Source organism: Psychrobacter sp. DAB_AL62B, from assembly GCF_028895345.1.
Lineage (GTDB): Bacteria > Pseudomonadota > Gammaproteobacteria > Pseudomonadales > Moraxellaceae > Psychrobacter.
In genome coordinates this window covers 1-43,660 of record NZ_SAXC01000014.1, presented here as the reverse complement: position 1 = coordinate 43,660, position 43,660 = coordinate 1, and the positions used below count along the sequence as shown (strand labels likewise).

Here is a 43,660-nt window from a genome sequence, read left to right as displayed (position 1 = left end):
AGCTGTTCCCAGAGATTATCGGTTAATGCTTGTCTGGCCATCTTTCCTGAATACCTAACGATTGCTAAAATATAGACCTTATTTTAGCGCCTATATATGCTTTTTCCAATTAGGGACACGCCCTAGTAAAACTAAAAACTTTTTTAATCTATTTTGCTTGGGAATATTTCGATAGTTTAGATCAAAATCAGAAGAGTAATACACTGATACGCAAAAAAGGTCGTCTTGAGTTTATATGCGAGTATATTGGTAACGAGCCAATCAGCGAGATCACCTCTCCTAGAATGCTTGAAGTCCTATTGGACATTCAAGCTAATTCACTAAACAAAGACGGTAAGCCTACAGGCAAGACTGAGCGCTGTGCTGGCATTGCTAGTGATGTATTTATCTATGCTGGTGCTCGAGGGTAATCATCCTAACACTAAGAGCTAAAACAAGCACAGCTATCAAGGACAATAGAATTATCTTGCTCTTCTTTTTCATTTTTCTATCTCTTATATTTTAAATTCAGAAAAATAGGTTTTTCACTTTCACGTCTGAAAGCCTAGTTAAGGCTTTTTTTATGTCTGCAATTTGAGTTTGGACGGCCATGGTAGGAAGTACACTGTCGTCCGTATTCCCAGTATTTTAGGGTTTTCTTAAATTTATTTATTCTCGATGACTTCATCAGTACCAACAACAGTTATTTTTTTGGCTGTCATGCGTTCGAAAGTTGTATTTTAGAGTAATCAGCTTGATGACTTTTTTACGCCTATTTTCATTTAACATAAGGCTCTTAACAATCAATTCTGATCTTACGATATATCGCCATAAAAAAAACCATAAAAAACTTGAACCCAGACTAACTAAGTTCAAGCTTTATTATTTTTTAAGTCTATAAAACGTAAAGCACTACCCTTTAGAACCTGGTTTGTAGCGCAATACTTGCTCCTTGATCATTGTAGTTATCACGCCATTCTTCACGATAGCCTGCCGATAGCTTAGTATTGGCGGTTGGCATATAGCTTAGACCAACTCCTACAATACCAATCTCGCGTCCAATTTCTTGGCCGATAGTAGTAAAGTTTGCATTAGGCATACCGATGAAGCTGGCGGTAATATCAGAGCGACGATCACCATTCTCTATCGCTGCTGCTAACTGGCCTGTGAGCGCTAATTTAGGCGTCAGTGCTTGTGACATTTTCACACCAGCCGTCCAGCGTAGAGATTCGTACGTATTCTCATCCACATCTAGATTATAAACCCCAGCACCGGTTTCACGATAACCATCACTTTCGGCACGAGCATAATTCATTTGTGCGAATGGAGTGAAGTTACTTAGCTCATTACCGATGCGATGACCAATACCAAATCCTGCTTGTAAGGTATCAACAGAGTAGTCAGATTCAGCGGTAGCGTTGCTCAGTATCGTGATATGACGTTGGCCTTTAACATCGCTGCTACCGGCACCGGCATGGAAGTTAACCTGAGTGGCCTCACTTGCGGCATAGTTACCATAGCCAAGTATTTGCCAGTTCTTAGCAGTCATTTCATGATTGAGAGTACGGCTATTGCTATCGACATCACTATCGATATAAGAGAACGCAACACCAAGGTTTAGATTGTCGTTAATAGGTGTATCGATACCAACGATGGCACCATAGCTATCTGCATCGTAACCGGTAATACTACTTTCTTCGTCATGGCTGCTATCATTACCAATGATTTTCGCCCATAAACCACGATTAGGTGTGATTAGGCTGCGTTCGGTAACCGCTTCCGTGGCCGCATAGTTGGTATCGGTGATAATGCGATTAGTTGCACCCATTAACAGCGGTTGTAGTTCGTTAGCGGCAGCAGCAAGCTTTGGCTGGTCAAAGTTTATAGTTCCGCTAATTAGGGCGTCCGCTAAGGCATTGTTGTTATCTAAGCGATCAGTGATAGATAAGTCTAATACTCTAGCGAGACTTAATGCGGTTTGATTGTCTTGGCTTTCCACTGCTTTAACGAAGGTACTATCAGTAACCGGATCGACTGGATCGACTGGATCGACTGGATCGACTGGGTCAACTGGGTCAACTGGGTCAACTGGGTCAACTGGGTCAACTGGGTCAACTGGGTCAACTGGGTCAACTGGGTCAACTGGGTCAACTGGGTCAACTGGGTCAACCGGATCAACTGGGTCAACTGGGTCAACCGGATCAACTGGGTCAACTGGGTCAACTGGGTCAACTGGGTCAACTGGGTCAACTGGGTCAACCGGCGCTATCATTTTTAAATGTATAGTATTAGCATCGCTATAGTCAGCTACAAAGCTTACTAAGGGACTATTATCTTTAACTGCAGAAAACTTACTGTTGAGGCTATTAGCGGATACGACATTATTCCATGTTGGACCGCCAGTTAGATTTTGTACCGCATTTGAGGCATTGACCATTAGTGCGCCTTTACTAATATCGGCATTACCAACAACCTTTAGTTGACCATAGTCAGTCAGGCTGTTTAGTCCTATGCCTAACACTTCACCATTTCGCATGATGTAGTCACCATTCAACTGTAAGACTCCTTTGTTAACATTGGTATTACCAGTCCAAGCTTTTGTTGCAGTTTTCATTGACAGTTGACCTGTGCCGGCTTTAGTAAAGTCACCAATGCCCGTCATTCTGGCATCATCAAATACGGTGATATTAAAGTTATTGGTATCAATGGTACCGCCACCGCTAGCTAGGTTGATAGTATTGTCAGCAGTAAATTTATTGAACAGTAACGAGGATGAAGATTGGGCTAATTGCAAGGTTCCTTTATCAAAGTTAATCACTGATAATGGAGAGTCATAATATCGGTTAACATTTCTAGCTACTACTACTCCATTGTCGATAATGCTTAAAGTGCCTTTACCTCCGTCACCGATAGATAAGTCCTCAACATTCAGTTTTGAATTGGCACCGGTAACGGTCAAATTACCTTCGCTTTCGCTCCTACCGACAGAAACACTAGCCGCTTGTGCTAACGCCCCGTCGGCAATCGTTACGCTACCTTTGCCCCCGCTTCCAATATTCAAAGAATCACTAACACTTATTTTTGAATTGGTACCGGTAACGGTCAGATTACCTTCGCTATTTTCCTCTCCACCAATCCTAATATAAGACGTTTGTACTAATCCCCCATTGGCAATCGTTACGCTACCTTTGCCTTTAGTTCCGACTAATAAAGTACTATTAGTCAGTTTGGAGTTGGTGCCGGTAACGGTCAAATTACCTTCGCTATTTTCTTCTATACCAATATCAATAAAAAACGTTTGTCCTAAGCCCCCATCGGCAATCGTTACACTGCCTTTACCTGCATTTCCAATATACAAAGAGGCATCAGAAATCAGTTTCGAGTTGGTACCAGTGACGGTTAAATCACCTTCGCTACTCTCTTTTCCACCCATAGTAAGAACATACGCTTGTACTAATCCCCCGTTGGAAATATTTGCGTTTCCCTTACCTTCTAATCCAATAAATAATTCTTTAGCAATCAGTGTCGAGTTATCACCGGTGACGGTCAAATCGCCTTCGCCAGAGGCTAGGCGACCAAGGCTCATAAAAACATTCCCTTCGAGTGATGTACCGTTAGCAATGACTGATGCGCCATCAGCAATAGTGGCACTACCCTTACCTGCATTTCCGACTTCCAGAAAATAAGTAACATTCAGTTTCGAGTTGGTACCGGTAACGGTCAAATCACCTTCGCTACCTATTTCTGAACCAATAGACATAACACCCGTTTGTACTGACCCCCCGTTAGCAATAGTAGCTTTTCCCTTACCTTCATATCCGATCTCCAAATAATCATCGATACTCAGTTTCGAGTTCTCACCGGTGACGGTCAAATCACCTTCGCTATTCTCTTTTCTACCCGTAGTAAGAACATACGCTTGTACTAATCCCCCGTTAGAAATATTTACGCTTCCCTTACCTTCTGATCCAATAAGTAATTCTTTAGCAGTCAGTGTCGAGTTCTCACCGGTGACGGTCAAATCACCTTCGCCAGAGGCTAACCGACCAAGGCTCATAAAAACATTCCCTTCCGCTGATGTACCGTTAACAATGACTGATGCACCATCAGAAATAGTGGCACTACCTTTACCTGAATTTCCAATTGTTAAGTTATTACCAATAAGCATCGATGAGCCATTGCCTGTAACTGTCAGCTTGCCATCCGCCCCGAGTTGATTTCCAATAATCATATTATCAGAATCAACTTTACCTTCATTGCGGATAATCAATGTACCTGAGCTTGTCTGACCAACAATTGCATCAGAGGTCTGTAAGACCGTGTTTGTCTTTTCTACAACATCATTAGTCACTAGATAAGGGTTTGTGGTTACTACTGTTATCTGACCGTTGTTATAAGTCGTTGCCTGTACGCTGCTTATCGAAAGCATACCCAACATAGTTATTGATAAGGTAGATAAGACCACTCCTGCTTGTCTATGGCTAGTAGCCGAGCGTCCAGATGACTTACCGCCAGCTTTAGCCAGCTCAGACACACATTGGTAAACTCCTAAGGAGTGATTAAATACAATACGGTAAATATGATTCATAACAATACCCCTCATCCTTGTAGGCTATCAATTAGCTTCCTTTTTTTCATTATATACTTATTTTTGAATATACCTTATATTTTTATAAGGAAATGTATTATTTAACGTATTTGTATATTGACTATTTATCGAGCTAAGGATTTTTTATGAATTAGAATAGGTTAAATAGGCGACGAATAGCCCTATCCAGTGAAGTGTGAACTGAACCACCCCAACTTTATCTATCATTTCGTTGGCTTGTTTAAGCTCTCTATCTTCGCGCTCGAGATCCTTAATACGCTGTTTCTGACTTTGAGCTTGTACTGAGGCAGAAATGGTATGCTCCATGTGCTCTTTATACTATGAGCGCAGGGTTTCAGGCGTGCAGCCATTCTTTGATGCTATGGCTGGATGGCTGACCATGTAGAAGAATAGTCGCTTAATGCTTCAATCAGCATGCGAACGGCGCGTTCTTTAATTTCAGAAGTATAATTTTGTCTTTTCATTGTCGTATTCTTTCAGAATTTTGAGCCTCCGACAATCCCGGGGCGGTTCAGACTTATACAGTCCATTCACTGTTTCAGCCAATGCATTATCATAGGAATCACCAGTTGTACCGACAGAGGCGATAACGGCAGTTTCAACCACTCTCTCAGTATAGCGAATGGATAAGTACTGAACCCCTCTATCGCTATGATGAATGACATCTTTAGGCGTATCTCTGTCTGCTATCGCTTGCTCTAAAGCCGCCATAACCAGATCAGTGTTCATACGATCAGACACCTCCCAGCCGCTTAATGTCTTGATATAGGTAAAGTCAGCAACCCATAACTGGTTAGTACGATGAGCGTTAAAGTTATGGTTGACCAAGTCGTCCGCGCGTTTCTGGTCATCACGGCTATTGGTTGTGATCTTACTTAGCCTTACCGCACCAAACCCCTTGTATAGGCCATGCTACTTCATTAACCGTTCTACAGTGCAGCGAGCGACAGATAAACCATCCGCCTTCATCTGCTGCCAGACTTTACGAGCACCATAACGGCACTTGCTGTCCTGCCAGATACGTTTATAGGATCAGCTATGATTGCACAAGTCATGCTGTAGTCGCTACTAATAATCAAAAACAGTTTATCGAGCTTTAAAATAACCACTAGCCTATTCCATTAACGTTAACGAGTGGTATAGGCTCAACGACTGATTATTCAGTAGGGTGTCTCCTCCTATTAATACACTATAACGAGTAGTTATCCTTAACATATGCAAAACACAGATCATAAAAAGCTTGAGCTGGTGGAGAAAGGGAGCTTTTAGCCAGTTTAAACATACCAGTTTCTCTACGTAAGGAGGGATCAAGTAAATTAATCCAAATTAGCTCGGGTTCATTAGAAGGAAAAGCTAATTTCGGCAGAGTGGTAATACCAAGATCATTTTTTAATAAGGAGAATAGCGAAGTGATATTTTCTACTGTATAGCGAGCTTTGCGATTGAGTGCTTCTGCAGGCGTATTTTCGAGTAGAATACAGGTATCATTATAAATAAATGACTGCATCATAAGTTGCTGCCATTTAAGCCCTTGCAAGCGACTTTCACTGCTTAGCTTATTGCTTTTAAGACATACCACACCGATGGGATCTGATATAAGCGTAGTAAAATTAATATCTGCATTTTTAATACTAGTTCGGTTGCATAATGCTAAATCCACATCACCCGAGAGCAGACGGCTTTCTATTCCAATAGCATTGTCATCTATCAACATAACTTCAATGTCAGGATATTTCTTTGAGTAAGCAACTAGTACGTTAGGCAATAGCTTAGTTACTAGCGATTGCGCACTAGCAATCCTTAGCTTTCCCTTGTCTCCTGATGCTATAGTCTGTAATTCACTTTCTAATGTTTGGTAACTACTGAGAAACTGCTTAATCTTAGGTACACAAACCTTTCCAAAAGGCGTTAGGGTCGCTTTATTTCCGCCTTCAAACAAACGCTGATTCAGTGTTTTTTCAAGCTCCTTTATAGACTCTGATACTGCAGCTTGTGAACGATTTGCACGATTTGCTGCCGCACGAAAGCCTCCTTCTTCCACCACAAATAAAAAATGGCGTAACTGCTGTAATTTCATAATGATTACTACCTTTTTTACTATTTATTTTCTTATAATCGAATTTCACTTCATAACTACTCTTAATTAGATATTAAGTTTTGTTTCTCAAATATGGCCGTTTACCTTTAAAAGCCTTACCAATCTATGCGATAGGATAAACCTATCATAACTAAGGTTTAATTGGTTGGATTTATCATACTTAAATGAGTAGCATAAGGTGGTTGGCAAGAATTTTATATCTAGGATAGATATAAGTTAGAAGTCAACTAATTGTATATTCATATTAAGGTATTAAAAAACCGCACCGGACTCAATATTTTTCAGCAGCAATGTTTATAAGCAATGCTCCTACCTTAAGGAAGGCTGGAAAAAGATCTGAACAAACTGTTCCATAGTACGGATTATATTAACTTTATCTTATTTAGAGTATAAGATATTTATATATCTGCATGTAGTTAAATTCAAGGACGAATGCAAATGAATGGTTATGGACAACCTCGGGAATTTAAGAAACCCACTGTTAAGTTAGCAGCTCTAGCTTTAGCGTCAGTAATTTTTAGCTTAATTTTATGTATCATGATCTTTAAGACCGTATCTATACAGGTAGGTTTGCTGCTTGGAATGGTTTTTGTCACCCTGATATCAAGAAAACTGGGCTATAGATTCAATGATTTAATGGAGCTGATTAAAAAGAGCATTGGCGAGTCCACTTTTGGCTTATGGTTCTTTATTGCTATCGGAGCGATCATTGCCTCATGGATGGCAGCTGGAACCGTTCCTGCCATCATTTATTATGGACTTGGTTTTATTTCCCCAAGTATTTTTTTGCCTGCTGGATTTATATTGTGCGTTATTACGGCGCTTTGTACCGGTACATCGTGGGGCACTGTGGGCACGGTTGGTATTGCGTTAGTGGGCATTGGTCAAGGCTTGGGCATTCCGCTACCTATAACCGCTGGTATGATTATATCTGGCGCAATTACTGGCGATAAGATGTCCCCCGTATCCGACACACCAAACCTAACCTCCATGTCTGCAGGTGCCGATCTGTATGAAACGATCAAAGCGATGCTACAAACGATAGGGCCCGCTTTTTTGATTACTTTAGGTCTGTTCATATACATGGGTATGAAGTATGGTTCAGGTGAAGCGAACCTAAGTATCATTAATGAAACACGCAGTGTATTAGCAGATAATTTCAATTTGAACCCAATCGTTATGCTACCGATAGCCATTCTTTTAACGTTAAATATAATGAAGTTTCCCTCTCTTCCTTCCATGGCAATTGCAGTTATTGCCGGTTTAGTAGTCGCCGTCGTATTTCAAGGCGCAAGCATCCCCGCCGCGTTAGAATATTTGAATTCAGGTTTTGAGATCTCCACCGGTTCTACTTATGTAGATCCGATACTAAATCGTGGGGGCATTCAAAGTATGATGTGGACCTTCTCTGTTGCCTTTATGGCGCTATCATTAGGCGGTATCTTAAGCAAAGTCGGCTATATGGAGACTTTGATCAAAGGTCTTGTGACTAAAGCAAAAACGGTTGGCTCGCTTACCTTACTTGTTATGGTGTCCTCAATTACCTCAACCGCTGCGTTTGGTGAGGTATATTTGTCCTTTATTTTAAATGGTGAGCTATTTAAAGAAGAGTTTGATAAGAGAGGGTTAAGCCGAGCGATGCTTGCTCGTATTGTGAGCGAGGGAGGATTGATGCTAGCGCCGTTAATGCCATGGACGACGTTTGGCGCATTTACAGTGGCAACACTAGGTATTAGTGGCTTTGAGTTTGCACCATACGCTTTCATGAGTTTCGCGAGTCCAATCGTATCCGTACTGATGACCTATTTGGGCCTAGCAGTGGTGTGGAACAATAAAAAAAATAAGGGCATAAAGAAGTTTGAAGATGTGGACCTTTCAAATGAGCCTGATTTTAAATCAATATAAGAATGCTCAAAGTAAAGATACTGGACTCACTCATTATTCGTACCCAAAATGATTTATCTGGTCGTGAGGAACGAGTAGCGAGTGAGCTGCTACAGCTAGCGATATACATCCGCTCAAAAATAATATTAACATCAGATTTAATGGAGAGAAGCCAATGCGTATAGAACATGATTCACTCGGGAATCGCGAAATAGAAGAGCAATTCTACCACGGCATACAAACGCTACGCGCCAAGGAAAACTTTAGTATTTCTTCCACTACGATTTGTGATATTGATGGCTTTATCAGCAGTATTGCTACTATTAAAAAAGCCGCTGCCTTAGCCAACCAGCGTATTGGGGCTTTAGGCACTAAAGAGTGCCAAGCAATCTGCCAAGCTGTCGATGAAGTTTTGCAACATCCTGATCCGCAAGAGTTCCCTCTCGATATTTATCAGGGCGGAGGAGGAACTCCCACCAATATGAATGTCAATGAAGTGTTAGCCAACCGAGCAAATGAAATATTGACTGGGAAAAAAGGATACAGTGCTGTTCATCCAAATACCCATGTCAACATGGGTCAGTCAACTAACGATGTTATTCCAGCAGCAATGAAAATGACTGTATATGGTGGACTTGGCCGTTTGCAGCAGGTCTTATCTCAGTTCTCCGATGACCTCCAGTTAAAAGAAAATGAGTTTTCGGATATCGTAAAGCTTGGACGTACCTGTTTACAAGATGCTCTACCCATTACTTTAGGGCAGCAGTTCAGTGGCTATCGTAGTGCTTTTGAGCGTATGGTAAAAGAGGTCGCTGAGGTACGTAAATTATGTTTAGAACTACCGCTATCAGCAACTGCGATCGGAACGGAGTTTGGTACCTTTCCAGGTTATAAATCAGAGATCTATAAAGCACTGCAAGATTTGACTGGGCTGCCCTATAAGGCAGAGAATAATTTTTTCGATGGTTTACAAAATGCAGATTTATGGATAAAAATTTCGGCGGTTATTAAAGCGACAGCGCTGAACCTCAATAAATTAGCATCCGACTTACGAATAATGTCCTCAGGGCCACGCGCAGGATTGTCGGAAATTGAGTTGCCAGCAGTACAGCCCGGCTCCTCAATTATGCCAGGTAAGATAAATCCAGTTATCCCAGAGATGGCTATGCAAGTCTACTTCCGCGTGATGGGTAACGACGTGGCGATAACAAGAGCTTGTGAAGGTGAACTGGATCTAAACGTATGGGAGTTACTGATACTTAACTGCGTTATGGAATCATGCGAACTATTGATCGGTTGCTTACCTCTAATGAGTACGAAATGTATTCAAGGCATCGTTGCTAATCATGATAAATGTCGTAGTGATGCAGAAAACTCCCTTGCTCTGTCTACAGTTATCGCTATCCTCTTTGATTATGAAACAGCTTCCCGCCTAGCGAAGCAAGCAGCCCAAGAAAATAAAAATATCAAGCAGGTAGCTGTAGAGTCCGGCTTGCTTACAGCAGATGAGGCGGAAAGCTACTTAGATCCATTAATGATGAGTTCGCCGGAAAAATTTAACTTATTGTTTAATACGAAACGTGAGCTAATTAAATGAAATAAAAGCCGCTGATGATTCATTGGCTTATTTATGATATTAACACTAAGGAGATATACCATGTCAGATATAAAAAGACTAGACGATACGCTTTATGAAATACGTAATTTGCCAGAAGAGATTTATGAGGATCTGGGCATAATAATAGTAAGACGTCAGGGAGAAACTCCTGATGCCTTTATGAAGACTGAAGGTATTTTGGGATATGTTGTTCCAGATAAGATTTATGGAATGAGTAATGAGGGATTTCACGATGTAGCTGACGGGCAAAAACCAGTCAAGCCGGCTGAGAATATTACCGTTCCACCAAAAGTTATTTTTACTGGAAAACAGAGTGCTCAGGAAGGCGTAGTAGATTTGGGCGCTACCGTTTTAGGAAAGCTCGACATCTTAGAAGTAACTGAAGAGGCGTTGGAAATCCCTCAAATAGAGGCAACACCTAGTTTGCTAGCGTATTACGGTGCTAGTTTAATACCTATGGGTGAGCATTTTTCTTTGGATACGGACGCTCCTCTGCCTGTAAGTATTATGAATATCGGTGCGGATTATTTGAATGGGTATCTTCTCAGCGCTGAAAACGGTGGGGGAGCTTACTTAGAAGAGCATGATCGCCTACATTTTCACATGCCTTTATCTGAACAAGAGTGTGGCCATCTAGTACTAGCGAAACGCAATGAAAACACATGGGAGGCGACTGCTTTTTCGATACCTTACGGTTATGCGATATATACGCCTGGTGGTGTTTGGCATGATGATGGGTTTTTAATAGGGCGGTACTTGGTGCTTTACTCTATCACTGACGATTACACCACGGTTCTATTAAAGACTGCTTCTGGAGGAATAGTTCAAACTAAAGTCGTATAGGTATAACGACTTAAAAATGCAGCCCGAAGATAATGCATACTACAATCAAGTGCTCCTAGCCATGCTAAGAGCACTTGATCAAATTTGAAGTAAAATTGTGCTTACTTTCATAAATTTAGGAAGTTATTGTGTTAGCCAATACATTACGTTTTTCATCTTTTTAGAGTGTGTTTGATCCTTAAACTAATCATCAAGAAGACTGGCCTATGCTGTCAATCCCGTAGACATTAACTTGGGAGATTTTATCTATGCAGCCTGACGATAAAAGTCAAACCACATCTGTCTTGGTGTTCTATAGCCTAAACGCTTCTGAATTCTAGTCCCACTGCGAGCATAGCTCTTGTCTTGCGTCGCTGCAAAGCAGTGTTTTGCTAATGGCTCCTCATTATACTCAAGCTCAATATATTTAGTGATATCGCTAATGGCTTCGAATCTTGTTTCATAGTCTTGGTGATACACCAGCTCATTCTTTAAGATACCCCAGAAGCTCTTTATGGGAGCGTTATCAAAGCAGTTGCCACGCCTAGACATTGAACCTTTCAATTTATGCTGCTTAATGATCTTGCGATACTCATTGCTACAATACTGACCGCCTCTGTCAGAATGTAAAATCAACCCTTGGCTGGGTCGTTTGTTCTTAATGGCCATATTGAGTGCACGGCAGACTAAATCTGCGGTCATACGCTTGCCTGTGGCATAGCCGACAAGCTCTCTAGTATAAAGATCTTTAACTCCTGCTAAGTATAGCCAACCGTCATTTGTCCAAATATAAATGATGTCACTAACCCACGACTCGTTAGGACGATTGGCATCGAACTTCTGATCAAGCAGGTTTGGATAAATAAGCTTATTATGATTGGAGTTGGGGGTGACTTTAAAGCGCTTTTGACGACGGCAAGCAATGCCATACTCTTCTTTGATACGTCTAACCATATATTTACTGATGGCATATCCTTGCTCTATTAACTTTGCATGCAGTCGCTCAACACCATAGCGCTGCTTAGTCTCATCATGAGCCACGCGAACTAATAGCTCACATTGATTGCGATGAATCTGTTGATTACTGATATCGCGTTTCGTCCAGTCGTAGTAGCTAGAGGGTGCAATGTTTAGTACTTTGCACATACGGGTAACGCTAAAAAACCGCTGATTGGCTTTAATGTAAGCGTACTTCACGAGCTGTATCTGGCGAAGTACGCAGTGGCCTTTTTTAAGATCTCTCGTTCCTCCTGAGCAACTTTGAGATCACGTTTCAGACGTTTATTCTCTTTTAGTATAGCCATGAGTTGAGGATCATACCGCTTAGTGCCGACACGCTTGCCTTCATTCGCTTTGTTCTGCCAGTTAGATAGGGTCTGCATGGCTATACCTAGCTGCTTTGCGGTCGCTGAAACATTGCCGTTATTGTTGGCTATCTTTTTGACAGCTTCAGCTTTGAAAGATGCACTGTAGGTTCTGATTTTCTTAGTCATGATAAACTCCTGTTAATACGCTTAGTTTACCAAGTTTGGTTCTACAGTCTTTTCAGCATAGCTCACTATAGATTGTGAGGGTTTTTTATTACCTCCTGTTTATGATATCTTAAATATTCTTAGAGTAAACATTCAATCATTTAGAACCGTTCAGTTGTTGCTAAAATAGACACCACTAAATTTTAGATGCAAAAAAAGCCCTACCTAGTAGGTAAGACTTTCTTTAATAAAAAATTGTGTATTAATTACCCTAGATTCAAGCTAACTTAACTCTATATCTATCATACTATTCAGCATCATCTAATATTTTATTAAGCGTTTCCACCATGTCATCATCTATGATGCTGTCTTCTACATAGTCAACTAACTCATGTATGGTCGTCAGATCCATTTCCCGAATACCCAAGCTTACCAGTTGCTCGTTAATAGACGCTAAGCTTTCTGTATCTTCAGGGTTGCCTAATACATGCTCTTCAAATCCATCACTGACAAACCAGTAGATTTTTTCTAACAAACTATTTCTCTTGGTTAACGTAGAATAACTATCCCCATGGATAAACAAATTAAAACGATAAGGCATCTCTACATCATTGATAAAAAAAGTACGCTTACATTCTAGTGTATAGGCTTGTTCCTGTTTGTATTCAGAGTTTTCGTCCTCTTTATAGTTTTCGTCTTCCTCAATCTCTTCTTTTACCAATCCTTCTAATATCTGATAACGCCCTACTTTGACTTTATGATTATAAATAATACAGGAATCAGCGATGGCCTCAAAAATGACCGCACTGACATCTAACGTATAGTCATCAATGTCATAAAAGCTTTTTAAAAAAGGCAAAAACTCTGTGAGCTTATCTTCAGGTACTTCGGTAAGAAATTGTTGCTCGTATATCTGAACCATGTCTTCAGGCGAATAAGTATTGGCGGTATCAGTCTCATTTCTGCCAGTAGGTTTCAAAGGTATAAGATTGTATGGGTTATTATTGGTCATTCAGGACTGCCTTTTCATTTAAGTGAGCTTTATTAGATCTTTATTACTACAAAGCTATAGGTTACTACAAAGCGATAAGAGCGGCTAAATTCACTTTTTTAAGTGTCTTTAATGCCTCGAAATCTATGAATACATTATCTCTTATTCAGTAACTTTTAGATATATTGTTCACTTTATCAAAAAAAAAGAATCACGCTAAATATTAGCGTGATTCTTTTTTTTAAAGATATTTAAGCACGATGGGTTAATTTCTTATGATGACTTTTTATAGTGAGGAAACTATAAAACCTACTGAACTATTTAGCCATACCTCTTAACTAACAACTTGTTTCGCTTCATGCATGCGAACACTCGTTCCATCTTTACGGCTGATTGTTATCCCTGTAAAGCCAAACAATATTGTGAGCAGTAGCGATAAGTAACAGAAGAAGGCATAAGGGATATACTCAATAACTGGTACACCCAATGCCTGACTGATAAATACCCCACACACACTCCACGGTACCAATGGATTGATAACCGTACCGGCATCTTCAATCGTACGCGATAGATTTTTGGGATGTAAGTTTAAGCGTTCAAAGGTCGGACGAAATGCCGTACCTGATAATAGTATACTTAAATACTGCTCACCGATTAAAACGTTGATACTTAAGGCTGCCATAGCGGCGGCAAATATCGCACGACCTGAACTGGTCAGCATATCTCTAATACCTAATAGTAACGCTGGTAAGATACCCAATGCACGTAACAAGCCGCCTAGACTTAATGCGAGGATTACAATGGTCTGCGTAAAGAACATACTTTGCATACCCCCACGTGAGATCATACCGCCTACTTCGCCCAGCTCTAAGTTTTCGGCAGGCGTATAACCGCCAAACATGTAGTTACCTAACTGTCCGATACTGGGGGTACTGTGAAAATAGGTAATGATTAAAGCGCTAGCAATCGTATAAATGATGGTATAGATGGCATTCACTCGGCATAACGCTAATACAACTAGCACAACAAACGGTAGCACTGAATAACCATGGACTAAGCCGCTATCGACAAGCTGCGACTGTAACAAAGTAACTTGATCTAAATTGCCAGTACCTGCCTGCCCAGAGAAGAACCAAAACAGTCCTGCTGTGATGAGCCAAGCGGGCACAGTGGTATACATCATATTACGAATGTGCTCAAACAAATCAATACCTACGACAGAAGAGGCAAGCGTACAAGTATCTGATAGTGGGGACATTTTGTCGGCAAAGAATGCGCCTGAGACGATGGCACCTGCAGCGATAGCGACGTTGGCATCGAAGGCATTACTCATCCCAATAAAGGCCACGCCTATCGTCGCTGCCGTGGTCAAACTACTGCCTAGCGCCACCCCAATAATTGAGGTCAAGACAAAGGCAGAGATATAATAATACTGCGGTGAAATGAGGTCAAAACCATAATACATAATGGTAGGAATAGCGCCCGACATCATGAGAGCGGCGACTAGCAATCCAATAAAGAATAATAAATAGATAGCACCAATACCACTGACGACGCCTGAAGACATTTGCTCCTGCATCTTCTCAAAGCTTAAGCCTTTGAACATACCTAGTGCCAGCAAAACAGCAATAGCAAGCATCAATGATAGGTGCGGAACCCAGCCAAAGCCGATCATGGTGACACCCATAATCGCAATGACGACGCTAGCAATGATAAAAGCTACCTTAGGAGATAGCTCGGTAAGTACTTGTGGAGGCATAACACATCCTTGACGTGCCAGTAGATTCTGGCGTTAGGGTTAGCTTTTAGGGTGATAAGTTTAATGAGTTGCGATAATGATTGCTACTCTCATTCCTTATCCAACAGGCTATCGGTCTTGGCTGCCATGACAAAATCATTGCGATGCAGACCTTTAATGCTATGCGACCACCAAGTGACGGTGGCCTTGCCCCACTCAACCAATATGCCAGGATGATGCCCTTCTGCTTCAGCAATATCTGCCAGTTGATTGGCAAATGCCATCGCCGTGACGAAGTTCTTAAATTTATATTGACGCTGTAATTGCTTAATGCCATCAACTTCAATCAATGACCAATCTGGAATTTGTTGTAATAGCTCTTGCGCTTCAGTTTCGCTGACTGTTGGAGCGCCAATACGGCAGGCTTCGCAGCTGGCTTGTGATAAGGTTGTCATGATAAGGTCCTTTTAGGTTAACTATTATTTTTTTAATTCAGATACGTCCGTGTTACTGCTGTAATTTACAGCCACATTACTTCCATAGCTCAGTATATTTTCTAATGAATTAGCAGGTATTTTCAGAATAACTTGGTGCAAAAAGTCCAAGTGCCATCGCTTGCTTCACTGCGCCCATGATATCGCTATTAACAATATCAAATAACGCATCTAAATCATCAATGACATAGTAAATCGGCTGGATATGATCGATACGATAAGGAGTGCGCAAGACGTCAATTAAATCAAACGCACGACAATCGGGTTCATCGCTGAGCGCATAGACCGTTTCAGAGGGTGAGCTTAAAATACCACCGCCATAAATACGGCGGCTATCTTGCGTCTTTCCAACCAAACCAAACTCGATGGTAAACCAGTAAAGCCGTGCTAAGAACCATCTTTCTTCTTTACTGGCGTTTAGTCCCAGCTTACCGTACGTCTCATTAAAAGTCGCAAACGCAGGATGGGTCAGCATGGGGCAATGACCGACGATTTCATGGAAAATATCAGGCTCTTCGATATAGTCCATGTCATCGAATCGACGAATAAAAGTCGCCACTGGAAAGGATTTATTGGCCAACAGTTTAAAAAACTTACCAAAGCTGATTAATGCAGGGACAGCAGCGGTTTGCCAACCGGTCGTTGCTTGCAAAACTTCGTCAATATCATGTAGTTGCGGAATACGTGCGGGCGATAGATTCAGCTTAGTTAAACCTTCTAGATAAGCTGGGCAGGCACGATTGGGGATTTGTTTGGCTTGACGCGCAAGCAGCGCTTGCCACATGGCATGCTCATCATCACTATAGTGAATATGACCAGTAGCATCTGGCTGATGCGACACGTAAGGTTGCTTTTTATCAGTAGCATTTGTAGATGGTAGGCGTTCCATGCCTATATTCCTTTTATTGCAGTTAGTCCATTACCTTTGTAGCAGTAGCTTGTGTTAATGACTTTGTCCTACTAACCCTAAACCCCATACTTTATAATCACTATTATAAGCAGGACTATACTAGTAGGTAGCAGGCTAATAAGGACAAGACAAATTCCCTTTGCCTTGCCCGTTTATTACTTTAAAGCCAATTTACAACAACGACTCTAAGACTAAGGCGTTTCAGTTTCTTGCTGACCAACCGTGCCGCGACGTACTTGGTCACGCTCGATTGATTCAAACAATGCTTTGAAATTACCTTCGCCAAAACCATCTTCGTAATCGCCTTTACGTTGGATGAATTCGAAGAATACAGGGCTACCCAAAATGGTTTCAGAGAAAATCTGTAGCAGTAGACGTGGTGCGCCGCCTTCAGTGGTGCCATCTAGCAAGATACCGCGCATCTGTAGCTCAGAGACATTTTCGCCATGGCCCGGTAAGCGCTCATCAAGCATCTGGTAATAAGTCTCATTTGGCGCCGTCATGAGCGGGATACCAGCGGCTTTTAGCTTATCAATGCTGGCAAACAAATCATCACTGGCTAAAGCAATATGTTGAATACCTTCGCCATTGAAGTGCATCAAATACTCTTCGATTTGTCCACCGCCCTGCTTTGACTCTTCATTTAACGGGATACGGATTTTGCCATCAGGCGCCGTCATCGCTTTACTGGTCAGGCCGGTGTACTCACCTTTGATATCGAAAAAACGGATTTCACGGAAGTTAAAGATGCGCTCGTAAAAGTTTGCCCAATAGGCCATGCGACCACGATAAACGTTATGGGTTAAGTGATCGATAACTTTAAAACCATGGCCAACAGGATGTTTATCAACCTCTGGCAGATATTCAAAGTCGATATCATAGATTGAGTTGCCATCAGTAAAACGATCAATCAAATAAATAAGTGAGCCGCCGATACCTTTGATTGCAGGCAACCTGAGTTCCATAACCCCTGTTGGTACATCTACTGGTTGAGCACCATTTTCAATCGCTAACTCGTAAGCCTTTTTGGCATCATGTACGCGAAAGCCCAAGCTACAAGCGCCTGCGCCATGCTCTTCAACGAAGTAGCTGGCTTGGCTTTTTGGTTCACGGTTTAATATGAGGTTGATGTCACCTTGACGAAATAAAGCGACGTCTTTAGATCTGTGGTTGGCAACATGAGCAAAGCCAAGCTGCTTAAACAATGCTTCAACCGCATCAGGTTGAGGTGAGGCGAATTCAACGAAATCAAACCCGTTTAGGCCCATTGGGTTATCAAATAAATCTGCCTTTAACTCTGACATTGTCATCATCCTTAATTTCAATTGGTGGTATAAAGCGCTAAAAATTAGCAAAAAATAAGATTCATCAATCATTCCTATTGACGATTCATTTATATTAGATTAGCTTGATTTATAAGACTAATCGTATTTTTTGATTTATTTATCAGGTTTACTTATGAATATCAGCATTCGCCAACTCACCGCCTTTATCAAAGTCGCTGACAATGGCAGTTTTACCCGTGCCAGCGACCAGATGCATTTAACTCAATCTGCCGTTAGTGGCTTGATCAAAGAGCTCGAATCTAACTTGGGTATTGTGTTGTTTGATCGCACCACACGCCAGTTGTCTTTGTCTGTAGTAGGACATCATTTATTGCCGAAAGCTCGGCGCATTTTGAACGAGATGCAACTATTTGAAAATGAAGCAAGCAGTTTGACAAACTTGGCGCAAGGTCAGGTAAGATTGGCAGTATCGCAGTTTGCTGCTTCTTCTATGCCAGCGGTCATTGCGCAGTTTGCCAAAGACTATCCAGATATCAGCGTATCGTTATTAGATTGCTCAGCAGAAAACGTCCTTGAGCATATCCAAAATATTGAAGTGGATTTAGGTGTCGGTACTGAAGTCGGTACTGAGCTTGAATTTATGGAAACAGAAGATGACATCCGTGCAGACTTATTATATCAATTACCGTTTTGTGTGGTAATGCCTGATAGCCATGTGTTGGCGCAAAAACATGAAGTCACTTGGCAAGACTTGATTGACATTCCACTCATCACGCTACAAGGCCCTTTTCTTGAAAAATTGACCACTGAGCTGGATGAAAGTATCGTCAACCATATTCAGCAGGCGCGTTACAAAGTGAATTTTATGTCGACGGCACTTGAGATGACTCGCCAAGGTTTTGGTATTACTTTGTGTCTGCCCTACATGCCAGAAGTGATAGACTGGGTAAGCGCTAATGGTTTACAGATGCGACCGCTTGCGCAACCTGTCAAAATGCGCCGGTTTTTCATTTATCAACGCTCATCGCGAGCATTATCACCCGCGAGCATTGCTTTTAAGCATTTTTTGCAGCGCTATTTTGCCACCCACTTTGATGACTTACAGAGCTTTTAAAGTTCATTATCTAAGCAATCGCTTGATATAGTCGATTCAATTTAAAAAGAATACAGTGCTACTGGGATAAATTTTGCGAAGCCTCTGGAGTGCGAAGCGCACAGCAAGCGAGGAAAATTTATCCCAGTATAACGCTGTTTTTAACGTACCTCTTCTATATTGAATTGGCTATACTGACCATCACAGTCAGTATCAAGCTGAGAGATAATTAAAAAGTTTGTAGGTAAGAAAAAAATGCGTTAATTAATGAGGATAACGGAATCTAACGTTGAGTTAATCACAAAACTGGTTTATGCTTTTTAGCGCCTCAACTCATATCTCTTGTAAGGAAAACAAATGTTTGAACGTATCGATTATTATGCCGGTGATCCAATCTTAGGATTGATGGACAAATTTGCAGCAGATGGCAACCCAGATAAAGTGAATCTAGGTGTGGGCGTCTATTATGACGAAGATGGCAAAATGCCAGTGCTTGAGTGTGTCAAAACGGCTGAACAGCGTATTGCTGACCCTATCTCGCCTCGTCCGTATTTGCCAATGGCAGGTTTACCAGGGCATCGTAAAGGTTGTCAAGAGCTACTTTTCGGCAAAGATGCTCAGGTTTTACAAGACGGCTTGGTTGCGACCATTGCTACCATCGGTGGTTCTGGTGCGTTAAAAGTCGGCGCAGAATTTATCCATGAATGGTTTCCGCAGTCTAAGTGCTATGTCAGTGACCCAACGTGGGGCAACCACATTGCCATTTTTGAAGGCTCTGATGTAGAAGTCGGTAAATACCCATACTACGACACCGCTACTGGTGGTACCAAATTTGATGAGATGATCCGCTTCTTTGAAACTTTGAACAAAAATGATGTGATCTTATTGCACCCTTGCTGCCATAACCCAACAGGCGTTGATTTGACTCGTGAGCAATGGGATCAAGTACTAAACGTTATTCAAGCGCGCGAGCTGATTCCATTTATGGACATTGCTTACCAAGGCTTTGGCGAAGATATGGACAGCGATGCTTACGCGATTCGTAAAGCCGTCGAAATGCGTCTACCAGTGTTTGTCAGCAACTCATTCTCTAAAAACTTATCGCTATATGGTGAGCGTGTCGGTGGTTTATCAGTCGTTTGTCCAACAGTAGACGAAACTGAGCGCGTTTTCGGTCAGCTGAACTCTACCGTGCGCCGTATCTACTCAAGCCCGCCATCACATGGCGGTCGTGTGGTCGATATCGTCATGAACGACGAAGCGTTACACAAGCAATGGGTTGGCGAAGTTTATGCGATGCGTGACCGTATCAAGTCTATGCGCGTAAAGCTGAAATCAGTATTGGAAGCCAAAATTTCTGATCGTAACTTTGACTACTTAACTGAGCAGAACGGCATGTTTAGCTTTACAGGACTCACTCCTGAACAGGTTGAGCAGCTGCAAAGCAAATTTGGTATCTACATGGTATCGAACTCACGCATGTGTGTTGCCGGCTTAAATGCCAGTAATATCGATTATGTTGCGAATGCTATGGTTGAAGTCTTAAAAGACTAAACCAGCTTGTTATCGTAAAACTATCTTAATAAGAAAGGCTGAGCAGTTGCTTAGCCTTTTTTTATGCTTTGATTTTATGTAATAAATGACAGCAATAGCGGTATCGATAGCAACAAATCAGCTAGCTTTAATATCAGTACGACACTAAAACACTGCATAAAAAACCTTGCAATATGACTGGCTATAAATTACATTATACGTAAGTAGTTAATCATAACGTAATTCATTATATACTTTAGCAAGGAGCAAACCATGTCAACGATTGACAAAAACCTCACCTCTTTCATCGATATCGCCACTGATTCTGACTTTTCAATCCATAATCTGCCTTATGGTATTTTCAGTGAAAGTACTGACGGCAAGCGCCGTGCTGGTGTCGCTATTGGCGAGCACGTATTGGATTTGGCCGTCCTCGAAGCAGAAGGTTTGCTGAGCTTAAATGGCGGGTCATATTTTGATCAACCGACTCTAAACGCCTTTATTGATTCTGGTCGAGATAATTGGACTCAAGCACGTAAAACTATTCAAACGTTACTGTCTAATACCAGTAATGCCTTACGTGACAATAAAGACTTGCAGAAAAAAGTACTCTTTAAGCAAGCAGACGTCACCATGCATTTGCCCGTTCAAGTGCCAGGTTTTACTGATTTCTATTCTTCTAAAGAACACGCTACCAACGTCGGTACTATGTTTCGTGACCCGAGCAATGCCCTACTACCTAACTGGACGGAAATGCCAGTCGGCTATAACGGACGTGCCAGCACGGTCATCGTCAGCGGTAGTGATGTGATACGCCCCTCTGGTCAGCTAAAACCTAATGCAGATGAACGCCCTATTTTCTCGCCTTGTAAGCGCCTTGATTTTGAGCTCGAAACGGCTTTTGTCGTCGGTAAAGGCAACAACATCGGTCAACCGATTGCAGTAGATAATGCTATCGATCATATCTTTGGTATGGTCTTACTTAACGATTGGTCAGCCCGTGATATTCAAAAATGGGAATATGTGCCTTTAGGTCCATTTAACGCCAAAACGTTTGCTTCTGAGGTATCGCCTTGGATTGTAACCATGGATGCATTGGCACCGTTCAAGATGCCATGCCCTACTCAAGAGCCAAAACCACTGGCTTATCTGAACGAAAAAGACAGCAATAATAGCTATGATATTAATCTGTCAGTAGAGCTACTTCCTGAAAATGCTGAGCGCGCCACTGTTATTTGTGAAACCAATTTCAAACATATGTACTGGTCAATGGCACAGCAGTTGACCCACCACACTATCACTGGTTGTAAAGTAGAAGTTGGCGATATGATGGGCTCAGGTACGATTTCCGGACCAACGCCAGACTCTTATGGCTCGATGTTAGAGATTGCTTGGAATGCCACCAAACCAGTGACTCTTAAAGGCGGCGAGACGCGCAGCTTTATTGAAGATGGCGATACGGTCATTATGAAAGGCTATAGCGAAAAAGAGGGTATCCGTGTCGGCTTTGGCGAAGTACGAGGTAAGGTAATGCCTGCCTTAGAATTTAATTTTTCTTAGTAGTTCTGGGATTATTAAAGATTTAAAGCACCGACCCGTTTCATAAATAAAAGGCTAGTCACAGTAAAGATGAAGTTGAGATTGAAATTATATGGCATTTGCTGTGACTGCTTTTTTGATTACCTATCAAAAGGATATTGATAATGACCTTTAAAATTGAAAAAATTCATCATGTGGCCTATCGCTGCAAAGACGCTAAAGAAACCGTCGAATGGTATAAAAAACATCTAAACATGGATTTCATCTTAGCATTTGCTGAAGATCATGTACCTTCAACCAAAGCCTTTGACCCTTATATGCATGTGTTTTTAGATGCTGGTAACGGTAATGTCTTAGCGTTTTTTGAAGTACCTAATCAACCTGAGATGGGCTTTGACCCGAATACGCCAAACTGGGTACAGCATCTAGCGATGAAAGTAAAAGACCGTGATACTTTAATGGCTGCTAAAAAGCATTTAGAGGAAGGCGGTATTGATGTTATCGGCGTGACCAATCACGGCATCTTCCACTCGATTTACTTCTTCGACCCTAACGGACATCGTATGGAACTTACCTATGATGATATTACATCAGAAGAAAAAGTATCGATGATTACTGAAGAGATTAAGCAAGATATGCTTGATGAATGGTCGCGTACCAAACGCGCTCCAGCGCATACGCAGTTTTTACATGCCGAAGAGCTTGCCGAAGCAAGAGAAGTCGCGCCTGTGGGTGAGTAAGTATTAACTTATCAAATCCTAAAACATAGCGTAGCTGAGATTGTCTCATTTACTCGCATCTAAGCAATTTTATAACGCTGTGCTATCAGCAATATTTGCTCAAATATATTATGCTGCTCACTCATCGGCAACTGCTCGGTGGTTCCGATGATAGTAATGGCATACTCTAAGGGCAATTTTTCAAGAGATGAACCTTTATCGATAAAAGCTTGATCAGTACCGTTGTTACTAGCAGTGGCAAACTGCGGGAAGATAACTGGAATCGTAATCGCATTAATCCCCATTAACATATCGCCAGTCACTGTTGCATAACCTTGAGTACGAATATTGGTTTGTAGCTGGGTAAATTGCAACCAACGAGACGCTGTTTCATCATCGTTCAATACTTTTGCATTATTAGCTTTACCTTGCCACTCTGCAAGCACCAATGGCTTAATAACGGCATCAGACTGGTAACTGGCAAACAACTGCCCTGTGGCAGAAGTCGTGAGCGGCATCCGTGAGCCAATACGAGTAATGATACTAATCGGGCTATCCGGTTCAACGGACTGGATGATAATTGGACCTTCACTAAACCACTTAGCGATTTGCACGCCGCAGTTTAGAGCATCTTTAATAGCGTTGGCGACAGCGGTAAGTCGCTCTAACAGATTATTTTGATTGAGCGCTGTATTACCCAAAGCGCCTAAAGCATCGACGCGTTCGCCCAATCCATAACGCCCATCGTCAAGTTGACGAGCATAGCTTTTACGAATCAAGCTCACTAGGTAACGATGGGTTTTGGCAGGATGCATCTGCATGGCTTGAGCAATATCTTTTAGCATCATAGGCGCGTTATAAGCGATAAGAATATCTAATATCGATAGGCCAATTTCAAGTGACTGTACGCCGCCTTGGGGCTTGCTAGAGGTTAAAGTATGATTTAATACTGAGGCATTATCTGATGATGGCATTTTAAAGCTCATTGGTTTAAGCGAATTGGTGTTTGTCTATTAATAACAGCGCTTACGGATTTGATGAATTTCTTATTACGACTGATTATATACATAATGATAAGCGTTTGATACATGCTCAAAATGGAGAATAATAATGATGGAACTTTATAGCTATTTTCGCAGTAGCACCTCTTACCGTACTCGCATTGCTATGAACCTTAAAGGTTTAGAATATGACTATATTTCAGTTAATTTGGCAGAAGACAAACAGTTGGAGGCGGCATTTAAAGCAGTTAATCCACAAGGTCTAGTGCCCGTCTTACAAGTTGATGACTTACAACTCTATCAAAGCCCAGCTATTTTGGAATGGTTAGAAGAAGTCTATCCCAATCATCCATTGTTACCTAAAGATGCGGCTGGTCGCATGCAAGTGCGAGCACTCAGCGCTATGATTGGCTGTGATATTCACCCGCTTAATAATCGCCGTATCTTACAATACCTACGCAATGAGCTGTCAGTAGAGGAAGATGAAGTCATGGCGTGGTGTAGTCGCTGGATGAGTGAAGGTTTTGCTGCATTAGAGAAACGCTTGGCAGAAGATAAAAATCGCGGTAAATTCTGCTATGGCGACAGTCCAACATTTGCAGATTGCTATCTTATTCCACAAGTGTCGTCTGCTCGACGCTTCAAAGTAGACCTCAGTCTTTATCCTAATATCGTAGATACCGATACGCACTGCCGCACTCTGAAGGCGTTCGCCGATGCTGATCCTATGATGCAACCTGATGCGCCAAGCGTCTAATCTAATCTACAAAAAATAAAGCCTCCAAATTAGGAGGCTATATTATATTGATACTCTCATATTACTATTGCCACATCCAATGCTTAAAGATTCATCTCATATTGGGTAACAGCGACTATCTTTATCGGTACCGCAAATAGCCATGGTGAACCACCACTACAATAAAACAAATCATCTTTAAATGAGACAATACAAGCGGTAAAATCATTACCACAGTGACCTATCATTGCTTGCTCATCACTATCATCATCGACTGCACACCATACTTGTTTATCACCTCGTGCAAGCAATGCGCGTGTTAAACCACTGCCTGCTAACTCATTATTCATACCCCGCTCCTTAACTTCTTTTACAATAGTTTGAGCTATTCATCATTAAATATATAGTTTTTTGATAATAACCTTTATCGTTATTGAGTCAATGAACCTAATATAAATGATGCAAATCCGTTTGTTGTCAAGCAAATACAATGAGTAATTACCTATATCTTTAATTGCTGCTTACTTCTTCTACTCTCTCTTCTATAGATACTTTGTATCCTGATTACTCCATTGTAAAGCTGTATAAGCAAAAATGTAACAATTAACTATATTATTCCCGACGAACGGTCAAGATCGGAATGTGAACAGTCAGTAAATTTAAATACTCTTAATAAATGTATCACTCAAAATCTTTAATTCGTTGCTTAACAATACTTACTATCCAAAAATTCCTGAAATTCATCAGACAAGTTATTGATGATGAAAATGGTGTCAGATCACACTGTGCATTGCGATCATTTCTCTTACCTGAATATTGTTCACCATATCTTCATAAACTATTTTCCAATCGAGCAACAGCGACTAAAACAGAGTCATAAAATCAGGTAAAATAGTACTCATGACACCCATCAACCAACCAATCCTTCGCAAGATTATCCACATCGATATGGATGCTTTTTATGCCAGTGTGGAACAACGCGATTTCCCTGAGCTACGTGGCAAACCATTAGTCGTCGGTGGCGACCCAAATGGTCGCGGGGTAGTTGCTGCTGCCAGTTACGAAGTACGTAAGTTTGGCGTACGCTCCGCCATGTCGTGTTATGAGGCAAAAAAGCGTTGTCCAGAAGTCATATTTGTACCACCACGCTTTGATGTTTACCGCGCCGTCAGTAGCGATATCCGCCGCATTATGCACAGCCTGACGTCGCATGTTGAGCCGTTATCATTAGATGAAGCGTATCTTGATGTGACCGGGTTATCTGTTCATAAAGGCTCAGCGACATTAATGGCAAATTGGCTACGGGCGCAAATTTTAGAGCAAACAGGTCTGAACGCCTCTGCAGGTGTCTCATTTAACAAGATGCTTGCAAAAATCGCCTCTGACATTAATAAGCCCAATGGTACCGCGGTTATCACACCAGCGGATGCCGACGCTTTTATTAGTACACTGCCTATTGAGCGTTTTCATGGTATTGGCAAAGCAACTGCAAAGCGCTTGCATGCGATGGGTATCAGCCACGGTGCAGACCTTCGCCGCACGCCAGCTGCCATATTAGTTAATGAATTTGGTAAGCGCGGACAGTTTTATTATGATATTGCGCATGGTCGTGACGAACGTGCCGTCAAATCTGAACGTACGCACAAATCTGTTGGCTCTGAGACAACTTTTAGAGACAATTTAAATCGTGATGATGAACTCCTCAGACAAATCTATGAGCAAAATGCCGATGCTTTTTATCAGCTGCATAAAAAACAGCTTATTGCCTATACTATTACCCTCAAAATTAAATACGCTGACTTTACTCAAGTGACGCGCTCACACACTTTATCCACCGCTTTTGATAGTGCTGAATCCGCTCACTACTGGTTAGGCAAGCTATTTTTAGATATTCCGCGTCAACTTCCTATCAGACTTGTGGGTGTGACCTTCTCTTCGTTAACGCTTGCCACACAGGTAATACCGCAGTTAGATTTATTCGAGTAACATGAATGATCTTCAATAAAAACAGGTTTAAACTTTTGATAAATGAGAAGAATACTGCTTAGGCTATTTAATAGTTATCAAGTTTTACGAACTATAACCACTTAGGAAACGTTCTTTAATATTCTCATTTCTGCTACAATTACGCCAAAATTCAACTTTATTTAAAGACTACTTATGACTGATTCTCAACTAGCAAGCTTAAATAACAACCTCAGTATTCATGCCAATAACGATAGCAATAAAAGTGACGACGTTTTAGAGTATTTAAGTGTTGATGAGTACGATTATGAACTACCAGATCAGTTAATTGCCCGCTATCCATTAGCGCAGCGGTCAGCGTCAAAGCTACTGTATCTAGCTGCTAGTAATAAAAAAGATGACATCAGTCAAATTGAAGATAAATTATTTTCAGAGCTGCCTGAGCTGCTGAACACGGGCGATTTAATTGTTTTTAACGACACCAAAGTTATGAAAGCGCGTCTGTTCGGTCAAAAAGATACGGGCGGAAAAGTTGAAGTGCTCATTGAGCGCTTGGTTGATATTACTAATTTGAATAGTGCAACTTTAGATTTGGCAACATTAGACGATACACTCAGCACAGAAAAATATATCGCCCTTTGTCATGTTAAAGCAAGTAAAGCACCCAAGCTTGGTCAGCGTTTAGCGCTTGCTGACAGTCACATGAATTGCGTGATGATTGGTCGTCAAGAGAACTTATTTATCTTGGCTTTTGATGCGCCCATCTTGCCTGATTTAGAGCGTCATGGTGAGCTGCCCATTCCGCCCTACTTTGAGCGCCATGCCGATGCCACTGATAATACTCGTTATCAAACCGTCTTTCATGATCCTGCCAAGCTTGCTAGCGTAGCAGCACCGACAGCGAGCTTACATTTTGACGAGATAGTATTAGCTAAGCTTGCTGCAAAAGGGATTAACACGGCATTTGTCACACTCCATGTTGGCGCAGGGACTTTTGCGCCTGTAAAAACAGACAACTTACTCAATCACACCATGCATAGTGAATATGCGCACTTGCCTCAGCCTACCGCAGATCTTATCAATCAAACCCATGCCAATGGCAAGCAAGTGATCGCTATTGGTACAACGGTGACACGTGTCCTTGAAACCGCGTATCAAAAAACAGCGGTTAATGGACAAGCACTGGCTAGCTGGTCAGGTGATACAGATATCTTTATTTATCCGGGATTTAAGTTTGGGGTTATAGATAAACTACTAACGAACTTTCACTTACCGAAGTCTACTTTGTTGATGTTAGTATCAGCCTTTGCAGGTAAAGCATCTATCGAGCAGGCTTATAAACATGCTATTAAAACGCAGTATCGTTTTTTTAGTTACGGCGATGCTATGCTGCTTGATAAAAAATCGAACGGATAAGGGTGAACATTAAGCAAACAATTAAGGTATTGATCACAACAGCAGTGGAATAAACTGGTAAACTAAACGCTATTTTGTTATAACAATATAGATAACTCTCACTCTAAAGGGCTGCACATGTCTTGTCATTTATCTCATCGCTTGACTACGATACATCGCGCAGTATCCATGGCACTGCTTTATTCAGTAGGCTATGCAGCCCTAGTATCTAGTGCTCAAGCAGCGACGATTGGCAAAACTGTTGTAACCTCTGCTCAGCACGAACCTTTAGTCGCCAGTATTATGGTCACCGATATTAAAACAGCCGATTTTTCGGCCAGTTTAGCGAATTCTACTATTTATCAGCAAATGGGTTTGACCCCCACTGACTCTATGACTGTACGCTTTCAGCCGACTTCAGCCACCACTGGTCAGGTTTTTATTACCACTACGAAGCCTGTATCCAAGCCTTTTGCAGATGTGGTGTTAGCTATTAATGATGGCACTCAGCGCAATGTCATTCCTAAGACATTACTCATGCCCCTTAATGACAGCTTACCGATTACATCCTCTAAAAACATCGTTACAGGGGCAAAAAAGCCAAACTTACCGGTCGTTTCTGTCATCAATGCGCAACCGCTAACTGTTAGACAAGGCACACCGCCACCATTATTATTATCAGCATATAAATCATCAACGTCTGATTTGGCAGCAGCAAAATTGCCCGCACGCGATATTCAAATACCTAACATTCAAGCACCTACTGTATCATCTAGCTTGCCAGCAGCAGTCACTACGACCACACAAAGCAATACTACGGTTTATGCTCCTAGTCGCCTAAATAACGATAATACTGGCTCAATTAATTCTTTAGATAAAAATTCTTTGAATGTAAGCAAGACTACAGACTATATTCCAAATAATAAAATAAGCGCCAATAATACAGCCGCAACCAGCCTTAATATTCTATCGTCGGATAATAATGAAGAAGGTGCCGTGACTGACAGGCAGTTCGATATATTAAATATACAAATTACCCGTCAGATACAGTTTGATAATGAACGCAATACAGGCATAGTGGCGGCTAGGCCTTTGAGCCCTAAAGCGACACTGCCGCCAACGCTAAATAATCAGGCCTCAACAGTTCAAGCTAATTCTGCTAATACCATTGTCGCTAGCGCACCTCGAAATAGCGTGCCCACTAGTGACACCTCCTCTAGTAGCGTTACATCCAATGCCTCTACAGTAGGGACAAATACAGCAGCCACAGTGGCGACAGCCCCTAATCAACCAGGTAGCGCTGAAGTCAATTATACCGTGCAGCGCAACGACAGCTTATGGGTCATTGCCCAGCAAATCGCAGAGAAAAACAATCTTGACATTCAGACAGTCATGAAGGAAATTAAGTCGCAGAACCCTAGTGCTTTCATTAATAAAAATGCTGATCAATTAAAAGCGGATGCGCAGTTAAGCCTACCCAATTATGATGTGCTGCCATCACAGCAAAAGCTAGAGGCAGCGATTAGCGCGCAGAGACAATATAACAGGAAAGCCAATATACCTATTGCAAAAAAACCAACAACGCCAAAACCCACTTCAAAACCAGTATCTAAAACTGCATCTGAGACAACTCGAGCAGCTAAACATACTGAGAAACCGGCGGTAACAAAGACCCAAACATTGCCAAAAGCACAGTTTTCTGTCATCGCTCCTGGTCATCAAGGTAGCGCAGATGGTACTAAAACTAAAGCAGGTATGGCAACGGGCAACGGGCTTAGCACAGATGTATTAACCATTCTCAAATCATCAAGACAAAGTACAGCGTCGCAAGCTCAGGGCTTATCAAAGACCAATGGCATGCTTGACAGTTATACGAGAAAATTGCAATTACAAAATCAAAAACTGGCTGAGCTGCAAGCTCGTCTCAAAAAATTACGCAATCAATAATTGCCTAACTGATCAATGCAGTCAACTGCAACAGTAGGCGTGGGAGTCACTATGGACAATATGCTATATATCATCGCTGGTTTGGTGCTTATTTTAATCGTAGCAGTCTTGGTCATGCGCAAAAACAAAGCGCAAAAACCATCAGATCAGCCCAGTATAAATACAGATAGAACGGATTCTTTATCGACACAAACTGCTTCTAAAGATATGCCTGATAAAGCCAGTAGCAATAATGAGAGAAAATTTGATCATATTGAAATCGCTCAACGTTTTATGGATCAACAGCGCTATGACAAAGCTATTGAAACACTCAATCGTGGTTTGATTGAAAAACCTCATGACAACCAATTATCTCTCAAACTACTCGCGGTATATGCCACGATAGATCAATCTGACAATTTTAATAAAGTCTATGACTCTATCAAAGCGCATAATGACGTAAAAAGCATTGCACAAGCGGATGAGCTAAAAGCTTTGCTTACTGAGGAACAAAATCAAATAGCCCAGCAATCTCTACCAGCAGATAACAGTCAAGATGCTGGCTTTGAAAGTATCGATTTTGATATGCTAGCTAATAAAGTTGAGAATAATGCTCCAACTTTTGATACCGCTACTGCTCAGCCTGTTGAGTATGAAAACGATTTATTAAATGCCACCAATGAAACCTTAACAGTTTCGAACGATTTTGATAGCTTCAATAACTTTAATAATATCGAACAAACGTTTGACCTTAGTCAAAATAATTTAGAAAACAATACTATTGTGACACCTGTCACGACACTAGATATAGCAGATGAAGAAGCTCTAGTGAGTTCAACGACTGTTACAGACACAGACAGTAACGACTTTGACTTTGATTTTGACTTTGAGTTGTCTGAGGAAAGTGATATCTCTACAGAATCTCCTGTCACCGCTATCGCTAACGACAACTTGAACGACATCACTTTAGATGAGGAAGATTTTTTCTTAGATTTGGCAGACTTAGAGATTGATGCTGAAGCAGATAACGTCAGCGTCGATGATCAAATCACTACAGACGCGATTCAAACAAATGAAGATGGACTTACTTTATCTTTAGACGGTATTGACAGTATCGATGCATCAAATGCAACAGAAAACCAAACGGCTATTGAGCAACCTATTGTTATTGAAGATAGCTTTGATGATTTTAATATTGAAGGCGATTTAGGTGAAAGTCATAGTTTTGAAGATAATAAGACTGAAGTATCTAGCATATCACCGACTACCGTTATGTTCGATGACAATACACTAATAGATGATGATTTTGACTTTGATACTTTATCAAACTCTCCAACAGCAACAACGCCCGTTGCAGTTGAAAGCGACCATGATGTCAGTGGTATTGATTATAGTGATACTGGTATTACTGCTGAAACTACTATCGAAACAGCTGAAGATTTCTCATCACGGTTTGCAGCAGACTTTGATTTCGTCAAAACTTTAGACAGCAATCAAGTGACTCTAGACTTAGCGGGTCAGTATGTCCAACTGGGTGAATATGATAGCGCCAAACGTTTACTCAACGAAGTCCTGACTCAAGGTAATAGCGAACAACAGCAGCAAGCACAATTATTGCTTGAACGCACTGCTTAAAGAGAGCTGTTGCAGCAGCGAGTATTCTACTAGTAAAAAATATTCGCTGCATTTTGCTTTTCATTGAGTTTGCTTGCCATACTTTCTATTCCGATTAAGTTTTCTGCTCTACCCTTTCTCTCCTCTCTATTTATTGTGCTAACATTATGCCATCCTCTTTTATGACCAAAACAATCTCTACACCGATCCAGCTCATCTATGCTGGCGGCACTTTTGGCAGTTATGGGCGTCCATTAGCACCCTTATCAGCAGAAGTATTTTTGCCAACGCTGCAACAACTGCTAGCCGATCCAAATAATGCGGTTAATCTATTGCCAATTGCTTGGCTTAACAATACGCTCATTAAAGACAGCAGCCAACTTACTCCTAGCGATTTTGTACATTTTTATAAGCTGCTGTTGTCAGCTTATGAACAAGGTAGTAGACGCTTTGTTTTAATCACCGGCACTGATACCTTAAGTTACTTGGGTGCATTCTTGGCAGAAGCTTTTGCTGGTAGCGACATTTGTGTGGTTGTTACTGGTAGTATGCGCCCATTATTAGACAGTGAAATACTGCACTCTTACACTATTGATGCTCAAAGTGATGCTTGGAGCAATCTTAAAGACGCTTTAAAAATGGCAGCTGCCGGTGAGTCAGGTGTGAGGATAGGCTTTGGCGGCGAGTCTTGGCCTGCGCAAACGGTACAAAAGATACATAGCCATGATTTTATGGCTTTTACCGGTCACTCAAGAGCCGCTTATCCGGCCAATAGTTATATACAAACCCTTCCAGATACGCGGCGGCAGCATTGGCTTGATGACCAACAAGATATAATCGATGATATTCAAGCTCGCGCTGAGCAAGCCTGCGTTCATGCTTTATATTGTTTGCCAAATGCGACCGATGTATTAAACAGTCAGCTCCGCGCCCTATTATCGCAGCCGCCTTGTGGCATTATCTTATTAGGCTTTGGCGCTGGCAATGTTCCTTATTCAGCAGACTTAGCAGAAGCACTACAGTTGGCTTACGAAAAAGGTCACATGGTGATATGTGCCAGTCAATGCCCGTTTGGCGGTGTCAGTGACAATTATGCGGCTGGCAGTTGGCAATACGATTATCAAGTCATTGCAGGCGGGCGCTTAACCATCCCTGCTATCTATGCACGTCTACTGTGGTTACTATTGCGCTATAATAGCCCAGCACGACGTCGGCAACGCTGGTTGAATAACGTTAATCAAACTGGCACGCGCATTAAAAAATGCTAAATAAATATTAGGGCGTGTTAAATATTCAACACGCCCTAGCCATTCCTTATTTCACAAGCTCTTAGACATAAGCTCCGAAATGAAAATATCCGAGACTACAAGCATCGAAACTAAAAATAGTGAAATTAAAAACATCGAAACTAAAAACATACCGATGTATACATTAGCCATTGCCATCGAATTCTTGGGCACGCATTATCATGGTTGGCAACGTCAAAAAGAGGTGTTAGGCGTACAACAAGCATTAGAAACTGCTATCAGTACCGTCGCCAATGAGCCAGTAGAAGTCGTAGCAGCGGGGCGCACGGACTCAAGTGTTCATGCCAGCAACATGATTGCCCACTTTGTCACTCATGCCTATCGACCTACAAACAACTGGTTACGCGGAGTGAATAGTCTATTGCCTGATGATATTGCGTTGCGCTGGGTTCAGCCGATGCCCGCAGATTTTCATGCACGTTTTGCAGCCATTGCTCGTCGTTATCGCTATATCACCCTCAATCAGACTCAGCGTCCTGCCATTCTCAATCATCAAGTAACCCATATCTATGAGCCACTTGATCTAGCCACTATGCAACTGGCTGCTGCTGATATCGTAGGTACTCATGACTTTAGTAGCTACCGCGCCGCGGCTTGCCAATCCAATCAGCCTGTGCGCAACGTTAGCCATGCAAATCTCTTTGCTCATGGTCAGTTTATCGTTTTCGATATTCAAGCTGATGGATTCTTACATCATATGGTTCGTAATCTAATGGGAACGCTATACGCTATCGGCAGACACGAATTAGAACCAGCAGATTTTTTAAATATTTTGGCTAAAAAAGATCGTACCATTGCACCGCCCACCGCTTCTGGTGATGGCTTGTATTTTATTAATGCCTATTATCCTGAGCACTTTCAAATATTACTGCCGAATGCCTCTTTAACACCTATTTGGCTAAACCTTCCCAACTAGTTAATATAAACTGATATACATATCACTTACAGGCTGTCAAGTAAAAATCAGGTTCCGTATTGCTTTAATCTACTAACTTACGTATAATATGGGCTTATTTTAAATTGATTGATGATACAAATTATGGCAAAAGACGAGATTATTGAATTTGAAGGCGAAGTCATTGACACCCTTCCAAATACTTTGTTTAAAGTTCGTTTAGAAAACGGACACGAAATCATTGCGCACATCTCAGGTAAGATGCGTAAGCATTACATTCGCATTTTAACTGGCGATAAAGTCAAGGTTGAAATGACCCCTTATGACTTGTCTAAAGGTCGCATTACTTACCGTGGTAAAAACTAACTTCTTATTTACTAAATTGGTTATAAGAGCATTGTTATGAATGCTTGAGTGGTTTAACTGATAATAATAATGATACTGCTAACCTACTCATTATTGCCTATCATATTTTAGTAGCTAATTATTGTTTTGCTTTTACCATAAAAAATACCGCTGAATATAAGCGGTATTTTTATGTCTAAATTTTAGCATAGGCTCTTATGATTTAATAACGACCTATCAAGATTGCATGATAAACGTCAGTCTTAATGCATCACTTAAAGCCATTATTTAAATTCAACCGTCGCACCATTTTGTATCACACCAAGCAATGCCAATGCATCCCAATTCGTCAAGCGTATACAGCCTGCCGATGCTTGACGACTGATACGAGCAGGATCTGGCGAACCATGAATACCATATGAAGGCTTACTTAAGCCTATCCACACCAATCCTACTGGATTATTAGGACCCGGTGGAAGGATAGACTTACTACCATCATCAGCGCTATAAGTATAATTGGGCTCATGCACTTTTACCTCTACGGTATGCGTACCCGTTGGCGACGGCATCGCCGTGCTACCTACTGTCGCCGGATAGCTGGCAATTAAATTATCCTTATCATCATACGCATATAGGGTTTCGGTGGATTTATCAGCAACGACTCGCGTAACCGGCTTGGTGTTAGGATTGCCCGGATTGTATACGGTAATGGTCTCGCCTACTGTAAAACTAGCGTTTGGATTGAGCGCTTTAAGATAACTTTCACTGATATGAAATTTTTCCGCCAATCCTTCAATCACGCTTTCATAATACAACCCATCAAGCTTGGCTTTGGCCTCTGCACCCGCTGGAATGGTCGTCGTTTTGATATTAATGTCAGCATCACTGAGCTGATAGCTCACCAATACTGGTTGCTGCATCAGTTTATCGTTTTTGGTTAATGCTTGCCACGTTTCATTATTCAATGTATCCGTCACTGTCAAACCATTGGCCTTTTGAAAGGCTTGCATCGCTTTACGGGTATTCTTTCCCCAATAACCATCGACAGGACCAACCGCGTTTTGATGCCAATTTAATAAAGCTTGCAATTTAGTGACAGTATGACGATCTAGATTCATACCTTCTTTCCAAGTAGCATTGTTTATCTTTTGTGCCACTGCCGGCAGATTTTCTGTTGTATATTTGATGGTAGGTAAAAATTTATTTAATGATACGGCAGCTTTACTCTTACCAGCAACTTTTTGACTCACCCCATTGGTAACGGGACTTATATCATTGACATTGTTAAGCGTGCTTTTATTAGCAACATTTGCGCTATCGTCGTTGGTCGCGGCGATACTTTGAGTCATAAACAGAACTGTTGATAAACCAAGCGCAGCTAGCGCCGTGCTAATTTTCGTTAATTGATACATGTAACGCTCCTAATTTTTTTTAAAATTATATTTTTTATGAAAAACTTTGTTGTTAGAAAGTTAGCTATTAAAAATGATGAAAGTTATTATTTTTAGTCTTTTAATACATTATCAGCACTTTTAATTATTACTATCGCATTGCTCTGATATATTAATAGATACATTAATATTTGAATGGATACTAACCATCTCATGGTACTTACAAGTGACTAATAGTGCCACTATCCTCCTGTGAGAATATGACAGCTTTATGTTAATAAAACCCTTATCTTGCAGTGTCTGTGTTAAAACAAGGATTTTTTTTCGGCTGTCTGGTTAGGTAGGTTTACGTTAACGAGTTGTTTCAAGACACATAAAAAGAAGCATAAAAAAACCCATAAATCGCTCAGCAACTTATGGGTTTATCGTGACAAAATTTCTAACATCTAAATTTATAACTATCAGAATAATACAGTCGAAAACGTTAACGAATGCATTAGTCTTAACAAATTCTCAGTCTACATTAGAGCAGCGTCAGCTAGACCAATTTGGCCAATACCGCTTGCCCCATTTCCTGACAGCCTACTTGTTTTAGTCCAGCTTCACTACGGTCCAAGATATCGACCGTACGTAAGCCATCATCAAGAACATCACTTACCGCTTGCTCAATTGCTTGCGCGGCAGCTTCTTGTTTAAAGGTATAACGCAGCATCATCGCGACGGATAAAATGGTTGCCAATGGATTGGCTATATCCTGTCCTGCGATATCAGGGGCTGAACCATGGCAAGGCTCATACATCCCTTTACCTGCTTCATCGAGACTGGCTGATGGTAGCATACCGATAGAACCCGTAAGCATAGCCGCTTCGTCAGATAAGATATCACCGAACAGATTGCCCGTTACCATGACATCGAACTGTTTAGGGTCTTTAATCAGCTGCATACAGGCATTGTCAGCATACATATGCGATAACGCCACATCGCCATAGTTCGCTTGCTGCAGCTCGATCATCGTCTGCTTCCAAAGCTCAGTGACTTCTAACACATTAGCCTTGTCGATAGAGCAGACTTTGGCAGGTGTACCCGCTGCTTGCGCGCGTGTTTGTGCCAGCTCAAAAGCAACCTTGCCGATACGATTAATCTCGCTGGTGCTATAAACCATGGTGTTATAGCCTTGCTGCTCACCATTTTCTAGGGTGCGGATACCGCGTGGCTCACCAAAATAGATACCACCGGTCAATTCACGGACGATAAGCAAATCTAGACCTGAGATAATTTCAGGTTTAATACTAGAAGCATTGACCAGTTGCGGATAAAGTTTTGCCACTCGTAAATTGGCAAATAAACCGAGCTCACTACGGATTTTAAGCAGACCACGCTCAGGGCGTTTGCTGCGCTCAATACCATCCCACTTAGGACCACCAACGGCACCCAATAACACCGCCTCTGCTGCGCGCGCACGTTGTAGCGTCTCTTCTGGTAAAGGTTCTCCAGTTGCATCAACTGCCACACCGCCGATTAATCCAGACTCAAGGGTCAAACCTAACGCAAACTTATGATTGACAGCTTCGAGCACATCAATGGCTTGAGTCATGATCTCAGGGCCAATACCATCGCCCGCTAATGTTAAAATCGTTGCCATACTGATCCTTGTGGGTAAGTAAGTTTTTATTTATAGTTTTGCTATCATTTGATGACAGCTTTCTAAAAAACGACTTCTTGCACAATGAGCTGCACAAGAAGTCGTCTATTTTATTAAGTTTTCTGCAAAAAGTTAGTATTAAACGATCAAAATCAACATTGAGAGACAAGCTGCTTGCCTTTCACACTTTGCCTGTTAAGCGTTAATAGTCACGCCTTGGCTTTTACTTTCACTTTTGATTGTGCTGGTGTCGCCTTAACCATACGAGTTTCTACAAACTCTCCTTGATGCTCAGTGCCTAGCTCTTTGCAGAAGCGGCGCTGCACCGTATTGCCTTGATAAAGATCAACACATAAAGGTTCTGGTGATGCTGTGTCTAACAAGCTACCCGAGTTTTGACTGGATTTTTTTTGATAAGCACGTAGCTGATAAGTACCGGGGTTAACAAAATCATGAATCATCGCAAAACGTTCTACATAACCCACATTATTTTCTGGATAGAAGTTAATATGTACTTCACGTTTAGCAGGCTGTACGCGAGCATAATAATTGGTCATCCCTGGCATACCAGATGCTGATAATGGAACAATTTTGATCGTGTTCTTATTAGCGAGCGGTGTCATATCTATGGTCATGGGTGCTTGCGTATGTTTAGTGCTATTACGACTTTTACCGTTACCACTGGCGTTCTTCATCGCGACCAGCATATTGGCATTAAAAGGCTTATGAGTATCAGGCGCAATGACTAAAGTGCGATCTATCTGCACAATCTCGCAGTGATAAGTGCCGACGCAGGCAATATTCACTTCACCAGCGACAGGCTTGATATTACCCGCCCACGCCTTTGCGTTTTCTGCTTGATCTATCTGTTGGTAGCCAGTCAACGCCTGACAGCCAGATAACAATAAGCTTGCGGCCATAGCCGTGCTTGTCCATAAAGCGAAACGTGTTTTATTCATAATGGTGGCTACTATGTATAAGATAGAAGATATAATAATGTAAAAATAGACTACCATTCATTTTAGCCATTTAATCACCATAACTCAACGCTGTATTAACGCTAAGCTATTCTTTATGGCGATTAACAAATATTGATTCATCATTTACTGTTAATCGCTCATTATTAACATTTCGTTGTTAATATTTCGTTGTTAATAACTAGGCTCTAACTTCATTGAATATCCAAGGTGTTTTTTGCATCATTTTATGCTCGTATTCTTTAATGACATCGCTTTGCTGCAAAGTCAGTCCGATATCATCAAGACCATTTAGCAAACAATGCTTCCGAAATTCGTCTACTTCAAAAGCATACTCTTCACCAGTTGGCGTAATGACTACCTGCCTTTCAAGATCTGCAGTCAGCTCATAGCCTTCGTTGGCAATCGTGGCTTTCATTAACGTATCAACAATTTCTTCTTCTAATACAATCGGTAGCATGCCATTTTTGAAACAGTTATTATAAAAAATATCGGCAAAGCTTGGCGCAATAACAGTACGAAAACCATACTCTGAAAGTGCCCAAGGCGCATGTTCACGGCTAGAGCCACAGCCAAAGTTTCTGCGTGCCAGTAAAATATTAGCACCTTGATAGCGCGGCTGATTTAGAATAAAGTCAGGATTAATAATACGTGTGCTATTGTCTTGACCTGGATAACCTTCGTCGAGATAACGCCAATCATCAAATAGATTAACGCCAAAGCCTGTACGTTTAATAGACTTCAAAAACTGTTTTGCAATAATCTGATCGGTATCGACGTTGGCACGATCAAGTGGGCAAACGATACCCGTTTGAGTGTTATAAGCTTGCATAAATACATCCTCTAATATAAAGGTAATCGTAACCGTTAAAGCATGGCTAATAATCGGTTATCGATAACTGAGTGTCCACTTAGAATGTGCGCACATCGACAAAGTGACCTGCCAATGCTGCTGCTGCTGCCATTGCAGGACTCACTAAATGCGTACGACCGCCATTACCTTGACGACCTTCAAAGTTACGGTTAGAGGTCGAAGCACAGTGCTCTTGTGGCTCAAGCTTATCGGCATTCATCGCTAGACACATCGAGCAGCCCGGCTCACGCCATTCGAAACCTGCCTCGGTAAATAAAGCATCCAAGCCTTCTGCTTCCGCTTGCAACTTCACTTGCCCAGAACCCGCAACGACGATGGCTTCTTTGATAGTATCAGCCACTTTACGACCTTTAATTACGGCTGCGGCATCACGCAAATCTTCGATACGTGAGTTGGTACAAGAACCGATAAATATACGGTCAAGCTGGATATCAGTAATTTTTTGACCTGCTTCTAAACCCATATAGATATAAGCGCGCAACCAACCTTCTTCTTGTGCGGCGTCAATGGCTTGATCAGGGGTTGGCACTGATTGGGTGATATCAACGACCATTTCAGGTGAAGTGCCCCACGATACTTGCGGTGCTATTTGGCTGCCATCAATCTCAATCACGCTATCAAATACGGCGTCATCATCTGAATAAAAAGTACGCCAGTATGTTTCTGCTTGCTGCCATTGCTCAGCAGTTGGCGCATAAGGACGACCTTTGACATAATCTATCGTCGTATCATCAACGGCAACCATACCCACGCGCGCGCCCGCTTCAATCGCCATATTGCAGACGGTCATGCGCCCTTCCATAGTCATGTCTTCAAATACTTGACCAGCAAATTCAATGGCATGTCCTGTTCCGCCAGCGGTGCCAATTTTTGCGATGATAGCAAGTACCACGTCTTTTGAGGTCACGCCAGCGCCAAGCTTACCCGTGACGCGGATTTGCATATTTTTTGATTTCTTTTGAATCAAGCACTGAGTTGCCAATACATGCTCAACCTCAGATGTGCCAATACCATGCGCTAAACAGCCTAGTGCGCCATGAGTGGCGGTATGTGAGTCCCCACAAACTACTGTCATACCGGGCAATACCAAGCCTTGCTCAGGACCGACGACATGCAAGATGCCTTGACGGGCATCATTGATGGTAAATTCGGCAATATCAAACTTAGTACAGTTTTCATCTAAAGTCAGTACTTGTAAGCGAGACACTTTATCTTTAATACCTGCAACACCCTCTGAGCGCTCTTTAGTCACCGTTGGCACATTATGGTCAGGGCTTGCAATATTGGCAGACAGACGCCACGGCGCTCTATTGGCCAGCTCTAAGCCTTCAAATGCCTGCGGACTCGTCACTTCATGCAGCAAATGGCGGTCGATATAAATCAGGCTCGAACCATCATCACGCTTAGTGACTTCATGAGCATTCCAAAGTTTGTCATATAACGTTTGACCGGCCATGTTGCTATCCTTTTTAGTTGCTAATAACTTAATTTTTCGTTTGCCTAGACAGTAGTAAGCTAGGACCTTTTTATTTGTAATTTGATAATAAGCGCTGCAATCGGCCAACGAACCAAGTTTTATAGTCAAATAATCAAATTTATATAATAAATACGTCTTGATGTCTTGTGATTATAGCAGGCTAATCCTATAATAATAATTGATGATTTTTGCATAGTTGCAAACTTTTATTTCTAATACATTATGACTAGGTCAGCCAACTTTTATTTATAGCTCGCTACGTAGCTAAGGACATCGGTGTGAATACCACAAATTTGACGACATTCGTCACTGTTATGCAAACAAGCAGTATTTCGGGTGCCGCAGAAAAACTGTTTATTACTCAGCCTGCGGTCAGTAAACGCATCAAAAACTTAGAAGATGAATTCAATATTACCTTATTTGATACCGTAGGGCGCGGGATTGTGCCAACGCAAGCGGCTAGTGAGATGTTGCCTCATGCCAAACGCTGGCTTGAAGATTATGAAAACTTCAAAATCAACTTGCAGCATTCTAAGCACATTGTATCCGGCAAGCTCGTCATCGGCACCAGTCATCACATAGGCTTACATCATTTAGCGCCTGTATTAAAGCACTTTATCCAAGCCTATCCTGCCGTACAGTTGGAAGTGCACTTTGTGGATTCAGAAACTGCCCACAAATCGGTGTTAGATGGCGATTTATCATTGGCATTTTTAACATTACCGCCTGTATATGATAAGCGCTTGAGCTATCATACTCTATGGTCAGATCCACTCTTCTTTATGACCGGCACATTATCACCTTTGGCCACAAAGTCTAATGTGACGTTAGAGCAATTGGCACGCTACCCTGCTATTTTGCCGTCTGCTAATACCTTTACCAGTCAGATTACCTTGGCTGAATTTGCTAAGCACAACCTAAAGCCTTATGCCACTATGAGCACTAACCCACTTGAATCTATTCGAATGTTGGTTTCTGTTGGACTCGGCTGGTCAGTATTGCCACAAACGATGATCAGTCAAGACTTAGAACGTATTGATATGGCCGATAATATCGAATTACAGCGTTATTTAGGCGTGGTCATCAATCCAAAACTAACGCAATCTAACAGCGTTACTGCTCTATTGGAATTACTTGCTCCGATCGAGTAAAGAGTTACTGGCTAAAAGATTGCTAACTTATGCTAAGTGTTCTCTTAACAGAGCATAATTATTTAGAAAATTACCGAATTCGCATTTGTGACTCTCATGCGTTATAATACATCTGACGTTTTTTGATAACATAAGTTTACCTTAATAACACTGATAGTCATATATTGAACAGTTCTAGTAATATATGATAGTAAACAGTAGGTTTAATGGTTTTAAATGATTGGTTATATAAGCGACTGATATTCATATGTGATTAGTAGATGCGGGCAACTACCATAGTAAGCTGGAAAATGTATTTTCAGTAGCCTTTTAATCACTATTTTTTATAGGTATGAGTCCTAGAACAGCATCAATCATATAAAACTAACAGAAGATATTGAATAAAAGCCATTATGTCCTACTTAATGGCTTTTTTCGTCTTTAGATATTGTTTCTAAACATCGTCTTGTAAGACTTAATTTTTCTCGTTAAAAATAATGACAGCCAACAACGTTGGTTAAGGATAGTTTATATGAACGGAGTTTCTAGTGGCGTGCTGGTATCACTTGGCGCCTATTTCTTGGTGATGATTGGGATTGGCATTTACGCTTATTTTAAGCAAGCCAATGATACTGAAGGTTATATGCTTGGCGGTCGCAGCCTAGGTCCTGCGGTAACTGCTTTATCCGCTGGCGCATCAGATATGTCCGGTTGGCTATTACTTGGTTTACCAGGCTATATGTATGCAGATGGGGTGGTGAGTGTCTGGATTGCGCTTGGTTTGACGATGGGTGCCTTCTTAAACTATATTATCGTCGCACCACGTTTGCGGGTTTATACTGAGATTGCAGACAACGCAATCACACTACCTGATTACTTTGCTAACCGCTTTGAAGACAAATCACACATGCTTCGCGTATTCTCAGCAGTCGTTATTATCTTATTCTTTACTGTTTATACTGCAGCCAGCTTAGTTGGTGGCGGTAAACTCTTTGAAAGCTCGCTCAATCTTTCTTATAGTACTGGTCTGTGGGTGACTGCTGGTGTGGTCGTCGCTTATACCCTATTTGGTGGTTTCTTAGCGGTATCAATGACTGATTTTGTGCAAGGCATAATCATGCTATTTGCGATGGTAATCGTACCTGTCGTCGCATTTACTGACCTTGGCGGTATTTCAGCAACCACTGCAGCAGTTCGAAACATCGATCCAAACCTGCTTAATATTACCAGTGGTATGACCATCATGGGTATTATCTCCTTATTAGCGTGGGGTTTAGGCTATTTTGGTCAGCCACATATTATTGTACGTTTCATGGCAATACGTTCTGTTAAAGATATCCCAACGGCACGTAACATTGGTATGAGCTGGATGATTGTTAGTTTAATTGGTGCATTAATGACTGGTTTTGCTGGTCGTGCTTATGTACAAAAAACAGCAATGACTTTAGATGATCCTGAGACCATCTTTTTGGTATTTACCCAGTTCTTATTCACACCACTGGTTTCAGGTTTCTTGTTAGCCGCTATTTTAGCAGCGATCATGAGTACTATCTCATCACAGCTATTGGTAGTGTCAAGCTCATTAACTAAAGATGTCTACAAACTATTCTTAGATAGAGATGCGCCAGAAGCTCGTCAAGTACTGGTAGGTCGTATCTCTGTTATATTAGTTGCTGTTGTATCAATCTTATTAGCCTCTGACCCAGAAAGCTCTGTATTAAGTTTGGTCTCTAATGCTTGGGCTGGATTCGGTGCTGCTTTTGGACCACTAGTCATATTTAGCTTGATATGGCGCGGTATGAACCGTAACGGTGCTGCTGCTGGTATGGTCGTTGGCGCATTAACTGTCATCTTATGGATATATGGTCCTTTCCAAATCAACGGTATGGCGCTTAATAGTTGGTTATATGCGATTGTCCCAGGTTTCGTTCTTAGTACTATCGCTATCTTTGCGGTAAGTATTATGACAGGCGGTCCAAAGGATTCAATCAAAGAGAAATTTAAAGAAATGGAAATGAATTTGAATAAATAAGCACTTTTTATTCACTATTGTATGATTAAAAACCCTCATTCTGAACTGACCCCCAAATGTTGGACGGTTTAGTTTACCCCAAGGACTGAGTTCTGTACTGCACAGGACTCAGTCCTTTCAGTTTCATCTGAATACGCTCATTGTTGTAATAATGAATATACTCGTGAA

At 41.5% G+C, this 43,660-nt stretch carries 35 protein-coding genes and 1 pseudogene; 18 read left to right on the top strand and 18 right to left on the bottom strand.

Annotation, left to right across the window (positions count from 1 at the left end; translation table 11 throughout):
* Nucleotides 1-284 precede the first annotated feature (284 nt).
* Entirely contained in the window at nt 285-410 is a 126-nt protein-coding gene (locus EPB74_RS12780; RefSeq protein ID WP_274904528.1) for a hypothetical protein, read from the top strand.
* Nucleotides 411-898: 488 nt separating this feature from the next.
* Here the strand turns inward: EPB74_RS12780 and EPB74_RS12775 are convergent, their stop codons facing one another.
* The 4 genes and pseudogenes from EPB74_RS12775 to EPB74_RS12760 all read right to left on the bottom strand — a co-directional run bounded on the left by EPB74_RS12775 (nt 899) and on the right by EPB74_RS12760 (nt 6,665).
* On the bottom strand, nt 899-4,567 hold the full coding sequence (locus EPB74_RS12775; protein ID WP_274904527.1) for an autotransporter domain-containing protein: 3,669 nt from the start codon (nt 4,565-4,567) through the stop codon (nt 899-901).
* Nucleotides 4,568-4,711: 144 nt separating this feature from the next.
* Nucleotides 4,712-4,894 carry a hypothetical protein gene (locus tag EPB74_RS12770; protein ID WP_274904526.1) on the bottom strand — a complete coding sequence of 61 codons (183 nt, stop codon included), beginning with the start codon at nt 4,892-4,894 and terminating at the stop codon, nt 4,712-4,714.
* A gap of 204 nt (nt 4,895-5,098) precedes the next feature.
* Nucleotides 5,099-5,614: pseudogene (locus tag EPB74_RS12765) on the bottom strand (IS3 family transposase); the annotation flags it as partial.
* 163 nt (nt 5,615-5,777) lie between these two features.
* Entirely contained in the window at nt 5,778-6,665 is an 888-nt protein-coding gene (locus EPB74_RS12760; RefSeq protein ID WP_274904525.1) for a LysR family transcriptional regulator, read from the bottom strand.
* A 453-nt stretch (nt 6,666-7,118) separates the two neighbouring features.
* Between EPB74_RS12760 and nhaC (EPB74_RS12755) the strand changes: the two genes are divergently transcribed.
* The 3 genes from nhaC (EPB74_RS12755) to EPB74_RS12745 all read left to right on the top strand — a co-directional run bounded on the left by nhaC (EPB74_RS12755) (nt 7,119) and on the right by EPB74_RS12745 (nt 11,031).
* Nucleotides 7,119-8,591, top strand: coding sequence for a Na+/H+ antiporter NhaC (gene nhaC, locus EPB74_RS12755; RefSeq protein ID WP_342462801.1), 1,473 nt, complete (start codon nt 7,119-7,121; stop codon nt 8,589-8,591).
* Between the two features lie 154 nt (nt 8,592-8,745).
* On the top strand, nt 8,746-10,167 hold the full coding sequence (locus EPB74_RS12750) for an aspartate ammonia-lyase (protein WP_274904522.1): 1,422 nt from the start codon (nt 8,746-8,748) through the stop codon (nt 10,165-10,167).
* A gap of 60 nt (nt 10,168-10,227) precedes the next feature.
* Nucleotides 10,228-11,031: a hypothetical protein gene (locus EPB74_RS12745; RefSeq protein WP_274904520.1), complete on the top strand. Its 804-nt coding sequence runs from the start codon at nt 10,228-10,230 to the stop codon at nt 11,029-11,031.
* A gap of 246 nt (nt 11,032-11,277) precedes the next feature.
* On the opposite strand, the gene EPB74_RS12740 is transcribed toward EPB74_RS12745, so the two are convergent.
* The 6 genes from EPB74_RS12740 to hppD all read right to left on the bottom strand — a co-directional run bounded on the left by EPB74_RS12740 (nt 11,278) and on the right by hppD (nt 17,919).
* Nucleotides 11,278-12,503, bottom strand: a protein-coding gene (locus EPB74_RS12740; protein WP_274904519.1) for an IS3 family transposase whose coding sequence is annotated in 2 segments (ribosomal slippage) — nt 11,278-12,230 and nt 12,230-12,503 — 1,227 coding nt in all. Because the reading frame shifts where the segments join, the coding sequence is not laid out codon by codon here.
* A gap of 286 nt (nt 12,504-12,789) precedes the next feature.
* On the bottom strand, nt 12,790-13,494 hold the full coding sequence (locus tag EPB74_RS12735) for a hypothetical protein (RefSeq protein WP_274904518.1): 705 nt from the start codon (nt 13,492-13,494) through the stop codon (nt 12,790-12,792).
* 313 nt (nt 13,495-13,807) lie between these two features.
* Nucleotides 13,808-15,232, bottom strand: a complete 1,425-nt coding sequence (gene nhaC, locus EPB74_RS12730; protein ID WP_274904517.1) for a Na+/H+ antiporter NhaC — start codon at nt 15,230-15,232, stop codon at nt 13,808-13,810.
* An 89-nt stretch (nt 15,233-15,321) separates the two neighbouring features.
* Nucleotides 15,322-15,666, bottom strand: a complete 345-nt coding sequence (locus EPB74_RS12725; protein ID WP_274904516.1) for a 4a-hydroxytetrahydrobiopterin dehydratase — start codon at nt 15,664-15,666, stop codon at nt 15,322-15,324.
* Nucleotides 15,667-15,775: 109 nt separating this feature from the next.
* Nucleotides 15,776-16,594 carry a phenylalanine 4-monooxygenase gene (phhA, locus tag EPB74_RS12720; RefSeq protein WP_274904515.1) on the bottom strand — a complete coding sequence of 273 codons (819 nt, stop codon included), beginning with the start codon at nt 16,592-16,594 and terminating at the stop codon, nt 15,776-15,778.
* Nucleotides 16,595-16,806: 212 nt separating this feature from the next.
* Nucleotides 16,807-17,919, bottom strand: coding sequence for a 4-hydroxyphenylpyruvate dioxygenase (gene hppD, locus EPB74_RS12715; RefSeq protein ID WP_274904514.1), 1,113 nt, complete (start codon nt 17,917-17,919; stop codon nt 16,807-16,809).
* Between the two features lie 154 nt (nt 17,920-18,073).
* Between hppD and EPB74_RS12710 the strand changes: the two genes are divergently transcribed.
* The 4 genes from EPB74_RS12710 to EPB74_RS12695 all read left to right on the top strand — a co-directional run bounded on the left by EPB74_RS12710 (nt 18,074) and on the right by EPB74_RS12695 (nt 22,806).
* The gene (locus EPB74_RS12710; protein ID WP_274904513.1) at nt 18,074-19,015 is read left to right on the top strand and encodes a LysR family transcriptional regulator; all 942 of its coding nucleotides are present in this window, start codon (nt 18,074-18,076) and stop codon (nt 19,013-19,015) included.
* Between the two features lie 336 nt (nt 19,016-19,351).
* Entirely contained in the window at nt 19,352-20,548 is a 1,197-nt protein-coding gene (locus tag EPB74_RS12705) for an amino acid aminotransferase (protein ID WP_274904511.1), read from the top strand.
* Nucleotides 20,549-20,800: 252 nt separating this feature from the next.
* Complete coding sequence (gene fahA / locus EPB74_RS12700; protein WP_274904509.1) at nt 20,801-22,087, top strand: fumarylacetoacetase; 1,287 nt, start codon at nt 20,801-20,803, stop codon at nt 22,085-22,087.
* A gap of 143 nt (nt 22,088-22,230) precedes the next feature.
* Nucleotides 22,231-22,806, top strand: coding sequence for a VOC family protein (locus tag EPB74_RS12695; protein ID WP_079692096.1), 576 nt, complete (start codon nt 22,231-22,233; stop codon nt 22,804-22,806).
* A 59-nt stretch (nt 22,807-22,865) separates the two neighbouring features.
* On the opposite strand, the gene EPB74_RS12690 is transcribed toward EPB74_RS12695, so the two are convergent.
* Nucleotides 22,866-23,759 (bottom strand): IclR family transcriptional regulator, encoded by an 894-nt coding sequence (locus tag EPB74_RS12690; protein ID WP_274904507.1) that lies wholly within the window; start codon nt 23,757-23,759, stop codon nt 22,866-22,868.
* Between the two features lie 139 nt (nt 23,760-23,898).
* Here EPB74_RS12690 and maiA point away from each other — a divergent pair, with 139 nt between their 5' ends.
* Nucleotides 23,899-24,543, top strand: a complete 645-nt coding sequence (gene maiA / locus EPB74_RS12685) for a maleylacetoacetate isomerase (protein WP_274904531.1) — start codon at nt 23,899-23,901, stop codon at nt 24,541-24,543.
* Nucleotides 24,544-24,626: 83 nt separating this feature from the next.
* On the opposite strand, the gene EPB74_RS12680 is transcribed toward maiA, so the two are convergent.
* Complete coding sequence (locus EPB74_RS12680; RefSeq protein ID WP_079692099.1) at nt 24,627-24,872, bottom strand: hypothetical protein; 246 nt, start codon at nt 24,870-24,872, stop codon at nt 24,627-24,629.
* 550 nt (nt 24,873-25,422) lie between these two features.
* Between EPB74_RS12680 and dinB the strand changes: the two genes are divergently transcribed.
* The 7 genes from dinB (at nt 25,423) to infA (ending at nt 33,990) form a co-directional block, all read left to right on the top strand.
* On the top strand, nt 25,423-26,508 hold the full coding sequence (dinB, locus tag EPB74_RS12675; RefSeq protein WP_274904506.1) for a DNA polymerase IV: 1,086 nt from the start codon (nt 25,423-25,425) through the stop codon (nt 26,506-26,508).
* A 174-nt stretch (nt 26,509-26,682) separates the two neighbouring features.
* Nucleotides 26,683-27,903, top strand: coding sequence for a tRNA preQ1(34) S-adenosylmethionine ribosyltransferase-isomerase QueA (gene queA, locus EPB74_RS12670; protein WP_274904504.1), 1,221 nt, complete (start codon nt 26,683-26,685; stop codon nt 27,901-27,903).
* A gap of 117 nt (nt 27,904-28,020) precedes the next feature.
* Nucleotides 28,021-29,829 (top strand): type IV pilus assembly protein FimV, encoded by a 1,809-nt coding sequence (locus EPB74_RS12665; protein WP_274904503.1) that lies wholly within the window; start codon nt 28,021-28,023, stop codon nt 29,827-29,829.
* 51 nt (nt 29,830-29,880) lie between these two features.
* The gene (locus EPB74_RS12660) at nt 29,881-31,443 is read left to right on the top strand and encodes a FimV/HubP family polar landmark protein (RefSeq protein ID WP_274904502.1); all 1,563 of its coding nucleotides are present in this window, start codon (nt 29,881-29,883) and stop codon (nt 31,441-31,443) included.
* A gap of 161 nt (nt 31,444-31,604) precedes the next feature.
* On the top strand, nt 31,605-32,690 hold the full coding sequence (locus tag EPB74_RS12655; RefSeq protein WP_274904500.1) for an asparaginase: 1,086 nt from the start codon (nt 31,605-31,607) through the stop codon (nt 32,688-32,690).
* Between the two features lie 148 nt (nt 32,691-32,838).
* Complete coding sequence (gene truA, locus EPB74_RS12650) at nt 32,839-33,645, top strand: tRNA pseudouridine(38-40) synthase TruA (protein ID WP_274904529.1); 807 nt, start codon at nt 32,839-32,841, stop codon at nt 33,643-33,645.
* A 123-nt stretch (nt 33,646-33,768) separates the two neighbouring features.
* Nucleotides 33,769-33,990 carry a translation initiation factor IF-1 gene (gene infA / locus EPB74_RS12645; protein ID WP_010199824.1) on the top strand — a complete coding sequence of 74 codons (222 nt, stop codon included), beginning with the start codon at nt 33,769-33,771 and terminating at the stop codon, nt 33,988-33,990.
* Nucleotides 33,991-34,253: 263 nt separating this feature from the next.
* On the opposite strand, the gene EPB74_RS12640 is transcribed toward infA, so the two are convergent.
* The 5 genes from EPB74_RS12640 to leuC all read right to left on the bottom strand — a co-directional run bounded on the left by EPB74_RS12640 (nt 34,254) and on the right by leuC (nt 40,309).
* Nucleotides 34,254-35,381 (bottom strand): L,D-transpeptidase family protein, encoded by a 1,128-nt coding sequence (locus EPB74_RS12640; RefSeq protein WP_274904497.1) that lies wholly within the window; start codon nt 35,379-35,381, stop codon nt 34,254-34,256.
* A gap of 517 nt (nt 35,382-35,898) precedes the next feature.
* Complete coding sequence (leuB, locus tag EPB74_RS12635) at nt 35,899-37,002, bottom strand: 3-isopropylmalate dehydrogenase (RefSeq protein ID WP_274904496.1); 1,104 nt, start codon at nt 37,000-37,002, stop codon at nt 35,899-35,901.
* Between the two features lie 209 nt (nt 37,003-37,211).
* Complete coding sequence (locus EPB74_RS12630) at nt 37,212-37,961, bottom strand: hypothetical protein (protein ID WP_274904495.1); 750 nt, start codon at nt 37,959-37,961, stop codon at nt 37,212-37,214.
* Nucleotides 37,962-38,160: 199 nt separating this feature from the next.
* Complete coding sequence (gene leuD, locus EPB74_RS12625; protein ID WP_274904494.1) at nt 38,161-38,811, bottom strand: 3-isopropylmalate dehydratase small subunit; 651 nt, start codon at nt 38,809-38,811, stop codon at nt 38,161-38,163.
* Nucleotides 38,812-38,890: 79 nt separating this feature from the next.
* A complete protein-coding gene (gene leuC / locus EPB74_RS12620; protein ID WP_274904493.1) occupies nt 38,891-40,309 on the bottom strand; it encodes a 3-isopropylmalate dehydratase large subunit in 1,419 nt (472 codons plus the stop codon).
* A 299-nt stretch (nt 40,310-40,608) separates the two neighbouring features.
* Here leuC and EPB74_RS12615 point away from each other — a divergent pair, with 299 nt between their 5' ends.
* Both EPB74_RS12615 and putP read left to right on the top strand, forming a co-directional pair.
* Complete coding sequence (locus EPB74_RS12615; RefSeq protein ID WP_079692110.1) at nt 40,609-41,481, top strand: LysR family transcriptional regulator; 873 nt, start codon at nt 40,609-40,611, stop codon at nt 41,479-41,481.
* A gap of 511 nt (nt 41,482-41,992) precedes the next feature.
* Nucleotides 41,993-43,492, top strand: coding sequence for a sodium/proline symporter PutP (gene putP / locus EPB74_RS12610; protein ID WP_089555174.1), 1,500 nt, complete (start codon nt 41,993-41,995; stop codon nt 43,490-43,492).
* A gap of 73 nt (nt 43,493-43,565) precedes the next feature.
* Here putP and EPB74_RS12605 read toward each other — a convergent pair.
* The coding region (locus EPB74_RS12605; protein ID WP_274903576.1) for an IS3 family transposase at nt 43,566-43,660 on the bottom strand (95 nt) is incomplete at its 5' end.

Bases quoted from the DNA above. Each gene is read 5' to 3' on its own strand.
- EPB74_RS12725 (WP_274904516.1), bottom strand. From the start codon at position 15,666: ATGACAACCTTATCACAAGCCAGCTGCGAAGCCTGCCGTATTGGCGCT.
- hppD (WP_274904514.1), bottom strand. From the start codon at position 17,919: ATGTCAGAGTTAAAGGCAGATTTATTTGATAACCCAATGGGCCTAAAC.
- phhA (WP_274904515.1), bottom strand. From the start codon at position 16,594: ATGGAACGCCTACCATCTACAAATGCTACTGATAAAAAGCAACCTTAC.
- EPB74_RS12780 (WP_274904528.1), top strand. From the start codon at position 285: ATGCTTGAAGTCCTATTGGACATTCAAGCTAATTCACTAAACAAAGAC.
- infA (WP_010199824.1), top strand. From the start codon at position 33,769: ATGGCAAAAGACGAGATTATTGAATTTGAAGGCGAAGTCATTGACACC.
- EPB74_RS12665 (WP_274904503.1), top strand. From the start codon at position 28,021: ATGTCTTGTCATTTATCTCATCGCTTGACTACGATACATCGCGCAGTA.
- EPB74_RS12640 (WP_274904497.1), bottom strand. From the start codon at position 35,381: ATGTATCAATTAACGAAAATTAGCACGGCGCTAGCTGCGCTTGGTTTA.
- nhaC (WP_274904517.1), bottom strand. From the start codon at position 15,232: ATGCCTCCACAAGTACTTACCGAGCTATCTCCTAAGGTAGCTTTTATC.
- EPB74_RS12710 (WP_274904513.1), top strand. From the start codon at position 18,074: ATGAATATCAGCATTCGCCAACTCACCGCCTTTATCAAAGTCGCTGAC.
- EPB74_RS12750 (WP_274904522.1), top strand. From the start codon at position 8,746: ATGCGTATAGAACATGATTCACTCGGGAATCGCGAAATAGAAGAGCAA.
- EPB74_RS12735 (WP_274904518.1), bottom strand. From the start codon at position 13,494: ATGACCAATAATAACCCATACAATCTTATACCTTTGAAACCTACTGGC.
- EPB74_RS12655 (WP_274904500.1), top strand. From the start codon at position 31,605: ATGACCAAAACAATCTCTACACCGATCCAGCTCATCTATGCTGGCGGC.
- EPB74_RS12690 (WP_274904507.1), bottom strand. From the start codon at position 23,759: ATGCCATCATCAGATAATGCCTCAGTATTAAATCATACTTTAACCTCT.
- maiA (WP_274904531.1), top strand. From the start codon at position 23,899: ATGGAACTTTATAGCTATTTTCGCAGTAGCACCTCTTACCGTACTCGC.
- EPB74_RS12760 (WP_274904525.1), bottom strand. From the start codon at position 6,665: ATGAAATTACAGCAGTTACGCCATTTTTTATTTGTGGTGGAAGAAGGA.
- putP (WP_089555174.1), top strand. From the start codon at position 41,993: ATGAACGGAGTTTCTAGTGGCGTGCTGGTATCACTTGGCGCCTATTTC.
- queA (WP_274904504.1), top strand. From the start codon at position 26,683: ATGACTGATTCTCAACTAGCAAGCTTAAATAACAACCTCAGTATTCAT.
- EPB74_RS12660 (WP_274904502.1), top strand. From the start codon at position 29,881: ATGGACAATATGCTATATATCATCGCTGGTTTGGTGCTTATTTTAATC.
- nhaC (WP_342462801.1), top strand. From the start codon at position 7,119: ATGCAAATGAATGGTTATGGACAACCTCGGGAATTTAAGAAACCCACT.
- EPB74_RS12680 (WP_079692099.1), bottom strand. From the start codon at position 24,872: ATGAATAATGAGTTAGCAGGCAGTGGTTTAACACGCGCATTGCTTGCA.
- dinB (WP_274904506.1), top strand. From the start codon at position 25,423: ATGACACCCATCAACCAACCAATCCTTCGCAAGATTATCCACATCGAT.
- EPB74_RS12770 (WP_274904526.1), bottom strand. From the start codon at position 4,894: ATGGAGCATACCATTTCTGCCTCAGTACAAGCTCAAAGTCAGAAACAG.
- leuB (WP_274904496.1), bottom strand. From the start codon at position 37,002: ATGGCAACGATTTTAACATTAGCGGGCGATGGTATTGGCCCTGAGATC.
- EPB74_RS12775 (WP_274904527.1), bottom strand. From the start codon at position 4,567: ATGAATCATATTTACCGTATTGTATTTAATCACTCCTTAGGAGTTTAC.
- fahA (WP_274904509.1), top strand. From the start codon at position 20,801: ATGTCAACGATTGACAAAAACCTCACCTCTTTCATCGATATCGCCACT.
- EPB74_RS12630 (WP_274904495.1), bottom strand. From the start codon at position 37,961: ATGAATAAAACACGTTTCGCTTTATGGACAAGCACGGCTATGGCCGCA.
- EPB74_RS12705 (WP_274904511.1), top strand. From the start codon at position 19,352: ATGTTTGAACGTATCGATTATTATGCCGGTGATCCAATCTTAGGATTG.
- leuD (WP_274904494.1), bottom strand. From the start codon at position 38,811: ATGCAAGCTTATAACACTCAAACGGGTATCGTTTGCCCACTTGATCGT.
- EPB74_RS12745 (WP_274904520.1), top strand. From the start codon at position 10,228: ATGTCAGATATAAAAAGACTAGACGATACGCTTTATGAAATACGTAAT.
- leuC (WP_274904493.1), bottom strand. From the start codon at position 40,309: ATGGCCGGTCAAACGTTATATGACAAACTTTGGAATGCTCATGAAGTC.
- EPB74_RS12695 (WP_079692096.1), top strand. From the start codon at position 22,231: ATGACCTTTAAAATTGAAAAAATTCATCATGTGGCCTATCGCTGCAAA.